The following is a 48,990-nucleotide window of genomic DNA, read 5'->3' as shown; positions in this document are numbered from 1 at the left end:
AAGGGCCCGCCAGTAAGGCCCTCGAGGCCGTAGAACGCGCCAAAAACGCTCCGTTTCGCCCCGCGCAGGACAATCTCGCCGCGGCGCGGGGCTTGATCAGCGTTTCCCTAGCGTTTGATGGCGCGACGCATGCGCTTGAACTGGCGGGCATGGGCATGGCCAGAGGCTTTGCGAGCCCACGCTTTGCACTCCTTGGCAAAGGTCTGCTTCAGGTCGATCCCCACCGCCTTGGTCGCTTCCGCCAGCTTGGTGCGAGCGTTCTGCAGCAAACGGCTGTCGGTGGGGCGCGATTGATTTGTGCTGCACCGTGCTGTCCACGATTACGCGGGAGAGCTCCCGCGGCTGGATCAGCTCGAGCTCGACGGCCACGTTGAGGGTCTGTGCCAGCAAGTCCTCCACACCTTCTTTCGCCCAGCAACTGGCGGAACTTGACCAGGGTGGTGGCGTCGCAGGGGCGGCGGTGCCCAAAGTACGCTCGGCCCGAGAAGAATCACCAGGTGGGGGTCTCCCCCCCAACGCTCGACCACGCCTGCGTCGGATTCGTTGAAGGCGTACATGAGGTACAGCAGCGCAATCATGATGCGCATCAGCACGCGGGGACACCCGGCGTTGCTGGCCACCGGGGAGCGCTGCCCCATTCGCCAAAGAGGTCCAGATAAGGCATGGCGGCGCGGCCTTTGCGGGAGTAGACCAGGGCCACCCGTGCTTCGATCTCTTGCCGGGGCATGCGCAAGGCCAGCACAGCCAGCGGATGACGCAGGTCAATCTGTGATCGAGGCGCAAGCGGAAGAAATCGTCGTTGGCGGGGCAGGCAAACATCACGGCAGAACTCCCAGAAATCAGCCCCTAGTTGTGAGCCATCAAGAGGTTGTTCCGAGGAACTGGAAGCCGTGACATAGGCGCAACGCGGCCGATGCCGTGGTGCGGGCGATGCCAGTTGTAGTGGTGCTACCAGCTGTGAAGCGCTTGGCGCCGCTGCTCGGAGTTTTGGTAGACCCAGCCGTAGGCCGACTCACGCAGCGCCGACTGGATGAACCGCTCGGCCTTGTCGTTGGTTTGTGGCCGATACGCGCTGGTGAACTTCTGCGTGATGCCCAGTTGCTGGCAAGCCTGTCGGAACGGCTTTCAGCGAAAGGCCGAGCCGTTGTCAGTCAGCATCCGCATGATCGTCACACCAAGACGTTTGTAGTACGCCACGGCGTCGCGCAGGAACTGCACTGCGCAGGGGGATCGCGGTGAAGGCCACGCGGGCATGGTCGTCCACGGCCACGAACAGAAACTCTCAGCCGCCTCTCCCTACCGAGTCACGCCGGTTGCCATTGACCCGATGCCCTAGCCGCTCGATATGGCCGAGCTATTTGGTGTCGATGTGCAGCAGATCTCCAGCCTCGCATGCTCGTAGCGCTGAACTGGCTCGCGCGGCAGCAGATCCGACAGCGTTGACAGCCCGGCTCGGTGCAGCACACGGCTGACCGTGGCCTGGGATACGCCGACGCTCTGGGCAATTCGTACATGGGTCATTCGGCGCTGCCGCAGTTCGACGATGAGCAATGCCTTGCTCGGCGCGATCGCCCGCGGCGACCACTTCGGCCGGGAAGACGCGTCAGTCAAGCCACTGGCGCCTTCGACCAGGTAGCGGCCCAGCCATTTGCGCGCGGTGCGCGTCCTCACGCCATGGCGTGAGGACGCTTCACAGGCCTCGAGCCCGTGCTGTGTCATCTCTTGAACCATCAGCAAGCGACGGGCGAAGGTAAGTCTGGCATTCTTATGGATGTTCATCCGACTGCTCCTGGGAGTGCTGGGTTGTTTGGTGACTTCCGGTCTCCCAGACGCAGTCCGGGTGAACTACAGATACAACCTATTGAAGCTTCACATCTAGTCCCCGCGGGGCGGGGGTGCTCGAGGTCCGGCGCATCGTGGGGTTGAGGCAGGTCAAGCCCGGCGGCGGTGCTGCGCGCACACTGTGGCCCTGTGTGCATGCCACACCGCCAGCGGTGGAGCAAGGAGTTGCGAACATGAAAGTCAATGTGGGCCGGATCGACCGCATCGCGCGCATCGTTCTGGGGCTGGTGTTGGTCGCGCTGGCGGCCACCGGCACCGTGGGCCTTTGGGGCTACATCGGCGTGGTGCCGCTGCTGACCGGGCTGTTCCGGATGTGCCCGTTGTATAGCTTGCTGGGCCTGAGCACTTGCCCCTTGGACCGGCGCTGAAGCGCGCAGCCTGCGTGCCGGAGGCGGCCGCAGACAGGGTGACGTTGGCGCGGTGCTTGCTTGAGGGCGGGGGCTGTCTCTCGTTGCAGGAGTTTTCGCGTGAGCGCAAGCCCATCGGAAAGTGATCGTCTGGCCATCGCGGCGCACCTGCATGTGCTGTTGCGCCGCAAAGTGGGGCGGGTGACCGACCCCGAATGGATGGCGGCGAATTGGGACTATGCCCAGGAGATCATCCGTGTGTGCCGCCGGCAGCCCGATGAGGAGCTGCAGTCCTGGGCCGACAAGCTCGAGCGGGCGATGCAGCCACAGCGGCCGCGCGCCCTTGCCATGCCACCGCGGCCGGCCTGGGAGCGCCAGCCCGATGAGCCCTTGGCGCGATCGGCCCCCGAGGTCGTGCAGCAGCGCTACGTGGGCCGTCTGCGCTGAGGCGCTGCGGCCGGAGGCGATCGGCTTACACTACGGCCCAGCACAGCCCTGCTGAGCGCCGTCCAGGCGGGGCTGCGTCAGAAGCGCGACCCTGTGCATGGCCGATTCCTTCGATCCCCGCCCCCGCGTGGGCCCTGTGATGCCGCGATGGCCCTGGCTGCATCGTCGGGCCGGCCTGTCCTTGGGGCAGGGGCTGGCGATGCTGTGGGTGTCGATCGCGGTGGTGGCCCTGACGTTGGCTTGGACCGTGTGGTCCTTGAGCCGTCAAGGGGCCGAGGCCTTGGTGCGCACCGCAGTGGTGCGTGTCGGCGCGGCCTGCGCGGAGATGGTGGCCGCGCAGGCGCGAGCTGCCCAGCTGTCGGTGGCCGACGCTCCTGCCGCCATGGAGGCGGCCATCGATCTGGCGCTGCGCGACATGCCCGGGGTGGAAGGGGGGCTGTGGCAGCGAGGGCGCGGGGTGGTGGCCTATGCGTTCCCCACGTATGACGGCTCGGGCATCAAGCGAGACGTGCCCGAGGCCGAGCGCGAGCGCATCGAGGCGTTGGCCGCACGGGCGCATGCCGCGGCGCAGGCCTTGACGGAGGTGCGTCCGGGCCTGCGCGAGACGGTGGTGTTGCATGCATGCCCAGATCGAGCGCCGCAGCCCACCATGGTGGGCTGGACGCTCAAGCGGGTGCCCACGGTGGCTGCCGAGGCCTTGGAGCATTTGACGTTCGCGCTGGGGTTGTTGCTCGGCTTCGTGGTGCTCAGCGGCGGCTGGCTGGGTTGGACGCTGACACGCTGGGGGCGCGGTTTGCAGACTTTGGAGCGCGCCTTGTCCACGCCGCCGCCGGCCGCGCCGCAGCCGTGGGTGCCGCCCACCGGGGTGCCGGAGCTGGATCGACTGGGGGCGGCGCTCAACGACCATGCCGTGCGTGCGCAGCGGGCCCGCGAGCAGGCCGAGCGGCTCAGCGCCGAGCTGGCGCAAGCCGCCCGGCTGGCGGCTTTGGGGCGCTTGTCGGCCGGGCTGGCCCATGAGATCCGCAACCCGCTGGCCACCATGCGGCTGAAGGCGGAGAACGCGCTGTCGGCCCCCGCGCCGCTGGAGCGTGAACGCGCGCGCGGGGCCTTGCAGGCGGTGTTGGAGCAATCGGCCCGCATCGCATCCTTGGTGGACAGTTTGTTGACCCTGACGCAGCCGTTTCGGGTGCAACCGGAGCCGGTGGTCTTGCAGGATTGGTTGCCCGCCCAGCTGCATCGTCATGCCGAGGCCGCGCAGCAGCGAGGCGTGAGTTTGACCTGCCGGCTAGAGCCGCCCTGGGATGGCGCCACGGCGCCGCCCGTGTGCATCGATCCGGCGGCGCTGTCGCGCGCGCTGGACAATCTGTTGCTCAATGCCTTGGCGCACACGCCGGCCGGCGGGCATGTCGTGCTGCAGGCCCGCGGCGAGTCGGCCTGGCTGCATCTGTGCGTCCGCGATGACGGCCCGGGGGTGCCGGCGGACTTGCTGCCGCATTTGTTCGAGCCGTTTGCCACCGGGCGCGCCGGCGGCACCGGGCTGGGATTGGCCTTGGTGCGGGAGATCGCGCAGGCGCATGGCGGACGGGTCACTCATCAGCCGGTGCAGCCGCATGGGGCTTGTTTTTGCATCGAATTGCCATGGCGCGCATCCTGATCCTGGACGATGATGCGGGGTTTCGTGCTGGCTTGGCCGAGGCCTTGGGCGACTTGGGGCACGAGGCCGTGCCGGCGGCCACCGTGGCGCAGGCGCTGGCGCACCTGGCCGCGCAGGACGAGCTGGCCTTGGCCTTCGTGGATTTGCGCTTGCCCGATGAGGACGGCTTGAGCTTCTTGCGCCGCGCCGGCGAACTGGCTCCGCAGCTGCCTTGCGTGGTCTTGACCGCCCATGCCAGCGGTGCCAACACCATCGAGGCCATGCGATTGGGCGCTTTCGATCACCTGACCAAGCCTTTGGGGCGCCAAGATTTGCAGGAGGTGGTGCGTCGTGCCCTGGCGCAGCGCGCGGCCTTGGCGCAGACGCCGGCGACGGCCTTGCCGCCGGATGCCACGGCGCACGAGCTGGTGGGCAGCAGCGAGGCGATGCGCCGCGTGCTCAAGCGCATCGGCCAAGCCGCCGCCAGCGATGTCACCGTGCTGGTGCTGGGCGAGACCGGCACCGGCAAGGAGCTGGTGGCCCGCGCGCTGCATCGTCACAGTGAGCGCCGTGACGGGCCCTTCGTGGCCATCAATTGCGCGGCGGTGCCGGCCGAGCTGCTCGAAAGCGAGCTGTTCGGTCATGTCAAAGGGGCCTTCACCGGCGCCACGCAAGACCGCCTGGGGTGCTTCCGGCAGGCCGACGGCGGCACCTTGTTCCTCGACGAGATCGGCGACATGACGCTGGCCATGCAGGCCAAGATGCTGCGGGTGCTGCAGCAGCGGGAGGTCACGCCCGTGGGCGCGCACCACAGCCACTCGGTGGACGTGCGCGTGGTGGCCGCCACCCACCGTCCGTTGCACGAGATGGTCGCGCAGGGCCGGTTTCGCAGCGATTTGTGGTACCGGCTCAATGTGCTGAGCATCGAGTTGCCTCCGCTGCGCGAGCGCCTGGCCGATGTGGTGCTGCTGGCCGAGCATTTCTTGCGCGCCAGCGGCTCGGGCAAGCGGCTGTCGCCCGCGGCGGCGCGTGCCTTGCTGGGCCACCGTTGGCCAGGCAACGTGCGCGAGCTGCGCAATGCCATCGAGCGGGCCGTGGCGTTGACCAGTGGGCCGGTGATCGAACCGGCGGCCCTGGGGCTGGAGGCCGCGGCCGCCGCCGCGGGCGGCCCCAGCCTCGACATCGATTGGGACGGCCCGTTGGAGCCGGCGCTGGCCACCGTCGAGCGCATGATGCTGCAACGGGCCTTGGCCGCCGCCGGCGGCAACCGGGCCGAAGCCGCGCGTCGCCTGGGCCTGCACCGCCAACAGCTCTACCGCAAGCTGCAAGCCCACGGCTTGGACTGAGCCGCGCAGCGCGCCACTGTCACCACAGCGGACGCCGCAGGCGTCACATGGTGTGACGCTTGGCCCCGGAGGGTTGTAGCAAGTCTTTGATTTTCAAGAGAAAAATTTCTGGCACGGGGCTTGCCCAGGGTTTGACACCTCAGTTTCGCAACCCACTCATCGGAGGTGTCTTCCATGAAGTCTGCTCGACGAGTTCCTGCTTGGTTCTGTGGCCTGCTTGCGGTTGTGGGCGGCAGCTTGGCGGCCGGAGCGGCGGTGGCACGGCCGCCGCACCATGGGCCGGCGCCGCATCAGGCGGCCTGGCCGCCTGCCGGCGCGCCAGTGGCCGAGGCGGCAGTGCAGCGTTTGCTGGTCAACCCCTATGGCGATGTGGACGGCTTGCTGCTGACCGACGGTCGGGTGGTGCGCTTCCCGCCGCATTTGGGCCCACAGCTGGCCGAAGTGGCCGCGCCCGGACGCACGGTGCGCGTGTTCGGCCGGCCCCAGGCGCTGGCTCAGATCAAAGCCTATGCGGTCATCGATGCGGCCAGCGGGGCCAGCGTCATCGACCAGCCGCCGGCGTGGAACGAACGCCCCTTGCCGCGCCACCTGCGCGCCGCGCAGCTGCAGCCCTTGCAGACGGCCGGGCAAGTGACCACCGTGCTGACCGGAGCGCGTGGCGAAATCAACGGGGCCATCCTCGACAACGGCGACATCGTGCGTTTTCCGCCGCATGGACTGCTGCAGCCGCTGGCCGTGGGGCAGCGCTTGGCGGCTTCGGGTCTGGGCACGCGCAGCGCGCATGGCACGGCCTTGGAGGCGGTCCAGCTCGGCCCCAGCCTCGACGCGTTGCAACCTCTGTACGGGGGGCGCTGATGGTCGCCGCAACGCTGAGGCGTGGGCTGGGGTTGGCGCCGCTGCTGGCGCTGAGCGCGTGCGCCGGCCCCGCCGGCCTGTTCCCACCGCATGTGTGGGATTTGCTGGGCGGCTTGGTCGTGATCCTGGGCCTGCTGGCCGTGGGCTTGTGGTGGATGTCCAGCGATCAGCCGCTGAGCAGGCGTGGTGATCGACGCCGCCGGTTGGCGCTGGAGGAGCTGGATCGCCGCTATGCCGCCGGCGACATCGGGCGCGAGGAGTACCTGCAGCGCAAGCTGGACCTGCTCGACACCGACCTGCGCTGAGGCGCCAGGGCGGTCGCCCCAGGGTGTCGCTCGGGCATCGCCGCTGCGCGGACCGAATGCGTCGCGGGTGTGGTCAGACGCGACCAAGGCCCGGGCGTGCCCGGGCGCACGCGGCGCTGGGCTGCTCCACCGAAGCGCAAGCGGCCCTGGAGGCCGCTGCCCCGCGCCGCGCCGGTTGAAGTAAGCTGTGGCCACCATGCTCACTCCCGAACAATTCTTCGGCTTTCTGCTGGCCGCCGTCCTCATCACCGTGTCGCCGGGTCCGGACAATCTCATGGTGCTTGGCATGGGCATCAGCAAGGGGCGGCGCCACGGGGTGGCGTTTGGGCTGGGGTGTGCGCTGGGCTGCCTGAGTCACACGGCGCTGGCCGTCGTTGGCGTCAGCGCGGTGATCGCGGCCTCGCCCATGGCGTTTTCGGTGTTGAAGATCGTCGGCGGGCTGTATCTGATCTGGCTGGGCGTGCAGGCCTTGCGCAGTCGCGGCAGCGCGCAGGTCGTGCGCGATGGCCTGGGGGAGGCGTCGCTGCGGCGCTTGTTTTTCAAGGGCGTGTTCGCCAACGCCATCAATCCCAAGGTGGTGCTGTTCTTCCTGTCTTTCCTGCCGCAGTTCGTGCTGCCCGCGCGTGGCCACGTGGGCTGGCAAATGGCGCAGCTGGGGGTGGTCTTCACACTGCAGGCCGCGATTCTGTTTTCGCTGCTGGGACTGTTTTCGGGCGTCATCGGCCAGTGGCTGCACAAGGCGCCGCGCATCGGTCTGTGGCTGGACCGCGTGGCCGGCGCCGTCTTCGTGGGCCTGGGGTTGCGGCTGATCGTCTCCCGCTGAGGGGGGGAGCCGTCGTCACCGAACGGACACATGGGCCGTTTATAATTCGATAATCATAGAAATATCGATGGGTTGCAGACCATGAGCATGTTTGCCCAGCGTGTGGGGATGCCCATCGAAGCGGTGGACGAAACGGTGGCGCTGCGCGCCCTGGGCGCCCTGGCCCAAGGTGCGCGGCTGCGCATCTTCCGCACCTTGGTGGGGGCCGGCCCCTCGGGCATGACCCCGGGTGATTTGGGCGCCGTGCTGGGCGTGACCGCCTCGACGCTGTCTTTTCACCTGAAGGAGCTGATGCACGCCGGCCTGGTCAGCCAGGAGCGCGACGGCCGCCATCTCATCTATCGCCCGCAGATCGCGCGCATGAACGGGCTGCTGGCTTACCTCACCCAGCATTGCTGTCAGGGCGCGGACTGCGGACTTGCGTCCGTGATGGCGCCGTCGGGCCGCGGCGGCGCTTCTTGTTGAGGCTTACCCGCACACATTCACACCATGAACGCATCCAGTCACAAGGTCTATCACGTGCTGTTCCTGTGCACCCACAATTCGGCCCGCTCGATCATGGCCGAGGGCTTGCTCAATCACCTGGGGGGCGGGCGCTTTCGCGCCTACTCGGCGGGCAGCCATCCGGCGGGCGCCATCCAACCCCTGGCGCTGCAGACGCTGGCCAAGATGCAGGTGGCTGCCGAGGGGTTTCGCAGCAAGGACTGGTCGGAATTCGCCCAGCCCGGCGCGCCGGTCATGGACTTCGTGATCACCGTGTGTGACCAGGCCGCCGGCGAGGTGTGTCCGGTGTGGCCGGGCCAGCCGATGACGGCTCACTGGGGCGTGCCCGATCCGTCGCGGGTGCAAGGCAGCGACGAGGACAAGGCGCGTGCCTATTGGGACGTCGCCACCGTCTTGAAGCGCCGTATCGAGTTGATGCTGGCCCTGCCGCTGGCCTCGCTCGACCGACTCGCCCTGCAGCGCGAGATCACCGACATCGGCCAGCGTTGAGTCTCACCATGGGAGTGTTCGAGCGTTACCTCACCGTGTGGGTCGGACTGGGCATCTTGGCCGGCGTGGGCCTGGGCTCGTTGGTGCCCGGCGTCTTCCAGCTCATCGCCGCGATGGAGTTCGCGCATGTCAATGGGGTGGTGGCCCTGTTCATCTGGATGATGATCTACCCGATGATGATCCAGATCGATTGGTCGGCGGTGCGTCAGGTCGGGCAGCGGCCCGGGGGCTTGGCGCTCACGCTGGTGGTGAACTGGCTCATCAAGCCGTTCACGATGGCAGGGCTGGCGGTGCTGTTCTTCGAGCATGTCTTCGCCCCCTGGGTCGATCCGTCATCGGCGCACCAGTACATCGCCGGAATGATCTTGCTGGGCGTAGCACCCTGCACGGCCATGGTGTTCGTCTGGAGCCAGCTGGTCAAAGGCGATGCCGCCTACACGCTGGTGCAGGTGTCGGTGAACGACCTCATCATGGTGGTGGCCTATGCCCCCATCGCGGCGTTCTTGCTCGGTGTGACCGAGCTGGCCGTGCCGTGGGAAACGCTGCTGCTGTCCACCGTGCTGTACGTGGTGCTGCCTTTGTTGGCCGGCATGGCCACGCGGCATGTGTTGCAGCGCCGCTCGCCGCGGGCCGTCAGCGACTTCGTGGAGCGGCTCAAGCCGGCCTCGATGGCCGGGCTGGTGGCCACCGTGGTGTTGTTGTTCGGCTTGCAGGCCGACACGCTGGTGTCGCAGCCCTTGGTGATCGCGATGATCGCGTTGCCGCTGGTGCTGCAGACCTATGGCATCTTCGCCGTGGCCTGGGTTGGCGCTCGACTGTTGCGCCTGCCGCATGCGATCGCCGGCCCGGCCTGCCTGATCGGCACCAGCAACTTCTTCGAGCTGGCCGTGGCCGTGGCCGTCTCGCTGTTCGGCCTGCATTCCGGCGCGGCCTTGGCCACGGTGGTGGGCGTGCTGGTCGAGGTGCCGGTGATGCTGTCGCTGGTCTGGTGGGTCAATCGCCGTCGCCGCGCATCGTTCGCGCCGGCGCATTGATCGGTCGGCTCTGCGGCGGGCGGTGAGCCCGGCGGCATGGCGCGCGCCGGCGGCATGCGGCGCGCCGGTGGCCTCGCGGCCGTTGCGCGTGTTCGGCAGACAATGCGGCCATGACCGCCTCGTCCTCACCTCCTGCGCAGGTGCCCTTCGGCGAAGCCTTGCGCTTTTGGCTCAAGCTGGGCTTCATCAGCTTTGGCGGACCGGCAGGGCAGATTGCCATCATGCACGGCGAGCTGGTCGAGCGCCGTCGCTGGATCAGCGAGAAGCGCTTCTTGCATGCATTGAACTATTGCATGCTGCTGCCCGGCCCCGAAGCTCAGCAGCTGGCTACCTACATCGGCTGGCTGATGCACCGCACCTGGGGCGGCCTCGTGGCGGGCACGCTGTTCGTGCTGCCCTCGCTGTTCATGTTGATCGCACTCGGCTGGGTCTCCCTGCGCTGGGGCCACCTGCCGGTGGTGGCGGGCCTGTTCTACGGCATCAAGCCGGCGGTGACGGCCATCGTGCTGCATGCGGCCTACCGCATCGGCAGCCGGGTGTTGAAGAACGGTTGGATGTGGGGCCTTGCGGCAGCGGCCTTCTTGGCCAGCTTCGCCGTTGGGGTGCCGTTTCCGGCCATCGTGATGGCCGCCGCCTTGGTCGGCTGGCTAGGCGCGCGGCGCTGGCCGGCGGTGTTCGTCCTGGGGGGCGGGCACGGCTTGGCCTCGCAGGACGAGCGGCCGGCCATGATCGATGACCACACGCCGGCGCCGCCGCATGTGCGCTTCTCGCGTGCCCGGTTGCTGAAGGTGCTGGCCGTCGGCGTGGGCCTGTGGGCGGCCGTGCTGGCCGTGCTCGTGGCCGCGCAGGGCTGGGACGGCATGCTCGTGCAGATGGGCTGGTTCTTCACCAAGGCCGCGCTGCTGACTTTCGGCGGCGCCTATGCCGTGCTGCCTTATGTGTACCAGGGGGCGGTGGAGCACTACCAATGGCTCAGCGGGCCGCAGATGATCGATGGGCTGGCCCTGGGCGAAAGCACGCCGGGTCCGCTCATCATGGTGGTGGCTTTCGTCGGTTTCGTGGGGGGCTGGCTGCAGCCGGCATGGGCGGGGCAGTCGCCTTTCTGGGGCGGGGTGGTGGCGGCCTCGGTGGCCACCTTCTTCACCTTCTTGCCGTCCTTTTTGTTCATTCTGGCCGGCGGGCCCATGGTGGAGGCCACGCATGGCAAGCTGGGGTTCACCGCGCCGTTGTCGGCCGTCACCGCCGCGGTGGTCGGCGTGATCCTGCAGCTGGCGCTGTTTTTCGCTTATCACGTGTTGTGGCCCCAGGGGTTCGAGGGCCGCTTCGATGTCGTCTCGGCGGTGATGACCGCGGGCGCGGCCGTGGCGCTGTTTCGCTTCGGGCTGGGGGTGATGCCGCTGCTGGGGGGCTGCGCCCTGGTCGGCCTTGCCGTCACGCTGGGGTGAGCGGGCCCGGCGACCCGAGCCTCAGGACCCAGAGGGCCGCGGATGTTCGAGCCCTTGCACGAGCGGCGCAGGCGGCGCCGTCGAGGGCACTGCGCGCGTGACCATCAGGTCGCGCAACGAGGCCAAGGCCAGGGCCAGGAAGGCCGCCGCGCAAAGCCGGTACGTGAGGCGCGCCCAGGCCGGCCCGGCGCGACGGAACAGACGGTCCACGATGGCTGCGCAGACGAAGCACCACAGCACCGACGAGGCCATGAAGCCGGCCAGGAACAGGCCATAGTCGGCCGCGGTCGGGTGTTCCACGCCGACGGCGCCCAGCGCGCTGCCCAGTGCGGCCCAGAAGGCGATGTTGTGGGGGTTGGTCAGTGAGAGGGTCATGCCCGAGCGCAGCGCGCGCGACGGGGGCGTGGGGGCGGCCGCTGCGGCGTCGAGCTGGAACTCCTGGCTGGCCGCGCGCCAGGCGTCCCAAGACAGCCAGACCAGATAGGCCACGCCGGCCACGCCGACGGGCCAGCGCAGGGCATCCACTTGCAGCAGCACACCGATGCCGGCCAGGCCCAGCACGGCCCAGGTGGCATCGCCCACCAGCGAGCCCACCTGCACGGCCAAGGCCGGGCGGAAGCCCCCGCGCACGCCTTGGCGCACGGTTTCGGCAAAAACGGCGCCGGGCGCGGCATTGAAGATCAGGCCCAGCACGAAGGCGGCAGTGAACAGGGCAAGCATCGTGCGATCTTAGCGGTGCGCCTCGGCGATCCACTGCGCGGCCCGCTCGGCGATCATCAACGTGGGCGCATTGGTGTTGCCGCTGGTGATGGTGGGCATCACGCTGGCATCCACCACGCGCAGGCCGTCCACGCCGCGCACGCGCAGCCGCGTATCGACCACGGCGCCGGGGTCGTCGGCCGCGCCCATGCGGCACGTGCCCACCGGGTGAAAGATGGTGGTGGCGATGTCGCCGGCCAGACGGGTGAGTTCTTCGTCGCTTTGGTACTGCATGCCGGGCTTGACTTCTTGGGGCTGGTACTTCGCCAGGGCCGGCTGCGCGACGATGCGCCGTGTCAGGCGCAGCGAGTCGGCGGCCACTTGGCGGTCTTCAGGCGTGGAGAGGTAATTCGGCATGATGCGGGGGGCGTCCTCGAAGCGCGGGGAGCGGATGCGCACCTGCCCGCGGCTGGTGGGGTTGAGGTTGCAGACACTGGCCGTGAAGGCATCGAAGCGGTGCAGCGGCTCGCCGAAGGCCTCCAGCGACAGCGGCTGCACGTGGTATTCCACATTGGGCCAGGTGTGCGCTGGCGACGAGCGGGTAAAGGCGCCCAGCTGCGAAGGCGCCATGCTCATCGGCCCGCTGCGCTTGAGGGCGTATTCCAGGCCGATGCGCAGGCGCCCCCACAGTGAGTGGGCCAGCGTGTTCAACGTGGGCACGCCCTGCACCGCGTACACCGCGCGGAGCTGCAAATGGTCTTGCAGGTTCTCGCCCACCCCTGGCAGCTCATGGCGCAACTCGATGCCGTGCTCGTGCAGCCAAGGCCCCGGGCCGATGCCCGACAGCTGCAGCAGTTGCGGCGAGCCGATGGCCCCGGCCGCCAGCAGCACCTCGCGCAGGGCCCGCACATGGTGCACGCCGTGGCGGGTGTGCACCTCTACGCCGCTGGCACGCCACCGGCCGTCGTCGGCACGCGTGAGCAGCAGCCGGCTGGCCTGGGCATGCGTCCACACCGTCAGATTGGGACGGTCGAGCACCGGTCGCAGAAAAGCTTTGGTCGCGTTCCAGCGCCAGCCGCGGCGTTGGTTCACCTCGAAGTAGCCCACGCCTTCGTTGGTGCCGCGATTGAAATCGTCCGTGGCCGGAATGCCCGCCTGTTGCGCGGCCTGCGCGAAGGCGTCGAGCACCTCCCAGCGCAGGCGTTGCTTTTCCACTCGCCATTCGCCGCCGTGGCCGTGCAGCTGGCGAAATCCCGGGTTGCTGGGGTCGGGCTCGTCCAGGCGCCAATGGTCTTCATGCAGTTTGAAGAAGGGCAGGCAGACCTCCCAGCGCCAGGCCGGGTCGCCCGTGAGGCGGGCCCATCCGTCATAGTCGCGCGATTGACCGCGCATGTAGATCATGCCGTTGATGCTGGAGCAGCCGCCCAGCACCTTGCCGCGCGGGTAGCGCAGCCGGCGGCCATTGAGCCCGGCGTCGGGCTCGGTTTGGTACAGCCAATCGGTGCGCGGGTTGCCGATGCAATAGAGATAACCCACCGGAATGTGGATCCAGGGGTAGGTGTCGCGCCCGCCGGCTTCCAGGAGCAGGACCCGCTTGGAGGCATCGGCACTGAGCCGGTTGGCCAACAAGCAGCCGGCCGTGCCCGCGCCGACGATGACGTAGTCGAACGGCTGACTGTGCATCGCTTGCGACATCTCTTGCGCCCTCCACCTTCAAGTGCCAGTCTAGTGCCAGCCCCCGCCCGGGGAGCATCGGCCCGGCGGCGGAATCCTGACCTCATTGTTCACCATGCAGAACAATGAGCGCCCTCCTGGCGGAACGCCGCGGTGCGCGAGACAATGCGCCCTGCCATGTCCATGACTCCAGAGCTTCGCGTCTTGTGGCGCCCCCTCCTTGCGATGGCCGGCGTGATCGTGCTGTCCAACGTGCTGGTCCAGTTCGTCATCAACGACTGGCTCACCTGGGGCGCATTCACCTATCCGCTCATCTTCCTGGTCACCGATCTCACCAACCGGGCCGTGGGCCCCTCGGCGGCGCGCCGCGTGGTGGCCGTGGGCTTCGTGGTGGCCGTGGTCGTCTCGCTGTGGCTGGCCCCGTGGCGCATCGCGGTGGCCTCCGGGGCGGCCTTTTTGGTCTCGCAGGGCCTGGACATCGCCGTCTTCAACCGCTTGCGTCAGGCGAGCTGGTGGAAGGCACCGCTCATCGGCTCGCTGCTGGCCTCGGTGATCGACACGGCGATCTTCTTCTACATCGCCTTTGCCGGCAGCGAGTTCGATTGGTTGGCGCTTGGCGCGGGAGACCTCGCGATCAAGTGGCTCATGGCCGTGGTGCTGCTGGCCCCGTACCGCGCCATGCTGCCCCGCTTGCAGGCTTGGGTGCCGACGGCGCGTTGATCAGGCGGCGCCGAGGCGGCGCCGAGCGTGTTCGAAGGCCTCGTGCGTGCTCAGGAAAATCTGGCCTTCCAGGGCGTGGCCCAGGGGCGTGTGTCGCAGACGGTTCATCACCGGGCCCTTCACTTCGGACAAGGCCAGCGTGATCCCACGCCGCGCCAGGCTGCGCTGCAATTCGGTGAGCATGCCCAGGCCGGTGGTGTCGATCTGATTGACCGCCGGGCACACCAGCAATACCTGGCGGATCTCGGGCTGGGCCGCCAGATGGGCCTCGATGCGGTCCTCGATCACTGCGGCATTGGCGAAGTACAGGCTTTCATCCACCCGCAGCGCCAGCAGGCCCGGCACCGTCTCCACCTGGTGGCGCTCGACATTGCGGAAGTGCTGCGTGCCAGGCACGCGGCCCACGACCGCGATGTGCGGATGGCTGCTGCGCCACACCAGCACCCCCAGCGAGCAGGCCACGCCGATGGCGATGCCGGCCTCCACACCGAGCGCGATCACGCCGAAGGCCGTGGCCAGCAGGGACAGTGCGTCGCCGCGGTCGTAACGCCAGGCATCGCGCAGCGTGCGGGTGTCGATCAAGGCGGTCACGGCCACGATGATGGTGGCGGCCAAAACGGCCTTGGGCAAGTGATAGAACACGTCGGTGAAGGCGGCCACCACCACGGCCATCAGCACGGCGGAAATCACGCCGGCCAAGGGCGTGCGGGCGCCGGCCGCAAAGTTCACGACCGAACGTGCAAAGCCGCCCGTGACCGGATAGCCGCCGGACAAGGCGCTGGCCACATTGGCCGCGCCCAGGCCCAGCAGCTCGCGATTGGGGTGGATGCGCTCTTGCCGCTTCAGCGCCAGCGACTGCGCGACCGAGACGCTTTCGACGAATCCGACCAAGGCAATCAACAAGGCCGGCAGCAGCAGCGCACCCACCGTGTCCAGGTCGGGCAGCGGCAGCGTCAGCGACGGCAGCCCCTGGGGCACGGCCCCCACGATGCGCACCCCGGCCGTGCGGGACAGATCCAGCAGGGCGACCAAGGCCGTGGAGATCAATACCGCCGCCATCGGGGCGAGTTTGCTCAGCAGCTCGGCCACCGCCGGCGGCACGCCCAGTCGCGTCAAGGCGGGCGCGAGATGGCGGCGCGCCAGCCAGAGAAACAGCACACTGCCGGCGCCCAGCGCCAGGGTGGCCGGTTGGGTCTGGGGCAGGGCGGTGAGCAGGCCATGCAAGGTGTCCCACACGCCATGGGCCGGGACATTCAAACCCAGCAGAGACGGCAGCTGACCGACGCTGATCACGATGGCCGAACCGCTGATGAAGCCGCTGATGACCGGGTGGCTGAGCAGATGCGCGACGAAGCCCAGGCGCAGCGCGCCAAAGACCAGCAGCATCACCCCGGACAGCAGGGCCAGCTGCATGGCCAGCGACACATACTCGGGCGAGCCGGCAGTGGCCAGCGGTTGCAAGGCACTGGCCGTCATCAGCGAGGCCACGGCCACCGGGCCGACGGCCAGCGTCATGCTCGAGCCGATCAGGGCGTAGGCCACCAGCGGCAACAAGCTGGCGTACAGACCCACTTGCGGCGGCAGGCCGGCGAGCATGGCATAGGCCAGGCTCTGCGGAATCAGCATCACCGTGACGATCAGGCCGGCCGTCAGATCGCCAACCAGCCATGGGCGGCGATAGTGTCGCAGCCACTGCGGCAGCACGTGCATCGCCATCTCGCTTGTCTCAGCGGGAGCCGGCCTGCTTGTCCTGCGCGGCCTCGAGGTATTCGTAGATCGCCATGCCGGCCAACATCGCCAACACGAACACCAACGCCTTCGGTTGCAGCGCGCCCAGCGACACCAGCGCCGGGCCCGGGCAGAAGCCGGCCAAGCCCCAGCCCACGCCGAAGGTCAGGCTGCCCCACACCAGCCGGCGGTCGATGTCACGCCGCTGCGGCAGGTGCATGGCGCCGCCCAGGAAGCTGGTGGTGCGGCGCCGGGCCACGGCGAAAGCGCCCACGCCCACCGCGATGGCCCCCCCCATCACGAAGGCCAGCGAAGGGTCCCAGGCGCCGAACACATCCAGAAAACCGAGCACCTTGCCCGGATCGGTCATGCCCGAGAGGATGAGGCCCAACCCGAAGATCAGGCCCACGGCGAATTCCGTCAAACGTTGCATGGTGGCGCTCCTACTCCGATGTCCGTATGTCGAGACAGGCGAACTTCAGGCGAACCCATGGCGCACCAGGTACACGGTGAGGAAGCCCGCGCCCATGAAGGCCAACGTGGCCACCAGCGAGCGTGGCGACAGGCGCGACAGCCCGCACACGCCGTGACCGCTGGTGCAGCCTGCGCCGTAGCGCGTGCCCAGGCCCACGAGCAGGCCGGCGATCACCAGCACCCCCCAATCGGCGTCGATGCGCGCCTGCGGCAGCGGCGCCAGCACGGCATACACCGCCGGTGCGGCCAGCAAGCCCAGCACGAAGGCCAGCCGCCAGCCGGTATCTCCGCGGCGCGGACGCAGCAAGCCGGCCACGATGCCGCTGATGCCCAGCACCCGGCCGTTGAGCAAGATGAACAAGGCGGCGGCCACGCCCAGCAGCAGCCCGCCGGCCAAGGACAGTCCAGGAGTGAAATGGGTCCAATCGATCGTGATCATGTGCAGCCTCACTGACAGAACTGTTCGTACAACACCCGCATCACTGCCAAGGCTTGGGGGCTGTCGATGCGGTAATAGATGTGCTTGCCCTCACGCCGGGTGGCCACCAAGCCTTCCTCGCGCAGCACGCCCAGCTGCTGCGACAGCGTGGGCTGGGCGATGCCGCACAGGCTTTCGAGCTCGCCCACGCGGCGCTCGCCTTGTGTGAGCTCGCACAACAGCAACAAGCGGTCTGGGTTGGACAGCACCTTCAACAGCCGACAGGCGGCGTCGGCGGCCGAGCGCACTCGGCTGGGCTCCAGGTCGAAATCGGTCTGCATCTTCTGGGGGCCGGAGGAGATCAATGATTAAGATGAAGATAGTATATTGACAAACAAACTATCAGTCAATATATTGTTCTCATCCTGACCTTTGCCGATTGACGACCATGAACCCCAATGTGCAAGCCTTCTTCGACCCGGCCACCTGGACGGTCAGCTATGTGGTCTATGACCGCCCCGGTGGGGATGCGGCGGTGATCGACTCGGTGTTGGACTTCGACCCCAAATCGGGCCGCACCCGCACCACCTCGGCCGACAAAATCATCGACTTCGTGCAAGCCCAGGGCTTGACGGTGCAGTGGATCCTCGAAACCCATGCCCATGCCGATCACCTCTCGGCCGCGCATTACTTGCGGGGCCGCCTGGGCGGGCGCATTGCCATTGGGGCGGCCATCACACGGGTGCAAGACGTCTTCAAGCGCATCTTCCATTTGGAGCCGGAGTTCCGCACCGACGGGGCGCAGTTCGACCACTTGCTGCACGATGAGGAAGTGTTCTCCATCGGTCAGCTGCAGGCGCGGGCCATGTCGGTGCCGGGGCACACCCCGGCCTGCATGGCCTATCAGGTGGGCGATGCGGTTTTCGTGGGCGATACCTTGTTCATGCCCGACGTGGGCACGGCCCGATGCGACTTTCCCGGCGGCGACGCGCATGCGCTGTACCGCTCGGTGCGCAAGCTGCTGAGCTTGCCGCCGCAGACGCGGCTGTTCATGTGCCACGACTACCCGCCCTCGGGGCGGGCGCCGGCCTGGGAATCGACCGTGGCCGAGCAGCGTGCGCACAACATCCACATCCGTGATGGCATCAGCGAAGAGGAATTCGTGCGCATGCGCACCCAACGCGATGCCACGCTGGAGATGCCCACGCTGATCCTGCCTTCGGTGCAGGTGAACATTCGCGCTGGTGAGATGCCGCCACCCGAGGCCAACGGTGTGTCCTACCTGAAGATCCCCGTCAACGCCTTGTGAGGCCCCCCATGAGCGATTCCCAGGTCACCGTGCGCCTGCAACAGCAGCAGGACTACCGATTCGAGATCGTCTTCGGCGGTACCGTGCCTGCGCTCATCGGCGACGAACCCCCGCCGCTGGGTGGCGGCACCGGGCCGTCGCCGGTGCAGCTCCTGGCCGCCGCCGTGGGCAACTGTTTGAGCGATTCCCTGCTGTTCGCCTTGCGAAAGTACCGCCAGACCCCTGAGCCACTGAACGCTCAGGTGACGGCGGCGGTAGGCCGCAACGCCGAAGGCCGGCTGCGTGTGCTGAAGATAGAGGCGGTGCTGCGCCTGGGCGTGCCTGCGGCGCAGCTCGAGCACCTGGACCGCGTGCTGTCGCAGTTCGAGGCCTTCTGCACCGTTACGCAAAGCGTGGGCGCTGGCATCCCCATGGAGGTGCAGGTCTTCGACGCCGAGGGCGCGCGCCTCAAGTAGCCCCGCCCAGTGCCGGAAAGAGCTTGAGCAGCCCCTCGGCCATGATTTCCACGGCCAGGGCCGCCAGAATCAAGCCCATCAGCCGGGTCATCACATTGATGCCCGTGCGCCCCAGCAGCCGCGCAATGCGCCCGGCGGCCGACAGCGCCAGGAAAGCGGCCGCACCGATGACCACGCCATAGCCGACCAACACGGCCAGCTGCCACCAGTGGCGCGTCTGCTGGGCGTAGATCACCATCGTCGAGATCGTCGCCGGGCCGGTGAGCAGCGGAATCGTCAGCGGCACCACCGCGATGCTGGCGCCCGCGTCGGCCTTCGATTCGCCTTCGTCCACATCCTCCTTGCGCGTTTCGGCCTGCTGGGCCTGCAGCATCTGCAGCGCGCTGATGAGCAGCAGCATGCCGCCGCCCACCTGGAACGACGCGATCGAAATGCCGAAGAACTCGATGATGCGCAAGCCCGCCAGCGCGCTGATGGACACCACCAAAAACGCGGTGAAGGCGCTGACGCGGATCGTGCGGCGGCGTTGCGCCTCACTGAAGCCTTGCGTGAAGTGAATGAAGAACGGCACCACGCCGATGGGGTTCACGATGGCTAGCAGCGCAATGAGGGGCTTGAGGAGATCCATGGGCGGGGGGGCATGGCAGGTGGGCTTCGATTTTGCCGTGCGCTCGCCGCGGCCGCACAGGGCTGTCGGGGCAAGCACGTACAGCCGCTGGCCTGCACTGGCATTACAGTGGTTCGGATCGATACTTTCGATCTCAACGATCGACCCACAGGAGACAAGCCATGAAGCGTCGTCACTTCCTTTCTGCCTGTGCTGCTGCCGCCGGTGCGCTGGCCGCACCCATGCCGCTTCGTGCCCAAGCGCTGGAAAAACCCAAGCTCACGATCGCCGTGGGCGGCAAGAACCTGCTGTATTACCTGCCACTGACCGTGGCCGAGACGCTGGGCTATTTCAAAGACGAGGGATTGGACCTGACGATTGCCGACTTCGCCGGCGGCTCGCGCGCGCTGCAGGCCGTGGTCGGCGGCAGCGCCGACGTGGTCTCGGGCGCCTTCGAGCACACCCTCAACATGCAGGCCAAGGGCCAGCGCATGCGCGCCTTCGTGCTGCAGGGGCGTGCGCCGCAAATCGTGCTCGGCGTCAATCCCAAGACCCTGCCCAACTTCAAATCGGTGGCCGATCTCAAAGGCAAGAAGATCGGCGTGACCGCCCCGGGTTCGTCCACCAACGTGATGGTCAACTTCGTGCTGGCCAAGGCGGGCTTGAAGCCCAGCGACGTGTCCATCATCGGGGTGGGGGCGTCCAGCGGTGCGGTTGCCGCCATGCGCGCCGGCCAAATCGATGCGATTTCCAACCTCGACCCGGTGATCACGTTGCTGCAGCGTTCGGGCGACCTGAAGATCGTCTCCGACACCCGTGTGGTCAAAGAAGCCGACCGTGTGTTTGGCGGCCCGATGCCAGCCGGGTGCCTGTATGCGCCGCAGGCCTTCATCGACAAAAACCCCCATACCGTGCAAGCACTGGCCAATGCGATCGTGCGCGCCAACAAATGGATCCAGCAGGCCGGCCCGTCCGACATCGTCAAAGCCGTGCCCGAGAGCTACTTGCTTGGTGATCGTGCGGTCTACATCGACGCCTTTCTGGCGGCCAAGGGGGCCTTGTCTTCTGACGGCATGATCCCCGAGGCCGGCCCCGAGACGGCCTTGCGCGCCCTGCGCAGCATCGACGAGTCGCTCCACAACGTGAAGTTCGACCTGCAAGCCGTCTACACCAACGACTTCGTGAAGAAGGCCAACGCCAAGTACCCCAAAGCATGACGGCACCAGCGCTTTCGCTGCAGGGCATCACCTGCACCTTCGTCAGCCGCGAGGACAAAACCCAACGCTACACCGCCGTGCGCGATGTCCACCTCGACATCGCGCCGGGCGAGTTCGTCTCGGTGGTGGGCCCCACCGGCTGCGGCAAGAGCACCTTGCTCAACGTGGCGGCGGGCTTGCTGGCGCCCAGCAGCGGGCGCGTCGAAGTCTTCGGCCAGCCGCTGGTGGGCATCAATACCCGTGCCGGCTACATGTTCCAGGCCGACTCGCTGATGCCCTGGCGCACCGCGATCGACAACGTGATGGCCGGGCTGCAGTTCCGCGGCGTGCCTGATGCGCGCGCGCAGGCCGAGCACTGGCTCAAGCGCGTGGGCCTGGGCGGCTTTGGCGACCGCTACCCGCACCAACTCTCCGGCGGCATGCGCAAGCGCACCAGCCTGGCGCAGACCCTGGTGCTCGACCCCGACATCATCCTGATGGACGAGCCGTTTTCGGCGCTGGACATCCAGACCCGCCAACTGATGGAAAACGAAGTGCTGCAGCTGTGGGCCGAGAAGAAGAAGGCGGTGCTGTTCATCACCCATGACCTGGATGAAGCCATCGCGATGAGCGATCGCGTGGTGGTGCTCAGCGCCGGCCCGGGCTCGCGTCCCATCGGCGAATTCACGATCGACATCGAACGCCCGCGCGACGTGGCCGAAGTGCGCATGACCCCGCGCTTCATCGAGCTGCACCAGGCCATCTGGGACGTGCTGCGCGAGGAGGTGCTCAAAGGCTACCGGCAGCAACTGGCCGCCTGACTCGCTGAATCGATATGTGGCAACGCATCAAACCCAACCCTCGGAACCTGCGGGCCTGGCAGGCGGGTGTGCTGGTCGTGGTCTTCGCGTTCTGGCACGTGATGACCCGGCCGGGCCTGCTGCCGCCTTTCATCTTCGACAACGACCAGCAAGCCGCCTTCTTCTTCGGCGAGCCGTTGAAGATCTTCGGCCGCATCTGGGATTGGTTCTTCGTCTCGGCCGACATCTACCAGCACCTGTGGATCACGCTGATCGAGACCTTGCTGGCCTTTGGCATTGGCACCGTCTTCGGCCTGGCCATGGGCCTGTGGCTGGCGCTCAGCCCGATGGCCGCGGCCATCCTCGACCCCTACATCAAGGCGGCCAACTCCATGCCGCGCGTGATCCTGGCGCCCATCTTTGCGGTGTGGTTCGGGCTAGGGATTGCCTCCAAGGTGGCGCTGGGCGTGACGCTGGTCTTCTTCATCGTCTTTTTCAATGTCTACCAAGGCGTCAAAGAGGTCAGCCCGGTGGTGCTGGCCAATGCCCGCATGCTGGGTGCCAGCCAGAAGCAGTTGTTGCGCCATGTCTATCTGCCCAGTGCGACGAGCTGGGTCTTCAGCTCGCTGCACACCTCGGTGGGGCTGGCCTTCGTCGGCGCCGTGGTGGGTGAATACCTCGGCTCGGCCCGCGGCGTGGGCTACCTCATCCTGCAAGCCGAAGGCAGCTTCGACATCAACACCGTGATGGCCGGCATCCTGGTGCTCACCGCCTTTGCGCTGGTGCTCGACGCCCTGGTGGGTGTGATCGAAAAGAAGCTGATGAAGTGGCAGCCCAAGAGCGGGGAGACCGAGAAGCTCTAGCCCTCCCGGGGCAGTTCAAGGTGAATTAGCGAATTTATGTTTTGAACATAAACTTGCTAATTCATGTATATTTCCGCCATGGACCCCATCCGCAACCCCTTTGCGCCCGGGGCGGGCGCCCCCCCACCCGAACTGGCGGGCCGTGATGACTTGCGCCGGGAGGTGCACATTGCGATGGAGCGTGTGCGCCGGGGGCGGCCGGCCAAGAGCATGATGCTCGTGGGCCTGCGCGGTGTGGGCAAGACGGTGCTGCTCGACCGCATGCGCGAGGACGCCGAGGCCGCAGGCATCCACACCATCCGTGTCGAAGCGCCCGAGGAGCGGTCCTTGCCGGCCCTGCTGGCGCCGCAGTTGCGCCAGGCTCTGCTGCGCCTGAGTATGCTGGACAACGCCAAGGACCTGGCCATCCGCGGCCTGCGCGCCTTGGCGGGTTTTGCCCGCAAGCTGAAGGTCACCTACAAGGACATCGAGGTGGGCCTGGACTACGAGCCCGAGCCCGGCCTGGCCGACAACGGCGACCTCGAGCTCGACCTGCTGGCCCTCATGGAGCAGGCCGGCCTGGCGGCGAAGGCTGCGGGCACTGCGTTGGCTTTGTTCATCGACGAACTGCAGTATGTCGAGGAAGCCCAGCTTGCCGCACTGATCACGGCTCTGCATCGCAGCGCGCAGCGGCAGCTCCCGGTGGTGCTGGTCGGGGCGGGCCTGCCGCAGCTGCGTGGCCGCATGGGCAACGCGAAGTCTTATGCCGAGCGGATGTTCGACTTCACCGAGATCGGGGCCTTGCCCCCCGATGCCGCGCGCGTGGCCATCGTCAAGCCCATCGAGGACGAAGGGGCCGCCATCATGCCCGACGCGGTGCAGCGCATCCTGGACGTGACCCAGCGCTACGCGTACTTCTTGCAGACCTGGGGCAGTCACGCCTGGAATGCCGCCGCGCAGTCGCCCATCACCCTGGCCGACGTGGAGCGGGCCTCCACCACGGCGCGCGCGGAACTGGACGAGGGCTTTTTCCGCGTGCGCTTCGACCGCTGCACCCCGAAGGAAAGGCGCTACCTGCGCGCCATGGCCGAACTGGGCGCCGGGCCGCATCGATCCGGCGACATTGCCGATACCCTGGGTGAGAAAGTCACGACGCTCGCGCCCGTGCGCACTTCCCTCATCAAGAAGGGCATGATCTGGAGCCCCAACCATGGCGACACGGCCTTCACCGTGCCGATGTTCGATCAGTTCATGAAGCGCATCATGCCGGAGGACGGCTGGCGCTGAGCGCCCGCCCTGCAAAACGGGGCCGCGAGGCCCCGGGGGCTTGGCGGGGCGCCGCGCTTACTTGCTGCTCAGTTCGCGCAGGGTCACCTGCCGGATCTTGCCGCCTTCGACCACGGCCACGTAGGTGTTGGCCAGCGCGCCGCCTTTGTCGTCCACGCCTTCGATGTCGTTGGGGTTGTACTTCTTCGGCAGCGTTTTGAAGGCTTCGTTCAGCTTGGCGCGGATGGCCTTGGCATCGCTGACCGTGCCGGCCAGGCGCATCGCTTGGGCAAGCGCATGCACCGCCGTGTAGTTCAGCGAAACCTCGGAGCTCGGGTCGCGGCCCGGGTGGAGCTTGCGGAAGCGTTCGACGAAGTCCCGCGCGTGCGCTCGCGTGTCTTCCACCAGGGGCAGCACGCCGATCGAGCCTTCCAGCGGGCCGTAGCCGCCGGTCACTTTCGCGATCTCGTCCATCTTGGCCTGATCGATGATCACGAAGCCGCCCTTGAAGCCCAGCTCGCGCGCTTGCTTGACCACCAGGCCGGTGGGCTCGGAGGCGCCACCGATGAACATCACGTCGGGCTTGGAGGCCAGCACCCGGCTCACGCCGCTGTAGAAATCGGTCGAGCGGTTGTACGACATCGGGTTCTCGGCCACGATCTTGCCGCCGGCGGCTTCCCAGGCCGGTTTGAAGGCCGCCGTCCAGGCCTTGGCGTAGTCATGGTCGGCATTGGCAATGGCCAGGTTCTTGCCGTACTTGCCCATCGCGTAGCGTGTGAAGGGCTCGACGTAACCGGTGAACTCCGGCGGAATGCGCAGGGTGAGGGTGTTGCCGCGTGCGGTGATGGTGGGCACACTGGTGTAGGACAGCAGCAGCACACCCAGGCGCTCGTTGGTGGTCTGCACCGCGAAGCTGCCGCCCGAGTGCGGGATCAAGACCGCCGGTGTTTTGTGCTCTTGCACCAGGCGCTGCGTGTTGATCGCGCTTTCGCTCGGGTTGTACTTGTCGTCCAGGGCCACGAGTTCCAGCTTGACCTTCTTGCCGGCCACCTCCAGGCCATCGGCGTTGATCTCGGCGATGGCCATCTCCATGCCGGACAGCACGTTCTTGCCGTACAGCGCGGCGCCGCCGCTCAAGGGGCCCGAAAAACCGATCTTGACGACCTCCTGGGCGACCGCGGCGCTGCCGATGCCCGCCAGGGCCAAGGCGGCCGCACTGCGCAGCACGAGGCGGCGCGATGAGGATGGGTATGACATGTCTTTGCTCTCCTGAGTGAAGCCGGACCGCGGGGGCCGGCATGGGGTGGGAACGGAAGGAAACCGACATCAAGCGCCGATGTAGGCCCGCCGGATGGCGTCGTGGCCCAGCAGCTCCTCGCGGCGGCCTTCCATCACGATGCGCCCACCTTCCAGCACGTAGGCGCGGTGGGCGATCTGCAGCGCGGCGTACGCGTTTTGCTCGGCCAACAGCACCGTGGTGCCGGCGCGGTTGATGCGCTGGATCACTTCCAGCACCTGCTTGACCACCAGCGGCGCCAGCCCCAGCGACGGCTCGTCCAGCAGCAAGGCTTGGGGTCGGCCCATCAGCGCGCGGCCGATGGCCACCATTTGCTGCTGCCCGCCCGACAGCGAGCCGGCCGCTTGGTCCTTCTTCTCGCGCAGGATGGGGAACAGGTCGAAGACCTCCTCGAGCAGCTTGGCGTTGCCCTTGCGGTCGCGCCGGTGCACATAGGCGCCCAGCATCAGGTTCTTCAGCACCGACATGCCGGGAAAGAGCTTGCGGCCTTCGGGGCACAGCACCAGGCCCTGCTGGACCCAGCGGGCCGGTTTGGCACTCGTCATGTCTTTGCCACGCAGCCGAATGCGCCCGCCAGACGGCTTGAGCAGACCGCTGGCGGTCAGGAAGATCGAACTCTTGCCGGCCCCATTGGCACCGAGCAACACCACCAGCTCGCCCTCGTCGGCATGCAGCGACACGCCGTGCAGCGCGCGGAACGCGCCGTAGTGCAGGCTCACGTTCTCAAGCTGCAGCATCGGCGACCTCCTGGATGCCATGGGTGTCGTCGCGGCCCAAGTAGGCTTCGATCACTTGCGGATGGCGGCGGATCTCGGCCGGGCGGCCCTCGGCGATCTTTTCGCCGTAGTTCAGCACCACGATCTTGTCGGCCAGGCGCATGATCATGTCCATCTTGTGTTCGATCAGGCACACCGTCAGGCCGCTGTCGCGCATCTTGCGGATGAGCGCGGCCAGCCCCGCGGTCTCCTCGGGGTTCACACCGCCGGCGGGTTCGTCCAGCAGCACCAGCTTGGGCTGGGTGGCCAGCGCCAGCGCGAAGGCCACGCGCTTGCGCTCTTCCTGCGAGAGGTCGCCGGCCATGCGGTGGGCCGCATGGCTCAGGCCCACGAAATCCAGCGCCTGCTCTGCCTGGTGCCGGCAGCGCTTCTCTTCTTCGCGCAGGCGGCGGGTGCGCAACAGCGCGTCCCACAGCCCTGAGCGGGTGCGCAAGCGGTGGCCCACGATGAGGTTGTCCAGCACCGTGGCGCGGTCGAACAGCGCGGTGGTTTGGAACGTGCGGGCCACGCCCAGCGCCGCCATCTGGTCGGCGCGCAGGCCAGCGACGTCGCGGCCTTCGTAGACGATGCGTCCGCTGGTGGGCCTCAGGGCGCCGCTGATCAGATTGAACAACGTGGTTTTGCCCGCGCCGTTGGGGCCGATGATCGCGTGGATCGAGCCGGGCTCGATCGTGGTGCTCACCTCGCGCACGGCCGCCAGGCCGCCAAAGCGCTTGGTCAGTCGATGGATCTCAAGCATGGCCATCCTCCTGAGGGGACCAGGCTGCGGCAGGGCGCTGTCGGGCCGCGGCGTGGGCCGCCGCGGCCTGCTGCGACTGGCGCCGCGCGCGCCACTGCAGCCCACTGCCCACCACACCGTGCGGCAGGAAGATGATCAGCACGATGAGCAGGGGGCCGAACACCACGAAGCGGTATTCCTGCAGGAACTGCAGGTACTGGGTGAGCCAGGGCATGGCCACAGCGCCCAGCAACGGACCCAACATCGTGCCGATGCCACCCACGAGCATGTACATCGTCATGTCGAAGGTGTGCTCCACTCCGGCCACGCCGGGGCCCAGAAAGCGCACGAAGCCCGCGTACAGGCCACCGGCCCACCCGGCATAGACGACCGACAGCACGAAAGCCGTCAATTTGGTGCGCATCAGGTGGAGGCCCAGCGCCTCGGCCAAATCCTCGCTGTTGCGCACGGCCACGAAGCTGCGCCCGACCAGCGAGTGGACGATGCGGTGCATGGCCCACAGGCCCACGGCCAGGAAGAACAGCACCAGGTAGTACAGCTCGCGCGGCGACTCGAACTGCAGCGGGCCGATGGGCGAGGGCGACGGGATGCCGATGATGCCCACCGTGCCGTGGGTGAGGCTCTCCCACTTTTCGATCACGAGGTACAGGATGTAGCCCACGCACAGCGTGAAGATCGAGAAGTAATGGCCCTTGAGCCGCAGCGAGACGATGCCGACGAAAAAGCCCAGCACGGCGGCCACCGCGCCCGACAGCGCAAACGCCACCCAGAAGGGCAGGCCATGGTCCACCGTGAGAATGCCCACCGTGTAGGCACCCACGGCCATGAAGCCGGCGTGCGCGAGGTTGAATTGGCCGGTGTAGCCGGTGATGAGGTTCAGCCCCAGGGTGGCCAGCGCATAGATGTAGGCGGTGGACATCACCGTGAGGTGGTAGTCGTTGCCGGCCACGAAGGGAAACACGATGCCGGCAGCCAGCAGCAGGCTCCAGCCGAGCTTGCCGTGCAAAAGGTCCAAGAGGCGGTCCATGTCAGCGCACTCCCTTGGTGAGCAGCCCCTCGGGGCGCAGCGACAGGATCACCACCAGCAGCGCAAAGGCGATGATGTCCTTGTAGTCGGGCGAGATGTAGAAGGCGCCGAAGCTCTCGGCAAAGCCGATGATCAAGCCACCGACGATCGCGCCGGGCACGCTGCCCATGCCGCCCAGGATGATGATCACGAAGGCCTTGGTGATGACCAGGTGGCCCATGGCGGGGTAGATGAGGTTGATCGGCGCATACAGCGTGGCGGCCACCGCGGCCAGCGCGCCCGAGATCGCAAAGGTCAGCATCGCCACGCGGTTGGGGTCGATGCCCACCAGGGCCGCGCCCTGCCGGTTTTGCGCCATCGCGATGATGGTCGAGCCGATCACCGTCTTCTTCAGGAACAGGTGCAAGGCCACCATCAACGCAAAGGCCGCGCCGACGATCATCAAGCGTTGCACCGGGGCGGTGGCGCCGCCGATGTCGACGATGCCGGTGTAGGGCGTGGGCAGGCGGTGGAAGTCGGCGCCCCACACGGCCTGCGCGCCGGCTTCCAAGAACAGCAGCAGGCCGATGGCCGCGATCATGTGGTGCAGGGCCGGGGCCTCACGCAGCGGGTGGAACACCAGCCGCTCGGCCGCAACGGCGATCAGCGCCACCGCCACTGCGGCACCGGCCATGCCCACCCAGTAGTGGAAGCCTTGCTCGGTGATCAGCCAGAACGCCGCATAAGCTCCGGCCATGTAGAACGCCCCGTGCGCGAAATTGGGCACGTGCAAGATGCCGTAGACCAGGGTCAGACCCAGGGCCACCAAGCTGTAAATGCCCCCGAGCGTCAGCCCGTTGAGCACTTGCTGGAAGAACGAATCCAAGGGGAGAGCTCCGTGTGGAAGGGAAGGGCGCAGGCTCAGCGGATCATGTAGCCGCCATCGGCCACGATCGTCTGCCCGGTGATGTAGCGTCCAGCGGCCGAGGCCAGCATCACTGCGATGCCGCCGATGTCATCGGGCTCGCCGAAGCGGCGCAGCGGCAGCTGCGTTTCGATCAGCGCGCGCACCCGCGGGTCGTCGACCAAGGCCTTGGCGAAATCGGTGCGAATCACGCCCGGGGCGATGCAATTGACGCGGATGTTGTCCGGCCCCCATTCCACGGCCAGGTTGCGCGCCAGCTGCATGTCGGCCGCCTTGGAGATGTTGTAGGCGCCGATGGTGGTCGAGCCGTGCAAACCGCCGATGGACGAGACGATGATGATGGCCCCGTCCTTTTTGGCCGCCATGTCTTCGCGCACCATCTGGCACAGCCAATGGTTGCTCAGCACGTTGTTGCGCATGATCTTGTCGAAGACCTCATCGCTCATCCCGGTGCTAGGGCCGTAGTAGGGATTGCTGGCGGCATTGCACACCAAGATGTCGATCGGCCCCCAGTGCTCGCGGGTTTGCGCCACCAAGGCTTGGAGCTGCTCTTTGGACGAGATGTTGGCGGGGATGGCCATGGCCTGCCCGCCTTCGTCGCGGATGGCCTGGGCCACGGCTTCGCAGGCCTCGGCCTTGCGGCTGGAGATCACCACCCGCGCGCCGCAGCGCGCCAGGTTCTCGGCGATCGAGCGGCCGATGCCCCGGCTGGAGCCGGTCACGATCGCCACCTTGTGGTCCAGGCGAAAAAGCTGCATCCGCTGTCTCCTTCTTTCCTTCTCGATAATGCGTGGGCACAAGGTAGGGGAAGGGTCCCAATGGCCGCAGTCACCCATGAGACAACCCCAGGGTCTGCCCTAGGTTTGTGGACGGTCGTGCACTTCTTCAGGGCACATTCAGCAAGGTGAGGCGTCATGCCCAAGGACTACGAACGCATGGAATGGTCCAATCGCAGCGAATGTGTGGACCTGCGGTCGTTGTGCGACCTTTCGCGCCGCCGCGTGCTACAAGGCGGCACGGCCGTGGCGCTCGCCTCGCTGGGTCTGGCGTCGGCTTCGGCGTCGTCGTCGCGCCTGCTGGGCTTTCGCGGTGTGCCGCCATCGACGGCCGACACCGTGGTCGTGCCCGAGGGCTACGAGGCCCAGGTGATCGCGCGCTGGGGCGAGCCCGTGGGCTTGCCCGGGCACATGCCGCCGTGGCGCGCCGACGCAAGCCACAGCGCGGCCGACCAGGCGGCGCAACTGGGCATGCATCACGACGGACTGCAGTTCTTTCCGCTGGAGGGCCGCAGCGACCGTGGGCTGCTGGTGATGAACCATGAATACACCGATGAGGGCTTGCTGCATCCCGACGGCATGGCCCACTGGTCGGCCGAGAAAGTGCGCAAGAGCCAGGCCGCGCATGGCATCTCGGTGGTGGAGGTGACCCTGCGCGATGGTCGCTGGGCGCTGGTGCTCCCCTCACGTTATGCGCGCCGCCTGACCGCCTTCACACCGTGTGCGTTGCGCGGCCCTGCCGCCGGCCATCCGCTGATGCGCACCGCGGCCGACCCGGCGGGCCGCACCGTGCTGGGCACCTTGAACAACTGCGCCGCCGGCCTCACCCCTTGGGGCACCTATCTCAGCGGGGAAGAGAACTTCATCGGCTACTTTGCCGCCCCGACACTGCTCGATGCCCACCAGCGCCGCTGGGGGATGGGGGCCGATTGGGGCTACCGCTGGCATGAGTTCGACGAACGTTTCGATGCCGCGCGCCACCCGCATGAGCCGAACCGCTTCGGTTGGATCGTCGAGGTCGATCCTTTCGATCCGCAGTCCATGCCGGTCAAGCGCACCGCCTTGGGCCGTGCGGCCCATGAGGGCGCCACCGTGGCCGTCACCCGCGACGGCCGTGCGGTCGTCTACAGCGGCGAGGATGCCCGCTTCGAGTACCTCTACAAATTCGTCTCGCGCGATGCCATCCGCCCCGGTGGTGCGAAGGCCAATGCCGAGCTGCTGGACCACGGCACGCTCTACGTCGCGCGCTTCGACGCCGATGGCCGTGGCCGCTGGCTGCCCTTGGTGCATGGCCGCGGGCCGTTGACGGCAGCCCATGGCTTTGCCGACCAGGGCCAGGTGCTCATCCAGGCCCGCCAGGCCAGCGATGCGTTGCGGGCCACGCCGATGGACCGTCCCGAATGGGTGGCGGTCAACGCGGTCACGCGCGAGGTGTTTTGTTCACTGACCAACAACAGCCGCCGCGGCACCGAAGGCTTCCCGGGTGTGGACGCCGCCCACCCGCGCGCACGCAACCACATGGGCCACATCATTCGCTGGCGCGAGGAGGGCGACTTCGACGGTGAAACCTTCACCTGGGAGGTGTTCCTTTTGGCCGGCGACCCGATGAATGCGCGCACCGAAGCGCAAGGCAACATCCGCGGCGATGCGTTCGCCAACCCCGATGGCCTGTGGGTCGATCCGCGCGGTGTGCTGTGGATCCAGACCGACATGAGTGCCAGCGTCATGAGCCGCGGCGAGTTCGCGCGGCTGGGCAACAACCAAATGCTGGCTTGTGATCCGGCCACGGGTGAAGTGCGCCGCTTCCTCACCGGCCCCCGCGGCGCCGAGATCACCGGCGCCACCATGACCCCTGACGGCACCACGATGTTCGTCAACATCCAGCACCCGGGCGAGCCGGAGAACGACCGCACCGACCCGGCGCAGCCCACCCAACACTCCCGCTGGCCTGACGGCGGCCGGCCCCGATCGGCCACGGTGGCCATTCGCAAGCGTGATGGCGGCGTGGTGGGCACGTGAGCGGTGGGCTCGACTTTCGGTCTGGATGGCCCGATACTGCCGCCCATCGACCCCTGGCATGCCGCCCATGACGCCTCATCCTCTGGACACCTGGCACCGACTGGTGCGCGAGCAAGATGCCGCAGGGCTGCATGCCCTGTTGGCCGAAGACGCCGTCTTCCACTCCCCCGTGGTGCACACGCCGCAGCGGGGGCGGGCGCTGGCAGCGGCCTATCTCGGTGCGGCCTTCCAGGTGTTTGGCCACCCGAGTTTCCGCTATGTGCGCGAGATCGTCGGCCCGTCCGATGCGATGCTGGAGTTCGAGCTCGAGCTCGAGCTCGACGGTCTGTACATCAACGGCGTGGACATCCTGTGCTGGAACCAGGCCGGCCAGATCACCGACTTCAAGGTCATGTTGCGGCCGTTGAAGGCGGTGCACCTGATCCACGAGCGCATGGCGGCGATGCTGCAAGCGCGGCGCTGAGTGCTGCGGCCAGGCGCGCCTTCAGCCGTGCACCCCGGCATAGCCGGGCTCGCCGTCGAAGTGGTAGAGGTTTTCGGTCTTGATGACCTCATAGCCGGCTTGGTGCAGCCTGGCCTGCAAATCGAGCACCTCGTCGAAGCGCAGGCCGTCGTTGGCGGCCTTGAAGCGACAGCGCCAATGGTCCACGCAAAAGGTTTGCGGCAGGCCGTGCGGCCACACCTTCACGCCACGGTTGGTGATGAGCTGCAGGCCGAGCAAGCCCGGGGTCAGGCGTCGTAGCGCTTGGGCGAGCGGCTCGGGCGACGAGCCGCTCCAGTGCAGGAACACATCGACACCGACGAGCTGCTTGCGAGCCGGTGCACGACGCGCCGGCGCTGGCAGTTGCAGCGGGCCTTGCGCATCGAAGCGAGCGGGGCGCAGGATTTGCGGCTCGCGCCCCAGGCGTTGCACCACGGCCAGCGCGAAGGCTTGCGTGCCCAGCCGCTGGCGGCTGTGACCCTCGCGAAAGATGTCGGCCGTGTGCAGGCCCTCTTCCAGCGTGCTCAGCCAGGCATTGTGCACCCGCTGCGCCACCTCGGCCTGTCCCAGATGCAGCAGCATCAGCACTGCCGCATTCAGCAATCCGGAGGGATTGGCCACATCGCGGCCGGCCAGCTGCGGTGCCGAGCCGTGGATGGCCTCGAACATCGCGCAGTGCTCGCCGATGTTGGCCGAACCGGCCATGCCCACCGACCCGGCGATCTGCGCAGCCACGTCCGAGACGATGTCGCCGTAGAGATTGGGCGTGACGATGACATCGAAATCCTGCGGCGCATCGGCCAGGCGTGCGGTGCCGATGTCCACGATCAGGCTGTCGCGTTGCAGCTCGGGGTACTGCGCGCCAATCTCCTCGAAGACGCGATGGAAGAGCCCATCGGTCATCTTCATGATGTTGTCCTTGATGAAGCAGGTGACGCGACGCCGCCCGTGGCGGCGTGCGTACTCGAAGGCATAGCGCACGATGCGCTCGCAGCCCGGTCGTGTGATGAGCTTGAGGCATTGGACGACCTCGTCGGTCTGACGGTGCTCGATGCCGGCGTAGAGGTCTTCCTCGTTCTCGCGCACGATCACCACGTCCATGCCGGGGTGCCGGGTGGGCACCACCGGGTGGTAGGCCACGCAGGGCCGCACGTTCGCATACAGGCCCAGCGCCTTGCGCAGGCTCACGTTCAGGCTCTTGTAGCCCCCGCCTTGCGGCGTGGTGATGGGGCCCTTGAGCAGCACGTGGCTGTCGCGCAGCACGTCCCAGGACTGCGGGGCGATGCCTGACGCGTGGCCGGCTCGATAGACCGCTTCGCCCAGTTCGATCGTGCGGATGTCCAAGCGCGCGCCCGCGGCATCCAGGATGCGCAAGGTGGCCTCCATCAACGACGGGCCGATACCGTCGCCAGGTGCGACGGTCACAAGAGGCAGGGATGGGCTCATGGCGTGTTCTCCGTTCATGCGGCCGGGTGGGCCGCACCGAAATTCTTGAAGAACACGAAGATTTTGAAAAATAGATTATCTATGCCATTAATATCTATGAATATCGATTGATGGAGCCCGGCCATGAAAACCCGCCTGCACACCCGTCAGACCACCTTTCGGCAGCTCGAAATCTTCAAGGCCGTGGCCGAGCGCCTGAGCGTGACCGAGGCGGCGCACGCGCTGCACTTGGCCCAGCCCACGGTGTCCACGCAACTGGCCAAACTTTCCGAGGCCCTGGGCGTGCAGCCCTTCGAGCAGATTGGCAAGCGGCTGTACCTCACCGACGTCGGCGAAGAGGTGTTGGCGGCCACACGCGAGCTCTTCGAGGTGCTGGACCGGCTGGAGATGCGGCTGGCCCAACGAGCCGGCCTGTCCATTGGCCGCCTGCGGCTGGGCGTGGTCACCACGGCCAAGTACCTGGTGCCGGCGCTGCTGGGCCCGTTCTGCAAGGCGCATCCGCAGGTGGAGGTGGAGCTGCAGGTGGGCAACCGCGCCGACATCCGGCAGCGCTTGCAAGCCAACCTCGACGATCTTTACGTGTTCAGCCATCCGCCGCGCGAACTGGACATCGAGGCCCAGTGGCTGACCGACAACCCGTTGGTGCTGATCGCCCCGCAGGATCACCCACTGGTGCGCCGTCGTCGGCTGCGCTGGCAGGATCTGTCCGGTGAGCGGCTGCTGATGCGCGAGCCCGGCTCGGGCACGCGCCATGCGATCGAAACCTATCTGGCCCAGCAGGGCTGGACGCTGGGCCGCACGCTGACCATCGCCAGCAACGAGGCCATCAAGGAAGCGGTCTTGTCCGGCTTGGGGGTGACCATCCTCAGTCGCCATGCGCTCACCCACATGGCCCCGGGCAATCTGGTGGAGCTGCCGGTGCAGGGTTTTCCGATTCCGAACAGCTGGTACCTCGTCACCCCGCGCGGCAAGCAGCTGTCGCCGATCGCGCAGGCGTTTCGCCAGCACATGCTGCAGGCGCTGCGCCCTCGCCCGGCGCGGCGCGGCTGAGGGCGCGGTCGATCAGTGCGCGGTCCGTCAGTGCGCGGTGGGCATCACGAACTGGGCTCCTTGGGGCGTGCTTTGCGGCCAGCGCTGCATCACCGACTTCTGCCGGGTGTAGAAGCGCACGCCTTCCTCGCCATAGGCGTGCATGTCGCCAAAGAGCGAGCGTTTCCAGCCCCCGAAGCCATGCCAGGCCATGGGCACGGGAATGGGCACATTGATGCCGACCATGCCCACCTCGATGCGCCGCGCGAATTCACGCGCGACGTGGCCATCGCGGGTAAAGCAGGCCACGCCATTGCCATACTCGTGCGCATTGACCAGCGCCACGGCTTCGGCAAAGTCGCGCACCCGCACGCAGCACAGCACCGGGCCGAAGATTTCCTCGCGGTAAATGCGCATCGAGGGGGTCACATGGTCGAACAGCGTGCCGCCCAGCCAAAAGCCGTGCTCGTGGCCGCTCACCGTATGGCCACGACCATCGACCACGAGGTGCGCGCCTTCGCGCACGCCTTCGGCGATGTAGGCTTCGATGCGCTGCAGCGCCTGCTTCGTGACGATGGGGCCCATTTCGGCATCGGGTTCCATGCCGTTCTTGATCTTGAGCTGCCGGGTCCGTTCGGCCAGCCGCGGCACGATCTGGTCGGCCACCTCGCCCACCAGCACCGCCACGGAAATCGCCATGCAGCGCTCGCCGGCGGAACCATAGGCCGCGCCGATCAACGCGTCCACCGCCTGGTCCAGATCGGCATCGGGCATCACCACCATGTGGTTCTTGGCCCCGCCCAGCGCCTGCACGCGCTTGCCGTGGTGGGCGCCGGTCTCGTAGATGTATTGCGCAATCGGCGTGGAGCCCACGAAGCTCAGCGCCTTGACCTGCGGATGCGCCAGCAGCGCATCGACGGCGACTTTGTCGCCTTGCACCACGTTGAACACGCCATCGGGCAGGCCGGCCTGTTGCAGCAGCTCGGCCATGAAGATCGAGGGCGAGGGATCGCGCTCGCTGGGCTTGAGCACGAAGCTGTTGCCGCAGGCCAGGGCCACCGGGAACATCCAGCACGGCACCATGCACGGGAAGTTGAAGGGCGTGATGCCGGCCACCACGCCCAGCGGCTGGCGCAGCGTCCAGTTGTCGATGCCGGTGGAGACCTGCTCGGTGTAGTCGCCCTTGAGCAACTGCGGAATGCCGCAGGCGAATTCCACGATCTCGATGCCGCGCGTGACCTCGCCCTGCGCATCGGAATACACCTTGCCGTGCTCGGCGGTGATCATTTCCGCCAGCGTGTCACGATGCTGGTGGAGCAGTTCGAGGAACTTGAACAACACGCGGGCGCGGCGGATGGGCGGGGTGTCGGCCCAGGCCGGGAAGGCGGCCTGCGCGGCGGCCACCGCGGCATTGACGTCCTCGACGCCGCCCAGCACCACTTCCCGCGCCACCGCACCGGTGGCCGGCTGATACACCGGCTGGGCGCGGCCGCTCGCACCGGCCGTGTGACGTCCGGCGATCCAGTGGGCCACGGTGGCGTGAAATGCGGCCGTAGAGGTTCCCATCTCGTTGCTCCTGCGAAGACTTGGCGATGCACCCAGTCTAGGCCGCCGCTGCGGCCCTTCCAAGCGCCGGCGGCTGACCATGTCGTTCAGAATGATGAACAATCGTGACCCAGAAATTGGAACCAATCATGGTGGGCGAGCGCATCGAGAGCCTGTGGGGCCATGTCCATGCCTTGGGCGAGTTGGCCGCGCAAGGCAGTTACACCGCGGCCGCACGCCGCTTGGGCATCTCCAAGGCGGCGATGAGCCAGCGCATCGTCGAACTCGAGCGCGCCGCCGGCGTGCCGTTGGTGCAGCGCACCACCCGTTCGGTGCGGCTGACCGAGGCAGGCCAACAGCTGGTGGACGCCACGCGCGAGGCCTATGCGCAGATCGAGCGCGGTTTCGCCCAGGTGCGCGACCTGGCCGCCCAGCCGCGCGGCCTGGTGCGCCTGAGTGCGCCGGTGGCGCTGGGGCGGCAGCAGATCGTGCCGCGGCTGCCGGAGTTCTTGCGCCGTCATCCGCAGGTGCGCATCGAGATGGATCTTTCCGACCGCCTGGTCTCCTTGGCCCAGGAGGGCTTCGACCTGGCGGTGCGCCACACCGCTGCCCCCCCCGGACACCCATGTGGCCTGGACCCTGTGCGAGACCCGCTCCTGGCTGGTGGCCAGCCGGGCCTACCTGCGCCGACGTGGTGTGCCCGAGCATCCTCAGGAGCTGGTGGCGCACGACTGCCTGAGCTATCCGCGGCCCGGCGAGAGCGCGACCTGGTCCTTCGAGTCGGCCCAAGGCCAGCGCGTCACCGTGCCCGTGCGTGGGCCCTTTGCGGCCAACAACAGCGAGGTGTTGCGCGAGGCGGTGCTCGGCGGGCTGGGCTTGGCGGTGCTGCCAGACTTCAGCGCCCAGGCCGCGCTGCAAGCCGGCCGCTTGGTGGCGGTGTTGCCGCGCTGGCGGCCGGTGGGCGCTTTCGGTGAGCGCATCTATGCGATCCGCCCGTACAGCCCGGTGGTGCCGCGCGCGGTGCAGGCCCTGGTGGCCTACTTGCGCGAAACCTTGGCCGCAGGCTTTTGCCCCTGAGGGCCGCACGGCTCGTGCACCGCCACGCTTTGCGGGGCCCTGCGGTGAGAAAAAATCGCCCACCGCGAAGGTGGGCGAGAAAGTCCTAAAAAGGACGTCGTTGGGAGACTGTGATCGTGGTGTGATCATGGGCCTATCGCGCGATGCCTGGCGCGGCATCGGTGCAAGCCCGGCGACTGTCGAGTCCGCCCCGTGTGACAGCACGATTCCACTGTAGCCTGCCCGCTGTGCAGAACCCATCCCTCTGAAAGGGGATGCCTGCGAACGTGCGGCATCGCCTGGGGTCCGAGACAGCCTGCGTATGATCTTGACGCACATCAAGCCCGGCCCCTCGCGGTGATGACAAGCTGTGGGCCATGCCCCCTTTCAGGAGCGTTTCCATGAAGATCCTCGTCGCCGTCGATGGCAGCGTCTACACCAAGCGCATGTTGGGTTATCTGGCAGCCCATGATGAACTGTTCGGCAGTGCGCATGACTACACCGTGCTGACGGCCGTGCCGGCCGTGCCGCCGCGGGCGGCGGCCGTGATCGACAAGGAAACGCTGGCCGAGTACTACGCCGACGAGGCCGAAAAGGTGCTCAAGCCCGTGCGCACCTTCTTCGACAAGCAAGGGTTGAAGTGCAAGACGGCGCACAAAGTCGGCCACCCCGGGGAGATCATTGCCAAGGCGGCAGCCAGCGGCAAGTTCGACCTGGTGGTCATGGGCTCGCATGGCCACAGCGCCTTGGGCAATCTGGTCATGGGGTCGGTGGCGACCCATGTGATCGCCCATTGCAAGACGCCGGTCTTGCTGGTGCGCTGAACGGGCTCAGCGTGGCGGCCCGCGCAGGCCGTCGAAGCAGGTCGACAGCAAGGTGTCGATGATCTGTGCATCGCTGTACTGCCCGCCGGCCTTCAGAAAGCTCAGCACCGGATCGCAGGCCCGGGCGTACAGGGTGTAGAGCACCACTTCCGGCGGCAGGGCCGGGTTGATCTGCCCGCCGGCTTGGGCCGCGACGATCCAGGCGCCCAGCCGCTCACTCAGCGCCATCAGCCGGTCCATGTACTGCCGGTTGGCGATCAGCGCCTGGCGCAGACTGGAGTTCTGCGAGGGCAGGGAAGGCATCTCGCCGGCGAGCTGAACCTCCATCGTCCAGCGTGCGGTGGCGCGCAGCTTGTCGATCGGCGCCAAATGCGCGTCGGCCTCCAGCGTCGCGGTGAAGTCCAGCGCCCGCTGCAGCACGCGGATCATGGCCGCGGCGGCCAGCTCTTCCTTGGACGTGAAGTGCTTGTACAGGCTCGCCTTGGCGATGCCCACATCGGCGGCCACCTCGTCCACGGTCATCATCTCGAAGCCTTTTTCGGCCAGCAGCCGGTTGACCGACGAGACGATGGCGTCTTCGCGGGCGCGAAGCACCTGTTCCTTGAACGACATGCGGGCCATGGGCTGCATTGTAGACCCGCCGTCAGCAAAGCATACGAATCCGTCGAAGCGCAACCATCGGGTCACACAAAATACCAATCGGTTGAAAATGGAACTGATGGGTAATTTTGCTCGGCGGGTCCCGAAGCGGTCCCTGGACGACTTCGGATCCGGCGGGAGAGGCTTTGGGGGACACCGATACAGGGTCAGGCGTATGGCCATGAAGAAATGGTCGACGGCCACCGCGTTGGGCTTTGGACAGCTCGCACCGGCTTGGGACCTGATCGACACGGAGCCGCGGCCCAGCTCAGCGTCTGGATCCCTCAGCGCGGGATCCACCACCGCGCAGCGCGCCACCGCGGCCCGTGGCGCCGTGGGCCGTGAGCCCTTCAAACGTCGTCCTGGCCGAAGCGGTCTTCGTGCGGGGCGTGCGCGTCTCGGGCGCTGCGGTCATGGTGGGGCGGGGCGGGCACCTCGCCGCCCAGGCGGGCTTCCAAGCCGAGCTCGGTGCCCAGATCGGCCGGGTCGGGTTCATAGGCGGGCGCCGCTGGCGCGGGCGCACGGTTCCAGGGGGGCAATGCAAAGCGGGCCATGGTGCACCTTCCGTGGGGGGCACGGCCTGGGGGGGCGGTGCCTTGTCTCATCTCATGTGTCGGCAGTGTGCGCCCGGCCTGAAGGGGGCGATATCCCGAATTGGAGGGGGATGTGGCGACATTTGCACAGCCCGGCCCCCTCGACTGCGGGGCGGGCGCAGCCTGTGGGGCGCTGCGTTCAGCGACGGGCCAGCGCGGCCGCGTGCTCGGCCTGCACGCCGGCGCGTCCCGCGGCGACGACATAGACCGCCTGCGTGGCCAGCCGGGCGTCGGCGAGCACGGGGTGCGCGGTGGCGCGGAATTCGGCGCGCGCATGGCGGGCGTCCAGGCTCAGCAGCACATAGCCTCGTTCGTCCGAACGCGCATGCTGCAGGTCCGGGTTGCTCGATCGCACCAGCCCCATGGCGTAGTCCGGCAGCCCCGCGCTGGTGATCGAGCTGGTGACGAACTCGCTGGCCACCACTGGCGAGCGCGCATCGTTGGGGACCACGCGCAGGTCGGCGGCGACATGGCGGTGTACGTCGCCGCCCAAGACCACCACATCGCGCACCCGGGCTTGCGCGATGCCCCTCAGCAGGCGCTCGCGGGCGGCGGGGTAGCCGTCCCAGCCATCGGTGTAGAGACGGCGTCCCCACGGAGTGTCCACGCCCCACGGGCTCATTTGGGTGGACTGGCCCAGCAGCTTCCACTGTCGGGGGCAGGTGCTCAGGCCGTCGTGCAGCCAGCGTTCCTGATCGCCGCCCAGCATGCTGCGCTGCGCGTCCCCCAGCAGCGCACAGGGCGCGGCCAAGCGTCCGCCCAAGGGGCGCTGTGCAGTGGCGCAGGCTTGGGGCGAGCGATACTGCCGAGCATCGAGGGTCCACAGCTCGGCCAGCCGGCCCCAGGGGTAGCGATCGTGGATGCGCATGTGCGGGCCTTGCGGGGCCATCCATGGGGCCAGCGGCAGGTGTTCGAAGTAAGCCTGATAGGCGGCCGCACGCACGGCGAGAAAGGCTTGCGGGTCGGGCAGCAAGGGGCTGCGATCGCCGGCATAGTCGTTTTCGACCTCGTGGTCGTCCCAGGTCAGCACCCAGGGATGGGCAGCATGGGCGGCACGCAGATCGGGGTCGAGCTTGTACCAGGCATGCTGGCGCCGAAAATCGGCCAAGGTGATCGGCCGCGGCCCATGGCGGCGCAGGCGCCGCTGCGGATGGCTGGTTTCGTACAGATAGTCCCCGACGAACAGCACGAAGTCCAGGTCTTGCCGCGCGATCTCGCGGTGCACGGTGAAGTAGCCTTGCTCGTAATGCTGGCAGGACGCCAGCGCCACACGCAGCAGGCCGACTTCGGCGTCCTCGGCCGGCGCCGTGCGGGTGCGGCCCACCGGGCTGCTGGCGCCTGCGCAGTGAAAGCGGTAGTGGTAAGTGCGCCCGCTGGGCAGCCCCTTCACTTCCACATGCACGGCATGGGCCCGTTGCGGGCCGGTCCAGACCTCGCCACGCTGACGCACCTTGCGGAAGTGCTCGTCGTCGGCCACTTCCCACTGCAGCTTCATGGCCACGGGGGGCAGGCCACCGTCAGGCTCCAAAGGGCGTGGTGCCAGCCGGGTCCACAGCACCACGCCCTCGGGCCGCGGCATGCCACTGGCCACGCCCAGCGTGAAAGGATCGTCGGTGATGCGAGCGCCGTCGGGCTGGGCTGCCACCGGGGCGGCCAGGCGGGCCAGCGCCACGGCCGCGGCCGTGCGCGAGAGCTGGGTCAGGAAGGCGCGACGGTCGGGCAGGGCAGGCATCGTGGGCAGAATGGTCGCGGAGTCGAATGAGTGGAATGAGTGCAGCGGCTCAAGCCACGGGCTCCAAGGCGTGTCGTGCTCCGGCCGCCAAAGCCAGGCCGACGCGATCGAGCAAACTGGCCCGGGCCTGCGGGCCAGGATCATCGCCCAGCTTCCATTGGTGCCAGTGCAAAGCCACCGGCAAACGCACCTCGGGGTGCAAGACTTGCAACTCGCCGCGTTCGACATGGGGGCGCACCTGGAGTTCCGGGGCCACGCCCACGCCCCAGCCCATCACGGCTGCGCGCACATAGGCGTCCGACGAGGGCACGAAGCGTTCGCGCAGGCGGGGTTGTCGCACCCCGAACGCGCGGCTGACCCATTGCGCCTGCATGTCGTCCTTGCGGTTGAAGACGAGGAAGGGCACCTGCGAGAAGTTGCGCCGGTGCAAGCCCTGGGGCAGCTCGCGCGCGACGAAGGCCGGACTGGCCACGGCCACATAAGGCATCACGCCCAGCGGGGTGACGCGGCAGCCCCGCAGGGCTTGGCGCACCGTGCTCACGCAGCCCAACACGGCCCCTTGGCGCAACCAGTCGTGGGTGAAATCCTGGTCGTCCACCACCAGTTCCAGGAAGACGCCGGCTTGCACCAGCGCATCCAAGGCCGGCAGCACCCAAGTGGCCAGGCTGTCGGCATTGACGGCGATCGGCAGCCGATCGTCCGCTCGGCCGGCGGCCTCCAGTTCGCGGGCCACGTCGGCGCGCAGCGCTTGCCACTGACGCGCAAAGCGCAGCAACACCTTGCCGGCCTCGGTCAGTCGCAGCGGACGCGAGCGCACCACCACCGGCTGGCCCAGGCGGGCCTCCAGCGCCCGCAAGCGCTGCGAGACGGCCGACTGCGTGAGGCTCAGCCGCGCCGCGGCGCGCTCGAAGCTGCCTTCGTCCACCAGCGCAGCCAAACATTCCAAGGCGGCAGGGTCCAGATCGTTCATAAGTGGTTCTAATGTAATCGGAACTTTATTCATCTTGCTTCACTGAAGCGCGCCGCCTGCCGACAATGGCCGGATGGTGGCCCCCGATCCGACCCACGCCGTTGTCGTGTTGAACTCGCCTGCCGTGGTGGCAGCCGGGTTGCAAGGCTGGGTTGCGATGGCCGGCTTGATCGTGGCCATCGGCGCGCAAAACGCCTTGGTCTTGCGCCAAGGCTTGGCGCGCCGGCACGTGGGCGCCGTGGTGGCCCTGTGCATCGTGTCGGATTGGATGTTGACCACGCTGGGCGTGATGGGCTTGGGCCGTTGGCTGGCCACCTCGCCGACCTGGTTGGCCGCCATGCGCTACGGCGGGGCGGCTTTCCTGATCGCCTACGGGGCGTTGGCAGCGCGGCGCGCTTGGTCAGGCGCTACGGCCGGCTTGGTGGCCCAAGGGGCCGACCGCGGCCTGGCGCCCACGCTGGCGACGGCGCTGGCGCTGACCTATCTGAACCCCCATGTCTACCTGGACACGGTGGTGCTGATGGGGGCGCTGGGCGCGCAGCATCCGCCGGCGGCGCGCTGGGCCTTCGTGGCCGGCGCGGGGGCGGCCTCGGCCGCGTGGTTTGGCCTGCTGGGCTACGGGGCGCGCCTGGCCTCGGGCTGGCTGCGCCGCCCCGAGGTGTGGCGGGCCTTGGATGTGGCCATCGCCGCGGTGATGTTTTGGATTGCGGCGCAACTGCTGCTGCAACCCCTAGGGGGCTCGGGGGTCTGACCCCCGGGAGGCCCCGTTCCTTCGAAGGAGTCGATCATGCGAGTCATCGTCCTAGGCGCCGGCATCGTCGGCATCAGCACGGCCTGGTACCTGCTGGAGGAGGGGCACGAGGTCACCGTGGTCGACCGTCAGCCCGATGCCGCGCTGGAGACCAGTTTTGCCAATGGCGCCCAGATCTCGGTGAGTTTTTGCGAACCCTGGGCCAGCGCCGGCGCGCCGCTGAAAGTCTTGAAATGGCTGGCCCGCGACGACTCGCCGCTGTTGTTCCGCCCCCGGCTGGACCCGCAGCAGTGGCTGTGGGGCTTGCGCTTCCTCGCCCAGTGCCATGATGCGGCCTTCGAGCGCAATGTGCGCCAGCTCGTGGCCTTGGGCCGCTATAGCCATGAGTCGCTGCAGGAGTTGGTGCAGCGCACCGGCATCGAGTACCAGCGTCTGCAACGCGGCATCTTGCATTTCTTCTCCACGCCCAAGGACTTCGAGGAAGGCGCCGCCGCCGCCGAGCTGATGCGCAAGTACGGCGTGGACCGCCGCGTGCTCAGCCGGGAAGACGTGCTCAAGGTGGAGCCCGCGCTGGCGGCGTTCGGTTCGCACATTGCGGGCGGCACCTACACGCCCACCGACGAGTCGGGCGATGCCCGCGTCTTCACCCAGCAGTTGGCGCGCCGGTGTGCGCAGCGCGGCGCTCGTTTTCTGTACGAGCATGACATCCTCGGCATCGAGGCCGGTGGGGGCGAGGTGCTCGGCGTGCGCGTGGCCGAGCGCCGCAGCGGTCGGCCGCACACCCTGGTGGCCGATGCCTATGTGGCTGCCTTGGGCTCGTACACCGCGCCATTGCTGCGCCCGCTGGGCGTCGGGCTGGCCATTTACCCGGCCAAGGGCTATTCGGCCACCTTGCGGCTGAAGCATCCCGAACGCGCCAGCGTCGTGAGCCTGCTGGACGACAGCCGCAAGATCGCCATTTCCCGCCTGGGCGAGTTCGTGCGCATTGCGGGCACGGCCGAGCTGGCCGGCTACGACACCGGCCTGGACACGCCCACGGCGCGGGTGCGTTGTCAGGCCTTGCTTGCGCGCTACGAGCAGCTCTTCCCCGGCGTGGCCGACCTGTCCGAGCCCCACTTCTGGGCCGGCCTGCGTCCCAGCACGCCCTCGAACATCCCCTACATCGGCCGCACGCGGGTGGGCCGCCTGTGGGTGAATGCCGGCCACGGCACGCTGGGCTGGACGCACGGCGCCGGCTCGGGGCGCGCCTTGGCCGCGCTGATGAGCGGCCAGCGGCCGGCGCTGGACTTCGGCTTCTACGGGTTCCCGACGGCCGCGGCGTCGGCCCGCCCTTGGCGCCGCGCCGCGGCCTGATCACCCCCGAGACGCCTGGCGGCGCTGGTGCGCCTGACCGGCCGCCACGATGTGCTCGCGCATCCAGACATGGGCCGGATGCCGGTCGTGCCGTTGGTGCCACAGCACCTCCACATGCACGCCTTGCAGGGCCAGCGGGATGGGCTGGATGGCCAACTCGTCCTCGAAACCGGTGGCCGATAAAAACTCGTAGGGCAAGACGGTCAACAGGTCCGACCCGGTCACCACGCGCCCGGCGGTGAAAAACTGGTTGACCGTGAGCACCACCCGCCGGCTGCGGCCCAGCGCGGCCAAGGCTTCGTCCACGAAGCCATGCGGGCGCCCGGAAAAGCTCACCAACAAATGGTGGGCCTCACAGAACCGATCGAGCGTGAGTTCGCCTTGCGCCAGGGGGTGGCCTTTGCGCATCACGCACACGTAGTGCCCATCGTACAGCCGCTGGTGGTGAATGGTGGCTTGAGCGCCCTCGGCCTCCAGCGCCGCCACGGCCTGCGGGAAGTAGCCAATCGCGAAATCGGCCTCACCGCGCTCCAGCCAGGGACGCGGGTCGCGGGTGGTCAGCGGGACGACCCGCACGTTGGTGAGGGCTTGGGCGGATTCGATGGCCTGCACCAGCGCCGGCAGCAAGGTGGCCGCGGTGGCGTCGGCCATGGCCAGGCGGAAGCTCGCCTCCTGGGTGCGCGGGTCGAAGTGGCGCGGCTCGATGGCCTCGCGCAGACGCTCCAGCGCGGCTCTGACCTCCGGCCACAAGGCCTCGGCCTTGGGCGTGGGCTTCACGCCGAAGGCCGTGCGGGTGAACAGCTCATCGCCCAAGGCCTCACGCAGCCGACGCAAGGCATTGCTGACCGCCGGTTGGGTCATGGCCAGACGCTGCGCGGCCCGTGTCAGGTTTTGTTCGGCCATCACCTGGTCGAACACCCGCAGCAAATTGAGGTCCAGGGTGCGGAAGCTCATGCGGCGATCATGACATAAATAATGTGAATATCAGTGATTTCAACAATCCATTGGCAACATACCTAGGGTTTACCCTAGACTTCCTTCCGTCACGTCGCATCAGGCGTGTACGGAAAGGAGATCACCATGTCTGCCACGACCATCAAGCTCCCGTCGGCCCCGGTCAAGACCGCTCCTCCGCGCGGTGCGTCTTGGGCAGCTCGTCTCTTCGCGGGCCTGCTGCAGGGCTTGCGCACCGTGGGTCGCCACCTCATCGAGCAGCGTCAGCGCTGGGCACAGGCGCGCGCCATCCAGGAGATGCTGCGTCTGGCCGACAGCTACAGCGTCTCGCAGCCGGGCTTTGCCGCCGAACTGCGCGCCGCGGCCGCGCGTTTGCAGTCCGAAGACGACGAGTCCGCGCGGGCATGAGCGCTGCGGCCTTCGCCATCGGCGTGGGCGCATGAAAAAAGCCGCCCTCGGGCGGCTTTTTGCTTGGAAGGCAAGGCTTGCTCAGGCAGCCAGACGCTGCGCCAAGCGCTCCTTGGTGTCGATCAGTTCACGGGGCAGGCCGTGCGCGAGTTGCTGGAACAGCTCTTCATGCAGTTTCAGCTCCTCTTGCCAGGCTTGCAGGTCCAGACTGGTGACCTGGGCATATTGCTCACGGCTGAACTCCAGCCCCGCCCAGTGCAGATCGCCGTAGCGAGGCGTGACCCCGAAGACATGCTCCTGGCCTTGGCCGTGGCCTTCGATGCGGTCGATCATCCACTTCAGCACGCGCATGTTTTCGCCGAAGCCCGGCCACACGAAGCGGCCGGCTTCGTCTTTGCGGAACCAGTTGACGGTGTAGATCTTCGGCAGGCGGGCGCCGCTGCGTTGGAGCTGTTCGCCCAGGTCGAGCCAGTGCCGGAAGTACTCGGCCATGTTGTAGCCGGCAAAGGGCAGCATCGCGAAGGGGTCGCGGCGCACCACGCCTTGTTGGCCGACGGCCGCGGCGGTGGTTTCCGAGCCCATGGTGGCGGCCATGTAGACGCCTTCGACCCAGTTGCGCGCCTCGGTCACCAGCGGCACGGTGGTGCTGCGGCGGCCGCCGAAGATGAAGGCATCGATGGGCACGCCGGCGGGGTCGTCCCAGGCCGGGTCGAGGGCCGGGTTGTTGGTGGCTGCCACGGTGAAGCGGGCATTGGGGTGGGCGGCTTTGCGGCCGGTCTCCTTGGCGATTTGCGGCGTCCAGTCCTGGCCTTGCCAGTCCAGCGCGTGCTCAGGCGCCGGGCCCATGCCTTCCCACCACACGTCACCGTCGTCGGTGAGCGCCACGTTGGTGAAGATCACGTTCTCGCGCAGCGAGGCCATGCAGTTCGGGTTGGTCTGCTCGTTCGTGCCCGGGGCCACGCCGAAGTAGCCGGCTTCGGGGTTGATCGCATACAGGCGGCCGTCGGGGCCGGGCTTGATCCAGGCGATGTCGTCGCCGATGGTCGTGACCTTCCAACCCTCGAAGCCCTTGGGCGGGATCAGCATCGCGAAATTGGTCTTGCCGCAGGCGCTCGGGAAGGCCGCGGCAATGTGGTACTTCTTGCCCTGCGGGTTGGTCACGCCCAGGATGAGCATGTGCTCGGCCAGCCAGCCTTGCGCACGGCCCATCGTGGAGGCAATACGCAGCGCAAAGCATTTCTTGCCCAGCAAGGCGTTGCCGCCGTAGCCTGAGCCGTAGCTCCAAATCTCGCGGGTTTCCGGATAGTGGACGATGTATTTGGTGGTCGGGTTGCACGGCCAGGCCACGTCCTTCTGGCCGGGCGCCAGCGGCGCGCCCACGCTGTGCACGCAAGGCACGAAGTCGCCATCGGTGCCCAGCACGTCGAAGACGGCCCGACCCATGCGGGTCATCAGGCGCATGTTCACCGCCACATAGGGGCTGTCCGACAGCTCGATGCCGATGTGGGCGATCGGCGAGCCCAGCGGGCCCATCGAGAACGGCACCACGTACATCGTGCGCCCGCGCATGCAGCCTTTGAACAAGGCGTTGGGCCCCGTCTGCAAGATGGCACGCATCTCCTCGGGCGCCACCCAGTTGTTCGTCGGACCGGCGTCTTCCTTGCGGCGGCTGCAGATGAAGGTGCGGTCTTCCACCCGTGCCACGTCGCTGGGGTCACTCCAGGCCAGATAGCTGCCCGGCCGTTTGGCCGGATTGAGCCGCCGGAAGGTGCCCGATTGCACCAATTGCTCGCACAGCTGGTCGTATTCGGCCTGGCTGCCATCGCACCAGTGGATGGCCGCCGGCTCGGTCAGCGCAGCCATCTCAGCCACCCAGGCCAAGACCTTGGCGTTTTTGACATAAGCCGGCGCCTGCAAGCGCAGGCCCTGCATGACGGGTTGGTTCATGGTCGCTCCAAACTCAAAAAGCCCACAACGGAATTTGGACAACCTCGAACGGGAACCCGCCGTAAAAACACGGGCACGGGGAGGCAGGCACGGGGGCCGGCGCTCGGGGTTCGCCAAATGCCGCAGGGTGACGCCTCGATCTCTGGCGCACCGCAGGGCTTGCCGTGGCCCGGTTGGGGGGCGTCCGGCAAGGCGGTTTGCTCAGTGTAATCCGGTGGTAACTCCGGGGCGACCTGGGGTTATGCAATTTCGGTATGGGAACATGCCGGGCGCATCGGTCGGTGTGCGAAAGCAGGTCGGCGGTGGTCCATTCAGCACATTCAGTAAGATGCAGGGGCGTCCCGATCCGTGCCGTGCGCCCATGGTCTGCGCTTCCTGTTCGCGTCGCCGTCTGCTGCATGCCGCCAGTGCGATGTCGCTGGCGGCCTGGTTGGGGCCGACCCAGGCCCAGCAGCGGCGCCCCCAAACGCAGGCCTTGCTGGTGGGGGTGGCCACCGCATTGCATGACAGCGGCTTTGCGCTGCACATTCGCCGCGCCATGGCCCGCGACACCGGCCTGGCCGTGGACACCATCCCCGGCCCCAGCGAGCGCATGCTGGCCTGGCTGGAACAAGGAGAAATCGACGTGGCCATCACCCATGCGCCGCAGGCCGAGGAGGCCTTGCTGAAGCAGGGCCTGGTGCACGATCGGCGTTTCGTGGCATCCAATCGGTTCGTGCTGGCCGGGCCGATGCAGCCCCAGGCTGCACCGGCCCAGGGGCGCAAGGCCCTGCCCTCGCGCGACCCACTGGGTCTGGCCGGCAGCACCGACGTGGCCGCGGCCTTGGCGCGGCTGGCCGAGGCCGGCGCGCAGGGGCAGGCGCTGTTCGTGGCGCCGGCCGAGCGTACCGGTGCGCGGGCCAAGGAGCGCCAGCTGTGGCAGGCCGCCGGCCTGGAGCCCCAGGGGCCCTGGTATCAACAGGCCGTCGGCGGCATGGGCGAGACGCTCGCCCAGGCCAATGAACGGGGAGCCTATGTGCTGGTGGAGCGCGGCGTTTGGCTGGCCTCGCGCCAGCGCGAGCGGCTGGGCGTCGTCATCGACGGTGACGTGCGCCTGATCGACCTGTACCACGCGATGCGCTCGTTTCGCGTGAACCATCCGGCCGGCAAGCTCTTCCTCGACTGGCTGACCGGGCCCATCGGGCGGCGGGCCGTGGCCTCGGCGCCCGGGGGCTATCAGGCCGTGCGGCCAGGCCGCTGAGGTGCGGATGCCGCGGTCTGGTCGAGTGTTGTCGGTCCAGGTGGGGGTGGCGCAGCCGCTGCACATCCAGGGCCGCGAGGTGCTCAGCGCCTACGCCAAACGGCCGGTCCAGGCGCCGGTGGCGGTGCGGCGCCTGGGGCTGCAAGGCGACGAGCAGGCCGACCCCAGTGTGCATGGCGGGTTGTCCAAGGCGGTGTACGCCTATCCTGTCGAACACTATGCGTTCTGGCGCACGGTGCGCGCCCAGGCCCGTGTGGCGGCCTGGGACGCCGAGCTGCCCTTCGGCCCCCTGGGCGAGAACCTCACGCTCAGCGGTCTGACCGAAACCGAGGCCTGGATCGGTGACGTGCTGCGTTTTCCACACTGCGCGCTGGCCATCAGCGAGCCCCGTTACCCGTGTTTCAAGTTCGAGCATGCGATGGGCTTTCGCCAGTCGGCGCGGCTGATGGTCCAGTCGGGTTACTGCGGCTTTTATCTCGCCGTGCGCGAGGAAGGACACGTGAGCCCCGGCGACCCCTTCGAGCTGGTGCCCGGCCCGCGCGAGGTGAGCATCGCCGAACTCTTCGCCGCCCGGGTGCGGCGCTGAGTCATCAGCCCTCTTGCCGCTCGTCCCACTGCCAAATGACCCGTCCCCAGTCGGTGGCGAAATCCGGCATCACCTCGCCCGCCTGGAAGTGACGGCGGCTGTGGGCCTTGGCGGGGGTGAACCACCAGCCCGTGCGCGGGCAGGGCTGGCCGGCGGGGGTTGAAGGCGGGCGTTCATTGGCCGCCGGTTCCACCGGGGCCATGTACTGCGCTTCTTCCTCGGGGATCGTGCCGTCGAGGTAGCGCTCGTCCTTCCAGATGAGCCGCCACGTCACCGGCCAGGGCTTGTCTCGTTCCTCATCCCGATAGGTGGGCGCCACCGTGTGCGCCACCAGGTAGTTCATACAGCCGATGTGCCGGCGGCGAACCAGGGGCTGGGGGGCGGGTTCGAACAGGCTGGGGCGCATGCCCAGGGCCGCCTGCATGCGCGCCCACAGTCCGGGGTCGGGCTGCACGGGTTCGCCCCATTCGGGCTCATAGATGCCATCGACGGGCACCTCCTCGCCGGTGTTCACGGTGAGGTCCGTGGGAGCGGGCACTTCGGGCAACTGAGCAGGGAAGTTCAGGTGCTTGGGGTCGTTCATCGGCAACTGGTACACCGGGTGGAAGGTGGCCAGCGCATTCCAGGGTGACCCGGGCGC

50 protein-coding genes and 2 pseudogenes are annotated in these 48,990 nt (G+C 67.7%); 28 read left to right on the top strand and 24 right to left on the bottom strand.

Going from position 1 to position 48,990, the window contains the following annotated elements:
* Nucleotides 1-107: 107 nt before the first annotated feature.
* Entirely contained in the window at nt 108-269 is a 162-nt protein-coding gene (locus F615_RS20305; protein ID WP_019561518.1) for a hypothetical protein, read from the bottom strand.
* 577 nt (nt 270-846) lie between these two features.
* Nucleotides 847-1,779: pseudogene (locus tag F615_RS19465) on the bottom strand (IS481 family transposase).
* Nucleotides 1,780-2,015: 236 nt separating this feature from the next.
* Between F615_RS19465 and F615_RS0112415 the strand changes: the two are divergent.
* The 11 genes from F615_RS0112415 (at nt 2,016) to chrA (ending at nt 11,070) form a co-directional block, all read left to right on the top strand.
* Nucleotides 2,016-2,210 (top strand): YgaP family membrane protein, encoded by a 195-nt coding sequence (locus F615_RS0112415; RefSeq protein ID WP_019561517.1) that lies wholly within the window; start codon nt 2,016-2,018, stop codon nt 2,208-2,210.
* 99 nt (nt 2,211-2,309) lie between these two features.
* Entirely contained in the window at nt 2,310-2,636 is a 327-nt protein-coding gene (locus F615_RS0112410) for a hypothetical protein (RefSeq protein ID WP_019561516.1), read from the top strand.
* 97 nt (nt 2,637-2,733) lie between these two features.
* A complete protein-coding gene (locus F615_RS0112405) occupies nt 2,734-4,290 on the top strand; it encodes a sensor histidine kinase (RefSeq protein WP_019561515.1) in 1,557 nt (518 codons plus the stop codon).
* On the top strand, nt 4,275-5,615 hold the full coding sequence (locus F615_RS0112400; protein ID WP_019561514.1) for a sigma-54-dependent transcriptional regulator: 1,341 nt from the start codon (nt 4,275-4,277) through the stop codon (nt 5,613-5,615). The genes F615_RS0112405 and F615_RS0112400 overlap by 16 nt, the downstream gene beginning before the upstream one ends.
* Nucleotides 5,616-5,789: 174 nt before the next feature.
* Complete coding sequence (locus F615_RS0112395; RefSeq protein WP_051090245.1) at nt 5,790-6,470, top strand: hypothetical protein; 681 nt, start codon at nt 5,790-5,792, stop codon at nt 6,468-6,470.
* Entirely contained in the window at nt 6,470-6,775 is a 306-nt protein-coding gene (locus tag F615_RS20300; RefSeq protein WP_019561512.1) for an SHOCT domain-containing protein, read from the top strand. The genes F615_RS0112395 and F615_RS20300 overlap by 1 nt, the downstream gene beginning before the upstream one ends.
* A 196-nt stretch (nt 6,776-6,971) precedes the next feature.
* Nucleotides 6,972-7,598 carry a LysE family translocator gene (locus F615_RS0112385; RefSeq protein ID WP_026330282.1) on the top strand — a complete coding sequence of 209 codons (627 nt, stop codon included), beginning with the start codon at nt 6,972-6,974 and terminating at the stop codon, nt 7,596-7,598.
* Nucleotides 7,599-7,685: 87 nt separating this feature from the next.
* Complete coding sequence (locus tag F615_RS18485; RefSeq protein ID WP_019561510.1) at nt 7,686-8,063, top strand: ArsR/SmtB family transcription factor; 378 nt, start codon at nt 7,686-7,688, stop codon at nt 8,061-8,063.
* A 24-nt stretch (nt 8,064-8,087) separates the two neighbouring features.
* A complete protein-coding gene (locus F615_RS0112375) occupies nt 8,088-8,591 on the top strand; it encodes an arsenate reductase ArsC (RefSeq protein ID WP_019561509.1) in 504 nt (167 codons plus the stop codon).
* Nucleotides 8,592-8,599: 8 nt separating this feature from the next.
* Nucleotides 8,600-9,625: an ACR3 family arsenite efflux transporter gene (gene arsB / locus F615_RS0112370; protein WP_019561508.1), complete on the top strand. Its 1,026-nt coding sequence runs from the start codon at nt 8,600-8,602 to the stop codon at nt 9,623-9,625.
* Between the two features lie 110 nt (nt 9,626-9,735).
* The gene (chrA, locus tag F615_RS0112365) at nt 9,736-11,070 is read left to right on the top strand and encodes a chromate efflux transporter (RefSeq protein WP_019561507.1); all 1,335 of its coding nucleotides are present in this window, start codon (nt 9,736-9,738) and stop codon (nt 11,068-11,070) included.
* Between the two features lie 21 nt (nt 11,071-11,091).
* Here the strand turns inward: chrA and F615_RS0112360 are convergent, their stop codons facing one another.
* Nucleotides 11,092-11,790, bottom strand: coding sequence for a LysE family translocator (locus F615_RS0112360; protein ID WP_019561506.1), 699 nt, complete (start codon nt 11,788-11,790; stop codon nt 11,092-11,094).
* Nucleotides 11,791-11,799: 9 nt separating this feature from the next.
* Nucleotides 11,800-13,452, bottom strand: coding sequence for a GMC family oxidoreductase (locus tag F615_RS0112355; protein ID WP_033371410.1), 1,653 nt, complete (start codon nt 13,450-13,452; stop codon nt 11,800-11,802).
* A 168-nt stretch (nt 13,453-13,620) separates the two neighbouring features.
* Between F615_RS0112355 and F615_RS0112350 the strand changes: the two genes are divergently transcribed.
* Nucleotides 13,621-14,163 carry a queuosine precursor transporter gene (locus tag F615_RS0112350; RefSeq protein WP_026330281.1) on the top strand — a complete coding sequence of 181 codons (543 nt, stop codon included), beginning with the start codon at nt 13,621-13,623 and terminating at the stop codon, nt 14,161-14,163.
* Here the strand turns inward: F615_RS0112350 and F615_RS18480 are convergent, their stop codons facing one another.
* From F615_RS18480 to F615_RS0112330, 4 genes are read right to left on the bottom strand one after another with little or no spacing between them, the layout of a single operon-like run.
* On the bottom strand, nt 14,164-15,879 hold the full coding sequence (locus F615_RS18480) for a SulP family inorganic anion transporter (protein ID WP_019561503.1): 1,716 nt from the start codon (nt 15,877-15,879) through the stop codon (nt 14,164-14,166).
* 10 nt (nt 15,880-15,889) lie between these two features.
* Complete coding sequence (locus F615_RS0112340; RefSeq protein ID WP_019561502.1) at nt 15,890-16,324, bottom strand: YeeE/YedE family protein; 435 nt, start codon at nt 16,322-16,324, stop codon at nt 15,890-15,892.
* 45 nt (nt 16,325-16,369) lie between these two features.
* Nucleotides 16,370-16,801 carry a YeeE/YedE family protein gene (locus F615_RS0112335; protein WP_026330280.1) on the bottom strand — a complete coding sequence of 144 codons (432 nt, stop codon included), beginning with the start codon at nt 16,799-16,801 and terminating at the stop codon, nt 16,370-16,372.
* An 11-nt stretch (nt 16,802-16,812) separates the two neighbouring features.
* Nucleotides 16,813-17,124: an ArsR/SmtB family transcription factor gene (locus tag F615_RS0112330; protein WP_019561500.1), complete on the bottom strand. Its 312-nt coding sequence runs from the start codon at nt 17,122-17,124 to the stop codon at nt 16,813-16,815.
* A gap of 107 nt (nt 17,125-17,231) precedes the next feature.
* Between F615_RS0112330 and F615_RS0112325 the strand changes: the two genes are divergently transcribed.
* Nucleotides 17,232-18,092 (top strand): MBL fold metallo-hydrolase, encoded by an 861-nt coding sequence (locus F615_RS0112325; RefSeq protein WP_019561499.1) that lies wholly within the window; start codon nt 17,232-17,234, stop codon nt 18,090-18,092.
* Nucleotides 18,093-18,100: 8 nt separating this feature from the next.
* Nucleotides 18,101-18,547, top strand: coding sequence for an OsmC family protein (locus F615_RS0112320; protein WP_019561498.1), 447 nt, complete (start codon nt 18,101-18,103; stop codon nt 18,545-18,547).
* On the opposite strand, the gene F615_RS0112315 is transcribed toward F615_RS0112320, so the two are convergent.
* On the bottom strand, nt 18,540-19,175 hold the full coding sequence (locus tag F615_RS0112315) for a MarC family protein (protein WP_019561497.1): 636 nt from the start codon (nt 19,173-19,175) through the stop codon (nt 18,540-18,542). The genes F615_RS0112320 and F615_RS0112315 overlap by 8 nt on opposite strands.
* Nucleotides 19,176-19,336: 161 nt before the next feature.
* Between F615_RS0112315 and F615_RS0112310 the strand changes: the two genes are divergently transcribed.
* The 4 genes from F615_RS0112310 to F615_RS0112295 all read left to right on the top strand — a co-directional run bounded on the left by F615_RS0112310 (nt 19,337) and on the right by F615_RS0112295 (nt 23,279).
* Nucleotides 19,337-20,371 (top strand): ABC transporter substrate-binding protein, encoded by a 1,035-nt coding sequence (locus F615_RS0112310; RefSeq protein ID WP_019561496.1) that lies wholly within the window; start codon nt 19,337-19,339, stop codon nt 20,369-20,371.
* The gene (locus F615_RS0112305; RefSeq protein WP_019561495.1) at nt 20,368-21,171 is read left to right on the top strand and encodes an ABC transporter ATP-binding protein; all 804 of its coding nucleotides are present in this window, start codon (nt 20,368-20,370) and stop codon (nt 21,169-21,171) included. The genes F615_RS0112310 and F615_RS0112305 overlap by 4 nt, the downstream gene beginning before the upstream one ends.
* 14 nt (nt 21,172-21,185) lie before the next feature.
* On the top strand, nt 21,186-22,013 hold the full coding sequence (locus F615_RS0112300; RefSeq protein WP_019561494.1) for an ABC transporter permease: 828 nt from the start codon (nt 21,186-21,188) through the stop codon (nt 22,011-22,013).
* A 78-nt stretch (nt 22,014-22,091) separates the two neighbouring features.
* Complete coding sequence (locus F615_RS0112295; RefSeq protein WP_019561493.1) at nt 22,092-23,279, top strand: ATP-binding protein; 1,188 nt, start codon at nt 22,092-22,094, stop codon at nt 23,277-23,279.
* A gap of 57 nt (nt 23,280-23,336) precedes the next feature.
* On the opposite strand, the gene F615_RS0112290 is transcribed toward F615_RS0112295, so the two are convergent.
* The 6 genes from F615_RS0112290 to F615_RS0112265 form a co-directional block, all read right to left on the bottom strand.
* Nucleotides 23,337-24,515, bottom strand: coding sequence for an ABC transporter substrate-binding protein (locus F615_RS0112290; RefSeq protein ID WP_019561492.1), 1,179 nt, complete (start codon nt 24,513-24,515; stop codon nt 23,337-23,339).
* A gap of 69 nt (nt 24,516-24,584) precedes the next feature.
* Nucleotides 24,585-25,292: an ABC transporter ATP-binding protein gene (locus F615_RS0112285; RefSeq protein ID WP_019561491.1), complete on the bottom strand. Its 708-nt coding sequence runs from the start codon at nt 25,290-25,292 to the stop codon at nt 24,585-24,587.
* On the bottom strand, nt 25,279-26,070 hold the full coding sequence (locus F615_RS0112280) for an ABC transporter ATP-binding protein (RefSeq protein ID WP_019561490.1): 792 nt from the start codon (nt 26,068-26,070) through the stop codon (nt 25,279-25,281). The genes F615_RS0112285 and F615_RS0112280 overlap by 14 nt, the downstream gene beginning before the upstream one ends.
* Nucleotides 26,063-27,097, bottom strand: a complete 1,035-nt coding sequence (locus F615_RS0112275; RefSeq protein WP_019561489.1) for a branched-chain amino acid ABC transporter permease — start codon at nt 27,095-27,097, stop codon at nt 26,063-26,065. Before F615_RS0112275 ends, F615_RS0112280 begins: the two co-directional genes overlap by 8 nt.
* A 1-nt stretch (nt 27,098) precedes the next feature.
* On the bottom strand, nt 27,099-27,962 hold the full coding sequence (locus tag F615_RS0112270; RefSeq protein WP_019561488.1) for a branched-chain amino acid ABC transporter permease: 864 nt from the start codon (nt 27,960-27,962) through the stop codon (nt 27,099-27,101).
* 35 nt (nt 27,963-27,997) lie between these two features.
* Complete coding sequence (locus tag F615_RS0112265; protein ID WP_019561487.1) at nt 27,998-28,759, bottom strand: SDR family NAD(P)-dependent oxidoreductase; 762 nt, start codon at nt 28,757-28,759, stop codon at nt 27,998-28,000.
* Between the two features lie 156 nt (nt 28,760-28,915).
* Between F615_RS0112265 and F615_RS0112260 the strand changes: the two genes are divergently transcribed.
* Together F615_RS0112260 and F615_RS0112255 are read left to right on the top strand one after the other, a co-directional pair.
* On the top strand, nt 28,916-30,796 hold the full coding sequence (locus tag F615_RS0112260) for a PhoX family protein (protein ID WP_019561486.1): 1,881 nt from the start codon (nt 28,916-28,918) through the stop codon (nt 30,794-30,796).
* Between the two features lie 67 nt (nt 30,797-30,863).
* Nucleotides 30,864-31,259, top strand: a complete 396-nt coding sequence (locus F615_RS0112255) for a nuclear transport factor 2 family protein (RefSeq protein ID WP_019561485.1) — start codon at nt 30,864-30,866, stop codon at nt 31,257-31,259.
* A 21-nt stretch (nt 31,260-31,280) separates the two neighbouring features.
* Here the strand turns inward: F615_RS0112255 and F615_RS0112250 are convergent, their stop codons facing one another.
* Nucleotides 31,281-32,723 carry an NADP-dependent isocitrate dehydrogenase gene (locus tag F615_RS0112250; protein ID WP_026330279.1) on the bottom strand — a complete coding sequence of 481 codons (1,443 nt, stop codon included), beginning with the start codon at nt 32,721-32,723 and terminating at the stop codon, nt 31,281-31,283.
* A 123-nt stretch (nt 32,724-32,846) separates the two neighbouring features.
* Between F615_RS0112250 and F615_RS0112240 the strand changes: the two genes are divergently transcribed.
* The gene (locus F615_RS0112240; protein WP_019561482.1) at nt 32,847-33,773 is read left to right on the top strand and encodes a LysR family transcriptional regulator; all 927 of its coding nucleotides are present in this window, start codon (nt 32,847-32,849) and stop codon (nt 33,771-33,773) included.
* Nucleotides 33,774-33,800: 27 nt separating this feature from the next.
* Here F615_RS0112240 and F615_RS0112235 read toward each other — a convergent pair whose 3' ends face one another.
* Entirely contained in the window at nt 33,801-35,318 is a 1,518-nt protein-coding gene (locus F615_RS0112235; RefSeq protein WP_019561481.1) for a CoA-acylating methylmalonate-semialdehyde dehydrogenase, read from the bottom strand.
* A 128-nt stretch (nt 35,319-35,446) separates the two neighbouring features.
* On the opposite strand from F615_RS0112235, the pseudogene F615_RS19225 reads away from it, so the two are divergent.
* Nucleotides 35,447-36,374 (top strand): annotated as a pseudogene (locus F615_RS19225) (LysR family transcriptional regulator).
* 380 nt (nt 36,375-36,754) lie between these two features.
* Complete coding sequence (locus F615_RS0112225) at nt 36,755-37,177, top strand: universal stress protein (RefSeq protein WP_019561478.1); 423 nt, start codon at nt 36,755-36,757, stop codon at nt 37,175-37,177.
* A 6-nt stretch (nt 37,178-37,183) separates the two neighbouring features.
* Here the strand turns inward: F615_RS0112225 and F615_RS0112220 are convergent, their stop codons facing one another.
* The 4 genes from F615_RS0112220 to F615_RS0112205 form a co-directional block, all read right to left on the bottom strand.
* Complete coding sequence (locus F615_RS0112220) at nt 37,184-37,798, bottom strand: TetR/AcrR family transcriptional regulator (RefSeq protein ID WP_026330278.1); 615 nt, start codon at nt 37,796-37,798, stop codon at nt 37,184-37,186.
* A 368-nt stretch (nt 37,799-38,166) separates the two neighbouring features.
* Complete coding sequence (locus F615_RS19460) at nt 38,167-38,370, bottom strand: hypothetical protein (RefSeq protein ID WP_019561476.1); 204 nt, start codon at nt 38,368-38,370, stop codon at nt 38,167-38,169.
* Between the two features lie 178 nt (nt 38,371-38,548).
* The gene (locus F615_RS0112210) at nt 38,549-40,141 is read right to left on the bottom strand and encodes an alkaline phosphatase D family protein (RefSeq protein ID WP_019561475.1); all 1,593 of its coding nucleotides are present in this window, start codon (nt 40,139-40,141) and stop codon (nt 38,549-38,551) included.
* A gap of 49 nt (nt 40,142-40,190) precedes the next feature.
* Nucleotides 40,191-41,111 (bottom strand): LysR family transcriptional regulator ArgP, encoded by a 921-nt coding sequence (locus F615_RS0112205; protein ID WP_019561474.1) that lies wholly within the window; start codon nt 41,109-41,111, stop codon nt 40,191-40,193.
* 73 nt (nt 41,112-41,184) lie between these two features.
* Between F615_RS0112205 and F615_RS0112200 the strand changes: the two genes are divergently transcribed.
* Both F615_RS0112200 and F615_RS0112195 read left to right on the top strand, forming a co-directional pair.
* Nucleotides 41,185-41,862 carry a LysE/ArgO family amino acid transporter gene (locus tag F615_RS0112200; protein ID WP_019561473.1) on the top strand — a complete coding sequence of 226 codons (678 nt, stop codon included), beginning with the start codon at nt 41,185-41,187 and terminating at the stop codon, nt 41,860-41,862.
* Nucleotides 41,863-41,898: 36 nt separating this feature from the next.
* Nucleotides 41,899-43,215 carry a D-amino acid dehydrogenase gene (locus tag F615_RS0112195; RefSeq protein WP_019561472.1) on the top strand — a complete coding sequence of 439 codons (1,317 nt, stop codon included), beginning with the start codon at nt 41,899-41,901 and terminating at the stop codon, nt 43,213-43,215.
* Here F615_RS0112195 and F615_RS0112190 read toward each other — a convergent pair whose 3' ends face one another.
* Complete coding sequence (locus F615_RS0112190; protein WP_019561471.1) at nt 43,216-44,169, bottom strand: LysR family transcriptional regulator; 954 nt, start codon at nt 44,167-44,169, stop codon at nt 43,216-43,218.
* Between the two features lie 126 nt (nt 44,170-44,295).
* Here F615_RS0112190 and F615_RS0112185 point away from each other — a divergent pair, with 126 nt between their 5' ends.
* Nucleotides 44,296-44,577, top strand: coding sequence for a hypothetical protein (locus tag F615_RS0112185; RefSeq protein WP_019561470.1), 282 nt, complete (start codon nt 44,296-44,298; stop codon nt 44,575-44,577).
* An 81-nt stretch (nt 44,578-44,658) separates the two neighbouring features.
* On the opposite strand, the gene F615_RS0112180 is transcribed toward F615_RS0112185, so the two are convergent.
* Nucleotides 44,659-46,524 carry a phosphoenolpyruvate carboxykinase (GTP) gene (locus tag F615_RS0112180; RefSeq protein ID WP_019561469.1) on the bottom strand — a complete coding sequence of 622 codons (1,866 nt, stop codon included), beginning with the start codon at nt 46,522-46,524 and terminating at the stop codon, nt 44,659-44,661.
* A 361-nt stretch (nt 46,525-46,885) separates the two neighbouring features.
* On the opposite strand from F615_RS0112180, the gene F615_RS0112175 reads away from it, so the two are divergent.
* Nucleotides 46,886-47,764, top strand: a complete 879-nt coding sequence (locus tag F615_RS0112175) for a substrate-binding domain-containing protein (protein WP_019561468.1) — start codon at nt 46,886-46,888, stop codon at nt 47,762-47,764.
* A 7-nt stretch (nt 47,765-47,771) separates the two neighbouring features.
* The gene (locus F615_RS0112170; RefSeq protein WP_019561467.1) at nt 47,772-48,350 is read left to right on the top strand and encodes an MOSC domain-containing protein; all 579 of its coding nucleotides are present in this window, start codon (nt 47,772-47,774) and stop codon (nt 48,348-48,350) included.
* 4 nt (nt 48,351-48,354) lie between these two features.
* On the opposite strand, the gene F615_RS19455 is transcribed toward F615_RS0112170, so the two are convergent.
* On the bottom strand, nt 48,355-48,990 hold a 636-nt coding region (locus F615_RS19455), incomplete at its 5' end, for an Imm72 family immunity protein (protein ID WP_019561466.1).

It is taken from the genome of Caldimonas manganoxidans ATCC BAA-369 (assembly GCF_000381125.1).
In the GTDB taxonomy this organism is placed as follows: domain Bacteria; phylum Pseudomonadota; class Gammaproteobacteria; order Burkholderiales; family Burkholderiaceae_C; genus Caldimonas; species Caldimonas manganoxidans.
Note: the sequence above shows the minus strand (reverse complement) of the source record. Positions and strands in the feature narration are given on the sequence as shown.

Coding starts and splice junctions, on each gene's coding strand:
- F615_RS0112415 (WP_019561517.1), top strand. CDS start 2,016: ATGAAAGTCAATGTGGGCCGGATCGACCGCATCGCGCGCATCGTTCTG.
- F615_RS0112405 (WP_019561515.1), top strand. CDS start 2,734: ATGGCCGATTCCTTCGATCCCCGCCCCCGCGTGGGCCCTGTGATGCCG.
- F615_RS0112400 (WP_019561514.1), top strand. CDS start 4,275: ATGGCGCGCATCCTGATCCTGGACGATGATGCGGGGTTTCGTGCTGGC.
- F615_RS0112395 (WP_051090245.1), top strand. CDS start 5,790: ATGAAGTCTGCTCGACGAGTTCCTGCTTGGTTCTGTGGCCTGCTTGCG.
- F615_RS20300 (WP_019561512.1), top strand. CDS start 6,470: ATGGTCGCCGCAACGCTGAGGCGTGGGCTGGGGTTGGCGCCGCTGCTG.
- F615_RS0112385 (WP_026330282.1), top strand. CDS start 6,972: ATGCTCACTCCCGAACAATTCTTCGGCTTTCTGCTGGCCGCCGTCCTC.
- F615_RS18485 (WP_019561510.1), top strand. CDS start 7,686: ATGTTTGCCCAGCGTGTGGGGATGCCCATCGAAGCGGTGGACGAAACG.
- F615_RS0112375 (WP_019561509.1), top strand. CDS start 8,088: ATGAACGCATCCAGTCACAAGGTCTATCACGTGCTGTTCCTGTGCACC.
- arsB (WP_019561508.1), top strand. CDS start 8,600: ATGGGAGTGTTCGAGCGTTACCTCACCGTGTGGGTCGGACTGGGCATC.
- chrA (WP_019561507.1), top strand. CDS start 9,736: ATGACCGCCTCGTCCTCACCTCCTGCGCAGGTGCCCTTCGGCGAAGCC.
- F615_RS0112360 (WP_019561506.1), bottom strand. CDS start 11,790: ATGCTTGCCCTGTTCACTGCCGCCTTCGTGCTGGGCCTGATCTTCAAT.
- F615_RS0112355 (WP_033371410.1), bottom strand. CDS start 13,452: ATGCACAGTCAGCCGTTCGACTACGTCATCGTCGGCGCGGGCACGGCC.
- F615_RS0112350 (WP_026330281.1), top strand. CDS start 13,621: ATGTCCATGACTCCAGAGCTTCGCGTCTTGTGGCGCCCCCTCCTTGCG.
- F615_RS18480 (WP_019561503.1), bottom strand. CDS start 15,879: ATGGCGATGCACGTGCTGCCGCAGTGGCTGCGACACTATCGCCGCCCA.
- F615_RS0112340 (WP_019561502.1), bottom strand. CDS start 16,324: ATGCAACGTTTGACGGAATTCGCCGTGGGCCTGATCTTCGGGTTGGGC.
- F615_RS0112330 (WP_019561500.1), bottom strand. CDS start 17,124: ATGCAGACCGATTTCGACCTGGAGCCCAGCCGAGTGCGCTCGGCCGCC.
- F615_RS0112325 (WP_019561499.1), top strand. CDS start 17,232: ATGAACCCCAATGTGCAAGCCTTCTTCGACCCGGCCACCTGGACGGTC.
- F615_RS0112320 (WP_019561498.1), top strand. CDS start 18,101: ATGAGCGATTCCCAGGTCACCGTGCGCCTGCAACAGCAGCAGGACTAC.
- F615_RS0112315 (WP_019561497.1), bottom strand. CDS start 19,175: ATGGATCTCCTCAAGCCCCTCATTGCGCTGCTAGCCATCGTGAACCCC.
- F615_RS0112310 (WP_019561496.1), top strand. CDS start 19,337: ATGAAGCGTCGTCACTTCCTTTCTGCCTGTGCTGCTGCCGCCGGTGCG.
- F615_RS0112305 (WP_019561495.1), top strand. CDS start 20,368: ATGACGGCACCAGCGCTTTCGCTGCAGGGCATCACCTGCACCTTCGTC.
- F615_RS0112300 (WP_019561494.1), top strand. CDS start 21,186: ATGTGGCAACGCATCAAACCCAACCCTCGGAACCTGCGGGCCTGGCAG.
- F615_RS0112295 (WP_019561493.1), top strand. CDS start 22,092: ATGGACCCCATCCGCAACCCCTTTGCGCCCGGGGCGGGCGCCCCCCCA.
- F615_RS0112290 (WP_019561492.1), bottom strand. CDS start 24,515: ATGTCATACCCATCCTCATCGCGCCGCCTCGTGCTGCGCAGTGCGGCC.
- F615_RS0112285 (WP_019561491.1), bottom strand. CDS start 25,292: ATGCTGCAGCTTGAGAACGTGAGCCTGCACTACGGCGCGTTCCGCGCG.
- F615_RS0112280 (WP_019561490.1), bottom strand. CDS start 26,070: ATGCTTGAGATCCATCGACTGACCAAGCGCTTTGGCGGCCTGGCGGCC.
- F615_RS0112275 (WP_019561489.1), bottom strand. CDS start 27,097: ATGGACCGCCTCTTGGACCTTTTGCACGGCAAGCTCGGCTGGAGCCTG.
- F615_RS0112265 (WP_019561487.1), bottom strand. CDS start 28,759: ATGCAGCTTTTTCGCCTGGACCACAAGGTGGCGATCGTGACCGGCTCC.
- F615_RS0112260 (WP_019561486.1), top strand. CDS start 28,916: ATGCCCAAGGACTACGAACGCATGGAATGGTCCAATCGCAGCGAATGT.
- F615_RS0112255 (WP_019561485.1), top strand. CDS start 30,864: ATGACGCCTCATCCTCTGGACACCTGGCACCGACTGGTGCGCGAGCAA.
- F615_RS0112250 (WP_026330279.1), bottom strand. CDS start 32,723: ATGAGCCCATCCCTGCCTCTTGTGACCGTCGCACCTGGCGACGGTATC.
- F615_RS0112240 (WP_019561482.1), top strand. CDS start 32,847: ATGAAAACCCGCCTGCACACCCGTCAGACCACCTTTCGGCAGCTCGAA.
- F615_RS0112235 (WP_019561481.1), bottom strand. CDS start 35,318: ATGGGAACCTCTACGGCCGCATTTCACGCCACCGTGGCCCACTGGATC.
- F615_RS0112225 (WP_019561478.1), top strand. CDS start 36,755: ATGAAGATCCTCGTCGCCGTCGATGGCAGCGTCTACACCAAGCGCATG.
- F615_RS0112220 (WP_026330278.1), bottom strand. CDS start 37,798: ATGGCCCGCATGTCGTTCAAGGAACAGGTGCTTCGCGCCCGCGAAGAC.
- F615_RS19460 (WP_019561476.1), bottom strand. CDS start 38,370: ATGGCCCGCTTTGCATTGCCCCCCTGGAACCGTGCGCCCGCGCCAGCG.
- F615_RS0112210 (WP_019561475.1), bottom strand. CDS start 40,141: ATGCCTGCCCTGCCCGACCGTCGCGCCTTCCTGACCCAGCTCTCGCGC.
- F615_RS0112205 (WP_019561474.1), bottom strand. CDS start 41,111: ATGAACGATCTGGACCCTGCCGCCTTGGAATGTTTGGCTGCGCTGGTG.
- F615_RS0112200 (WP_019561473.1), top strand. CDS start 41,185: ATGGTGGCCCCCGATCCGACCCACGCCGTTGTCGTGTTGAACTCGCCT.
- F615_RS0112195 (WP_019561472.1), top strand. CDS start 41,899: ATGCGAGTCATCGTCCTAGGCGCCGGCATCGTCGGCATCAGCACGGCC.
- F615_RS0112190 (WP_019561471.1), bottom strand. CDS start 44,169: ATGAGCTTCCGCACCCTGGACCTCAATTTGCTGCGGGTGTTCGACCAG.
- F615_RS0112185 (WP_019561470.1), top strand. CDS start 44,296: ATGTCTGCCACGACCATCAAGCTCCCGTCGGCCCCGGTCAAGACCGCT.
- F615_RS0112180 (WP_019561469.1), bottom strand. CDS start 46,524: ATGAACCAACCCGTCATGCAGGGCCTGCGCTTGCAGGCGCCGGCTTAT.
- F615_RS0112175 (WP_019561468.1), top strand. CDS start 46,886: ATGGTCTGCGCTTCCTGTTCGCGTCGCCGTCTGCTGCATGCCGCCAGT.
- F615_RS0112170 (WP_019561467.1), top strand. CDS start 47,772: ATGCCGCGGTCTGGTCGAGTGTTGTCGGTCCAGGTGGGGGTGGCGCAG.